The sequence below is a fragment of the Rhizobium sp. 1399 genome, from assembly GCF_031455475.1.
In the GTDB taxonomy this organism is placed as follows: domain Bacteria; phylum Pseudomonadota; class Alphaproteobacteria; order Rhizobiales; family Rhizobiaceae; genus Rhizobium.
This window is the reverse complement of sequence record NZ_JAVDSU010000009.1, coordinates 164,971-219,564: the sequence shown is the minus strand read 5'-3', so window position 1 is coordinate 219,564 and position 54,594 is coordinate 164,971. Positions and strand designations below refer to the sequence as shown.

59 protein-coding genes and 1 riboswitch (2 of these 60 cut by a window edge) are annotated in these 54,594 nt (G+C 62.4%); of the genes, 20 read left to right on the top strand and 39 right to left on the bottom strand.

Translation table 11 applies throughout. The annotated features are described in order from the left end of the window. The 3 genes from J2X71_RS25965 to J2X71_RS25955 form a co-directional block, all read left to right on the top strand. Nucleotides 1–534, top strand: partial view of a CatB-related O-acetyltransferase gene (locus tag J2X71_RS25965; protein ID WP_310386587.1) — the 3' portion only. It extends 99 nt beyond the left edge of the window; 534 of the gene's 633 nt are visible here — the last part of the coding sequence; its start codon lies beyond the left edge, outside the window; it ends in the stop codon at nucleotides 532–534. Between the two features lie 199 nt (nucleotides 535–733). Continuing rightward, the gene (locus tag J2X71_RS25960) at nucleotides 734–3,598 is read left to right on the top strand and encodes a PAS domain-containing protein (RefSeq protein WP_310386585.1); all 2,865 of its coding nucleotides are present in this window, start codon (nucleotides 734–736) and stop codon (nucleotides 3,596–3,598) included. 102 nt (nucleotides 3,599–3,700) lie between these two features. Continuing rightward, nucleotides 3,701–4,351, top strand: coding sequence for a hypothetical protein (locus tag J2X71_RS25955; RefSeq protein ID WP_310386583.1), 651 nt, complete (start codon nucleotides 3,701–3,703; stop codon nucleotides 4,349–4,351). A gap of 15 nt (nucleotides 4,352–4,366) precedes the next feature. Here J2X71_RS25955 and J2X71_RS25950 read toward each other — a convergent pair whose 3' ends face one another. The 4 genes from J2X71_RS25950 to J2X71_RS25935 all read right to left on the bottom strand — a co-directional run bounded on the left by J2X71_RS25950 (nucleotide 4,367) and on the right by J2X71_RS25935 (nucleotide 6,914). Then, the gene (locus J2X71_RS25950; protein ID WP_310386581.1) at nucleotides 4,367–5,176 is read right to left on the bottom strand and encodes a transglutaminase family protein; all 810 of its coding nucleotides are present in this window, start codon (nucleotides 5,174–5,176) and stop codon (nucleotides 4,367–4,369) included. 65 nt (nucleotides 5,177–5,241) lie between these two features. Beyond that, nucleotides 5,242–6,141, bottom strand: coding sequence for a transglutaminase family protein (locus J2X71_RS25945; RefSeq protein WP_113325356.1), 900 nt, complete (start codon nucleotides 6,139–6,141; stop codon nucleotides 5,242–5,244). Between the two features lie 76 nt (nucleotides 6,142–6,217). Further along, complete coding sequence (locus J2X71_RS25940; RefSeq protein ID WP_007826392.1) at nucleotides 6,218–6,463, bottom strand: hypothetical protein; 246 nt, start codon at nucleotides 6,461–6,463, stop codon at nucleotides 6,218–6,220. Nucleotides 6,464–6,773: 310 nt separating this feature from the next. Continuing rightward, on the bottom strand, nucleotides 6,774–6,914 hold the full coding sequence (locus tag J2X71_RS25935) for a hypothetical protein (protein ID WP_310386579.1): 141 nt from the start codon (nucleotides 6,912–6,914) through the stop codon (nucleotides 6,774–6,776). Between the two features lie 178 nt (nucleotides 6,915–7,092). On the opposite strand from J2X71_RS25935, the gene J2X71_RS25930 reads away from it, so the two are divergent. Together J2X71_RS25930 and J2X71_RS25925 are read left to right on the top strand one after the other, a co-directional pair. Further along, nucleotides 7,093–7,293 carry a hypothetical protein gene (locus J2X71_RS25930; RefSeq protein WP_310386577.1) on the top strand — a complete coding sequence of 67 codons (201 nt, stop codon included), beginning with the start codon at nucleotides 7,093–7,095 and terminating at the stop codon, nucleotides 7,291–7,293. Nucleotides 7,294–7,536: 243 nt separating this feature from the next. Then, nucleotides 7,537–8,160, top strand: coding sequence for a LysE family translocator (locus tag J2X71_RS25925; RefSeq protein WP_310386575.1), 624 nt, complete (start codon nucleotides 7,537–7,539; stop codon nucleotides 8,158–8,160). Nucleotides 8,161–8,199: 39 nt separating this feature from the next. On the opposite strand, the gene J2X71_RS25920 is transcribed toward J2X71_RS25925, so the two are convergent. From J2X71_RS25920 to J2X71_RS25910, 3 genes are read right to left on the bottom strand one after another with little or no spacing between them, the layout of a single operon-like run. Then, entirely contained in the window at nucleotides 8,200–8,583 is a 384-nt protein-coding gene (locus J2X71_RS25920; RefSeq protein ID WP_310386573.1) for a limonene-1,2-epoxide hydrolase family protein, read from the bottom strand. 12 nt (nucleotides 8,584–8,595) lie between these two features. Continuing rightward, complete coding sequence (locus tag J2X71_RS25915) at nucleotides 8,596–9,195, bottom strand: NADPH-dependent F420 reductase (protein WP_405049755.1); 600 nt, start codon at nucleotides 9,193–9,195, stop codon at nucleotides 8,596–8,598. A gap of 29 nt (nucleotides 9,196–9,224) precedes the next feature. Next, a complete protein-coding gene (locus J2X71_RS25910; RefSeq protein ID WP_310386571.1) occupies nucleotides 9,225–9,971 on the bottom strand; it encodes a 3-oxoacyl-ACP reductase family protein in 747 nt (248 codons plus the stop codon). A 113-nt stretch (nucleotides 9,972–10,084) separates the two neighbouring features. On the opposite strand from J2X71_RS25910, the gene J2X71_RS25905 reads away from it, so the two are divergent. Beyond that, nucleotides 10,085–11,014 (top strand): LysR substrate-binding domain-containing protein, encoded by a 930-nt coding sequence (locus J2X71_RS25905; RefSeq protein WP_310386569.1) that lies wholly within the window; start codon nucleotides 10,085–10,087, stop codon nucleotides 11,012–11,014. On the opposite strand, the gene J2X71_RS25900 is transcribed toward J2X71_RS25905, so the two are convergent. From J2X71_RS25900 to J2X71_RS25845, 12 genes are all read right to left on the bottom strand, one after another. Further along, complete coding sequence (locus tag J2X71_RS25900) at nucleotides 10,975–11,289, bottom strand: hypothetical protein (RefSeq protein WP_310386567.1); 315 nt, start codon at nucleotides 11,287–11,289, stop codon at nucleotides 10,975–10,977. The genes J2X71_RS25905 and J2X71_RS25900 overlap by 40 nt on opposite strands. Before the next feature lie 166 nt (nucleotides 11,290–11,455). Next, complete coding sequence (locus J2X71_RS25895) at nucleotides 11,456–12,682, bottom strand: biotin/lipoyl-binding protein (protein ID WP_310386565.1); 1,227 nt, start codon at nucleotides 12,680–12,682, stop codon at nucleotides 11,456–11,458. Between the two features lie 2 nt (nucleotides 12,683–12,684). Beyond that, complete coding sequence (locus tag J2X71_RS38165) at nucleotides 12,685–13,368, bottom strand: hypothetical protein (RefSeq protein ID WP_405049754.1); 684 nt, start codon at nucleotides 13,366–13,368, stop codon at nucleotides 12,685–12,687. Nucleotides 13,369–13,604: 236 nt separating this feature from the next. Then, a complete protein-coding gene (locus J2X71_RS25885; RefSeq protein ID WP_310386698.1) occupies nucleotides 13,605–13,802 on the bottom strand; it encodes an AraC family transcriptional regulator in 198 nt (65 codons plus the stop codon). A gap of 466 nt (nucleotides 13,803–14,268) precedes the next feature. Beyond that, nucleotides 14,269–15,303 carry an aliphatic sulfonate ABC transporter substrate-binding protein gene (locus tag J2X71_RS25880; RefSeq protein WP_310386563.1) on the bottom strand — a complete coding sequence of 345 codons (1,035 nt, stop codon included), beginning with the start codon at nucleotides 15,301–15,303 and terminating at the stop codon, nucleotides 14,269–14,271. Nucleotides 15,304–15,329: 26 nt separating this feature from the next. Beyond that, nucleotides 15,330–16,187 carry an ABC transporter permease gene (locus J2X71_RS25875; RefSeq protein ID WP_310386561.1) on the bottom strand — a complete coding sequence of 286 codons (858 nt, stop codon included), beginning with the start codon at nucleotides 16,185–16,187 and terminating at the stop codon, nucleotides 15,330–15,332. A gap of 16 nt (nucleotides 16,188–16,203) precedes the next feature. After that, on the bottom strand, nucleotides 16,204–17,040 hold the full coding sequence (locus tag J2X71_RS25870; RefSeq protein WP_310386559.1) for an ABC transporter ATP-binding protein: 837 nt from the start codon (nucleotides 17,038–17,040) through the stop codon (nucleotides 16,204–16,206). A gap of 13 nt (nucleotides 17,041–17,053) precedes the next feature. Continuing rightward, nucleotides 17,054–17,380 carry a ferredoxin family protein gene (locus tag J2X71_RS25865; RefSeq protein ID WP_310386558.1) on the bottom strand — a complete coding sequence of 109 codons (327 nt, stop codon included), beginning with the start codon at nucleotides 17,378–17,380 and terminating at the stop codon, nucleotides 17,054–17,056. Next, nucleotides 17,377–19,008: an FAD-binding protein gene (locus J2X71_RS25860; RefSeq protein WP_310386555.1), complete on the bottom strand. Its 1,632-nt coding sequence runs from the start codon at nucleotides 19,006–19,008 to the stop codon at nucleotides 17,377–17,379. Before J2X71_RS25860 ends, J2X71_RS25865 begins: the two co-directional genes overlap by 4 nt. Before the next feature lie 108 nt (nucleotides 19,009–19,116). Next, complete coding sequence (locus tag J2X71_RS25855) at nucleotides 19,117–19,704, bottom strand: thioredoxin family protein (protein WP_310386553.1); 588 nt, start codon at nucleotides 19,702–19,704, stop codon at nucleotides 19,117–19,119. Nucleotides 19,705–20,196: 492 nt separating this feature from the next. Then, complete coding sequence (locus J2X71_RS25850) at nucleotides 20,197–20,625, bottom strand: hypothetical protein (protein WP_310386551.1); 429 nt, start codon at nucleotides 20,623–20,625, stop codon at nucleotides 20,197–20,199. After that, on the bottom strand, nucleotides 20,583–21,005 hold the full coding sequence (locus tag J2X71_RS25845) for a hypothetical protein (RefSeq protein ID WP_310386549.1): 423 nt from the start codon (nucleotides 21,003–21,005) through the stop codon (nucleotides 20,583–20,585). The genes J2X71_RS25850 and J2X71_RS25845 overlap by 43 nt, the downstream gene beginning before the upstream one ends. 195 nt (nucleotides 21,006–21,200) lie before the next feature. On the opposite strand from J2X71_RS25845, the gene J2X71_RS25840 reads away from it, so the two are divergent. After that, entirely contained in the window at nucleotides 21,201–22,034 is an 834-nt protein-coding gene (locus J2X71_RS25840; protein WP_310386547.1) for a hypothetical protein, read from the top strand. Between the two features lie 295 nt (nucleotides 22,035–22,329). Here the strand turns inward: J2X71_RS25840 and J2X71_RS25835 are convergent, their stop codons facing one another. From J2X71_RS25835 to J2X71_RS25825, 3 genes are all read right to left on the bottom strand, one after another. Beyond that, nucleotides 22,330–22,725, bottom strand: coding sequence for a hypothetical protein (locus J2X71_RS25835; RefSeq protein WP_310386546.1), 396 nt, complete (start codon nucleotides 22,723–22,725; stop codon nucleotides 22,330–22,332). Further along, entirely contained in the window at nucleotides 22,722–22,925 is a 204-nt protein-coding gene (locus J2X71_RS25830) for a hypothetical protein (protein WP_007816197.1), read from the bottom strand. Before J2X71_RS25830 ends, J2X71_RS25835 begins: the two co-directional genes overlap by 4 nt. 211 nt (nucleotides 22,926–23,136) lie before the next feature. Then, nucleotides 23,137–23,388, bottom strand: coding sequence for a hypothetical protein (locus tag J2X71_RS25825; protein ID WP_025669550.1), 252 nt, complete (start codon nucleotides 23,386–23,388; stop codon nucleotides 23,137–23,139). A gap of 308 nt (nucleotides 23,389–23,696) precedes the next feature. On the opposite strand from J2X71_RS25825, the gene J2X71_RS25820 reads away from it, so the two are divergent. Together J2X71_RS25820 and J2X71_RS25815 are read left to right on the top strand one after the other, a co-directional pair. Further along, entirely contained in the window at nucleotides 23,697–26,474 is a 2,778-nt protein-coding gene (locus J2X71_RS25820; RefSeq protein WP_310386542.1) for a hypothetical protein, read from the top strand. A 75-nt stretch (nucleotides 26,475–26,549) separates the two neighbouring features. Continuing rightward, nucleotides 26,550–29,891 carry a hypothetical protein gene (locus J2X71_RS25815; protein WP_310386540.1) on the top strand — a complete coding sequence of 1,114 codons (3,342 nt, stop codon included), beginning with the start codon at nucleotides 26,550–26,552 and terminating at the stop codon, nucleotides 29,889–29,891. Between the two features lie 196 nt (nucleotides 29,892–30,087). Here the strand turns inward: J2X71_RS25815 and J2X71_RS25810 are convergent, their stop codons facing one another. Further along, on the bottom strand, nucleotides 30,088–31,104 hold the full coding sequence (locus J2X71_RS25810) for a carbon-nitrogen hydrolase family protein (RefSeq protein ID WP_310386539.1): 1,017 nt from the start codon (nucleotides 31,102–31,104) through the stop codon (nucleotides 30,088–30,090). Between the two features lie 271 nt (nucleotides 31,105–31,375). Beyond that, a complete protein-coding gene (locus J2X71_RS25805) occupies nucleotides 31,376–32,245 on the bottom strand; it encodes an aldo/keto reductase family oxidoreductase (protein ID WP_310386537.1) in 870 nt (289 codons plus the stop codon). Nucleotides 32,246–32,378: 133 nt separating this feature from the next. On the opposite strand from J2X71_RS25805, the gene J2X71_RS25800 reads away from it, so the two are divergent. Continuing rightward, the gene (locus J2X71_RS25800; protein WP_310386535.1) at nucleotides 32,379–33,296 is read left to right on the top strand and encodes a LysR family transcriptional regulator; all 918 of its coding nucleotides are present in this window, start codon (nucleotides 32,379–32,381) and stop codon (nucleotides 33,294–33,296) included. A gap of 104 nt (nucleotides 33,297–33,400) precedes the next feature. Beyond that, a complete protein-coding gene (locus J2X71_RS25795) occupies nucleotides 33,401–34,072 on the top strand; it encodes a VOC family protein (RefSeq protein ID WP_310386534.1) in 672 nt (223 codons plus the stop codon). 63 nt (nucleotides 34,073–34,135) lie between these two features. On the opposite strand, the gene J2X71_RS25790 is transcribed toward J2X71_RS25795, so the two are convergent. After that, nucleotides 34,136–34,552 (bottom strand): hypothetical protein, encoded by a 417-nt coding sequence (locus J2X71_RS25790; protein ID WP_310386532.1) that lies wholly within the window; start codon nucleotides 34,550–34,552, stop codon nucleotides 34,136–34,138. Nucleotides 34,553–34,780: 228 nt separating this feature from the next. Continuing rightward, nucleotides 34,781–36,157, bottom strand: coding sequence for a hypothetical protein (locus tag J2X71_RS25785; RefSeq protein ID WP_310386530.1), 1,377 nt, complete (start codon nucleotides 36,155–36,157; stop codon nucleotides 34,781–34,783). A 183-nt stretch (nucleotides 36,158–36,340) separates the two neighbouring features. Between J2X71_RS25785 and J2X71_RS25780 the strand changes: the two genes are divergently transcribed. Continuing rightward, complete coding sequence (locus J2X71_RS25780) at nucleotides 36,341–36,523, top strand: hypothetical protein (protein WP_310386528.1); 183 nt, start codon at nucleotides 36,341–36,343, stop codon at nucleotides 36,521–36,523. Between the two features lie 9 nt (nucleotides 36,524–36,532). On the opposite strand, the gene J2X71_RS25775 is transcribed toward J2X71_RS25780, so the two are convergent. Next, the gene (locus J2X71_RS25775) at nucleotides 36,533–36,742 is read right to left on the bottom strand and encodes a hypothetical protein (protein ID WP_310386526.1); all 210 of its coding nucleotides are present in this window, start codon (nucleotides 36,740–36,742) and stop codon (nucleotides 36,533–36,535) included. A 9-nt stretch (nucleotides 36,743–36,751) separates the two neighbouring features. Between J2X71_RS25775 and J2X71_RS25770 the strand changes: the two genes are divergently transcribed. Next, entirely contained in the window at nucleotides 36,752–37,078 is a 327-nt protein-coding gene (locus J2X71_RS25770) for a hypothetical protein (RefSeq protein ID WP_310386525.1), read from the top strand. On the opposite strand, the gene J2X71_RS25765 is transcribed toward J2X71_RS25770, so the two are convergent. From J2X71_RS25765 to J2X71_RS25725, 9 genes are all read right to left on the bottom strand, one after another. After that, nucleotides 37,056–37,313: a hypothetical protein gene (locus J2X71_RS25765; protein WP_310386523.1), complete on the bottom strand. Its 258-nt coding sequence runs from the start codon at nucleotides 37,311–37,313 to the stop codon at nucleotides 37,056–37,058. The genes J2X71_RS25770 and J2X71_RS25765 overlap by 23 nt on opposite strands. Before the next feature lie 68 nt (nucleotides 37,314–37,381). Next, complete coding sequence (locus tag J2X71_RS25760) at nucleotides 37,382–37,888, bottom strand: hypothetical protein (RefSeq protein ID WP_310386521.1); 507 nt, start codon at nucleotides 37,886–37,888, stop codon at nucleotides 37,382–37,384. Next, nucleotides 37,881–38,357 (bottom strand): hypothetical protein, encoded by a 477-nt coding sequence (locus J2X71_RS25755; protein WP_310386519.1) that lies wholly within the window; start codon nucleotides 38,355–38,357, stop codon nucleotides 37,881–37,883. Before J2X71_RS25755 ends, J2X71_RS25760 begins: the two co-directional genes overlap by 8 nt. After that, complete coding sequence (locus tag J2X71_RS25750) at nucleotides 38,338–40,437, bottom strand: hypothetical protein (RefSeq protein ID WP_310386517.1); 2,100 nt, start codon at nucleotides 40,435–40,437, stop codon at nucleotides 38,338–38,340. The genes J2X71_RS25755 and J2X71_RS25750 overlap by 20 nt, the downstream gene beginning before the upstream one ends. Then, nucleotides 40,430–41,065 (bottom strand): hypothetical protein, encoded by a 636-nt coding sequence (locus tag J2X71_RS25745; protein WP_310386515.1) that lies wholly within the window; start codon nucleotides 41,063–41,065, stop codon nucleotides 40,430–40,432. The genes J2X71_RS25750 and J2X71_RS25745 overlap by 8 nt, the downstream gene beginning before the upstream one ends. 148 nt (nucleotides 41,066–41,213) lie before the next feature. After that, the gene (locus J2X71_RS25740; protein WP_310386513.1) at nucleotides 41,214–42,011 is read right to left on the bottom strand and encodes a class I SAM-dependent methyltransferase; all 798 of its coding nucleotides are present in this window, start codon (nucleotides 42,009–42,011) and stop codon (nucleotides 41,214–41,216) included. Nucleotides 42,012–42,354: 343 nt separating this feature from the next. Then, the gene (locus J2X71_RS25735) at nucleotides 42,355–43,077 is read right to left on the bottom strand and encodes a DUF6892 domain-containing protein (protein WP_310386511.1); all 723 of its coding nucleotides are present in this window, start codon (nucleotides 43,075–43,077) and stop codon (nucleotides 42,355–42,357) included. Between the two features lie 154 nt (nucleotides 43,078–43,231). Further along, nucleotides 43,232–43,417 (bottom strand): hypothetical protein, encoded by a 186-nt coding sequence (locus J2X71_RS25730; RefSeq protein WP_310386510.1) that lies wholly within the window; start codon nucleotides 43,415–43,417, stop codon nucleotides 43,232–43,234. Nucleotides 43,418–43,583: 166 nt separating this feature from the next. After that, complete coding sequence (locus J2X71_RS25725) at nucleotides 43,584–44,528, bottom strand: AEC family transporter (RefSeq protein ID WP_310386508.1); 945 nt, start codon at nucleotides 44,526–44,528, stop codon at nucleotides 43,584–43,586. Nucleotides 44,529–44,624: 96 nt separating this feature from the next. On the opposite strand from J2X71_RS25725, the gene J2X71_RS25720 reads away from it, so the two are divergent. Further along, complete coding sequence (locus J2X71_RS25720) at nucleotides 44,625–45,515, top strand: LysR family transcriptional regulator (protein ID WP_310386506.1); 891 nt, start codon at nucleotides 44,625–44,627, stop codon at nucleotides 45,513–45,515. Nucleotides 45,516–45,628: 113 nt separating this feature from the next. Here the strand turns inward: J2X71_RS25720 and J2X71_RS25715 are convergent, their stop codons facing one another. Both J2X71_RS25715 and J2X71_RS25710 read right to left on the bottom strand, forming a co-directional pair. Beyond that, nucleotides 45,629–46,573 carry a DUF3616 domain-containing protein gene (locus J2X71_RS25715; RefSeq protein WP_310386504.1) on the bottom strand — a complete coding sequence of 315 codons (945 nt, stop codon included), beginning with the start codon at nucleotides 46,571–46,573 and terminating at the stop codon, nucleotides 45,629–45,631. Between the two features lie 518 nt (nucleotides 46,574–47,091). Beyond that, complete coding sequence (locus J2X71_RS25710) at nucleotides 47,092–49,719, bottom strand: AAA family ATPase (protein WP_310386502.1); 2,628 nt, start codon at nucleotides 49,717–49,719, stop codon at nucleotides 47,092–47,094. Between the two features lie 153 nt (nucleotides 49,720–49,872). Between J2X71_RS25710 and J2X71_RS25705 the strand changes: the two genes are divergently transcribed. The 6 genes from J2X71_RS25705 (at nucleotide 49,873) to J2X71_RS25680 (ending at nucleotide 53,573) form a co-directional block, all read left to right on the top strand. After that, nucleotides 49,873–50,160 (top strand): DUF4242 domain-containing protein, encoded by a 288-nt coding sequence (locus J2X71_RS25705; protein ID WP_310386499.1) that lies wholly within the window; start codon nucleotides 49,873–49,875, stop codon nucleotides 50,158–50,160. Between the two features lie 490 nt (nucleotides 50,161–50,650). After that, on the top strand, nucleotides 50,651–51,025 hold the full coding sequence (locus tag J2X71_RS25700; protein ID WP_113324795.1) for a hypothetical protein: 375 nt from the start codon (nucleotides 50,651–50,653) through the stop codon (nucleotides 51,023–51,025). 69 nt (nucleotides 51,026–51,094) lie between these two features. Beyond that, nucleotides 51,095–51,811, top strand: a complete 717-nt coding sequence (locus tag J2X71_RS25695; protein ID WP_310386496.1) for an SDR family oxidoreductase — start codon at nucleotides 51,095–51,097, stop codon at nucleotides 51,809–51,811. 102 nt (nucleotides 51,812–51,913) lie between these two features. Then, complete coding sequence (locus tag J2X71_RS25690; RefSeq protein WP_310386494.1) at nucleotides 51,914–52,375, top strand: MarR family transcriptional regulator; 462 nt, start codon at nucleotides 51,914–51,916, stop codon at nucleotides 52,373–52,375. 84 nt (nucleotides 52,376–52,459) lie between these two features. After that, nucleotides 52,460–52,521: riboswitch (Fluoride riboswitch) on the top strand. Between the two features lie 76 nt (nucleotides 52,522–52,597). Beyond that, on the top strand, nucleotides 52,598–53,029 hold the full coding sequence (crcB, locus tag J2X71_RS25685; RefSeq protein ID WP_310386492.1) for a fluoride efflux transporter CrcB: 432 nt from the start codon (nucleotides 52,598–52,600) through the stop codon (nucleotides 53,027–53,029). Between the two features lie 112 nt (nucleotides 53,030–53,141). Further along, nucleotides 53,142–53,573 carry a GNAT family N-acetyltransferase gene (locus tag J2X71_RS25680; protein WP_310386490.1) on the top strand — a complete coding sequence of 144 codons (432 nt, stop codon included), beginning with the start codon at nucleotides 53,142–53,144 and terminating at the stop codon, nucleotides 53,571–53,573. 269 nt (nucleotides 53,574–53,842) lie between these two features. Here J2X71_RS25680 and J2X71_RS25675 read toward each other — a convergent pair whose 3' ends face one another. After that, a protein-coding gene (locus J2X71_RS25675; RefSeq protein ID WP_310386488.1) for a MerR family transcriptional regulator crosses the window boundary here: on the bottom strand, nucleotides 53,843–54,594 show its 3' portion. The gene runs 331 nt beyond the window's last position; the window shows 752 of its 1,083 coding nt (coding positions 332–1,083); the start codon falls outside the window, past its right edge — the gene reads right to left on this strand; its stop codon occupies nucleotides 53,843–53,845.

Sequence of the window (54,594 nt, the reverse complement as noted above, 5' to 3'; positions counted from 1 at the left end):
CGCATGGAGATCGGCGATTACAGCTACTTCACGCATTACGGAAAGCTGGAGGAGACGGCCGAGATCCTTGCGCCCTATCTGGGGCGGGGTTGCCGGGAGCGGCTGGTGATCGGCAAATTCGTGCAGATTGCCCGTGGCAGCTATTTCATCACCAGTTCGGCCAATCATCCGATGGGCGGCATCACCACCTATCCCTTCCGCATCTTCAAGCCGGAGACCTTCGGTTACAAGGATCTGCCGGTGAAGGATACGGTGGTCGAGCACGATGTCTGGATCGGCCACGACGCCGTCATCATGCCGGGTGTCACGATCGGCGCGGGCGCGATTGTCGCCGCCGCCTCGGTCGTCACCCGCGATGTGCCGCCCTATGCTGTGGTCGGCGGCAATCCGGCACATATCATCCGCATGCGCTATCCTGTCGAGGTCATCAGCGAGATCCTCGACCTTGCCTGGTGGGACTGGCCGATCGACAAGATCGAAGCCAATCTGCCGGCGCTGGAGAGCGGCGATCTCGCGGCGCTGAAGCGGGCCTGAACGGACAGGCGATGCCTGCGACCGCCGGCGCCCTTCCAATTGTCCTCGGCGAGATTATCCTCGACACAGACGGAATGTTGCAATCTTCTGACATGATGGGATCAGGTCGAACCATGCTTTCATGCGGCCGGACGCCAATGGCCGATAGCGGCCACGTCGCCAATCGTTTTCAACCCGCGCCCGATGGCGGGATGCGCGCATGCTGATGCCGGATCTCTACCCCCGGCGCCTGGCGCTTGCCGTCGTCGCCTGCCTCGTCGGCATAGCCGTGTCCTGGCTGACGATGACGCCGCTCGGGCTGCTCGGTCCCGTTGCCGCTGCTTTCCTTTATGCGCGCGGCGCTGCTGCGAAGCTCATTTATTCCGTTCTGGCGGTGGCCTTGCTCGGCGCGCTGCTGGCGGCTCTGCTCGATGCCGGAATGCGCGAACCTGCTTTATCATGGGCGGCTTTCTTTGCGCTTTCGTTGTCTCTCGGCCCGCTCGTTTCGGTCAACGCGCCTGAAAGGGCCGATGCCGATGCCGTGCGGGCGGCCAAATCGGTCGAGCGGCTCACCGGCGTTGCCTGGGCCACTGATGCCTCGGGCGCTTTCCTCTACGTGACCCCCAGTGTGCTTGCCTCTCTCGGTCTCGGCCTTGAAGACTTCAATGCACCTGACGACGACAAGGAATTCGGCTGGAAGCGGGCGATCCACCCTGACGATTATGAGGTTGCCGCGGCCCTGTGGCGGCGCTGCCTGCAGACGGGCGAGCATTACAGCGTGGATAGCCGCATGCTGCGCCCGACGGGCGGCTACGGCTGGACGCGGAGCACGGGACAGCCGCTGCGCGACGGCAATGGCGTCATTACCGGATGGTACGGCACTGTCATCGATGCCGAGAGCGCGCCCCTTGCCGGCGGGATGGCGGCTGGTGGTTCTCCGGCCGATATGGCGGAGGTTCATCCGCATGACAGGGCGACGGTGGAGCAGGCGCGTGCGCGGGCTTTCTTCCATGGCATTCCCCAGGTCAGCAGCTACCGGAAGCTTCAGCCCGACGGAAGCTACCGGTGGGTGGAGTTTCGAGTGGAGCCGAAATACGGCACCAGTGTCGATGTCGATCCGGCGGTCGCGCGGCAGGACGAGCGGTGGACGACGGCGAGCTCTCTTGGCGAGACCGGCGAAGCGGTGCGCGCCGCACTTGCCATCGAGAACCTCTATGGCGGCGCCTGGGCGATGGATGCATCAGGGCAGTTCACCTATGCGACGCCGACGGCGCAGACTTCGATCGCCATGGTGCTCGAAGACCTGAACCTGCTTCTCGACGACAAACCCTTCATCGAGGGCGGACGGCAGGGCTGGCAGCGCGGCGTGCATCCCGATGACAGCGAAGAGGCAGGCGAGACGCTGCGCCATGCGCTGCGGACCGGCGAGCACTGGAATTTCGAATACCGGGTTCTGCGCGCCAATGGCGCCTATGTCTGGCACCGGGCGGCCGCGCGGCCGACACGCGACGGGCAGGGGCGCATCACCGGATGGTATGGCGTGACTGTCGATATCGACGCCTACAAGCGCACGGAGGCAGCACTTCGCGAACGCGAGCGACAGCTGCAACAGCTCATCGATACCGTGCCGGCTCTGATCTGGAGCGCGACGGCGGAGGGACGGCCGATCTATGTCAACAAGCCTTTCACCGAGGTGACGGGTGCCACCCTGGAAGAGATGATCGGGCCTGACGGACTGCCCTCGCTCAGCGTCATCCATGCAGATGACCGGGAGGCGGCGCGCCGGGCGATACTGCATTCCTTCACCACCGGGGAATCCTATTTCGTGCGATACCGTCAGGCCCGCGCCGATGGCGGCTATCGCTGGACCGAGACGCGGGCGGAACCGCTGAGGGACGAGGCAGGGGTCATCCTGCGATGGTACGGCGTCAGCTCCGACATCCACGACCTCGTCACCACCCAGGAAGCCTTGCGCGAGAGCGAGCGCTTCCTGCGGCAGCTGGTGGAAACCCTGCCGGCAATGATCGACTGCGCCGACCCTGATGGAGAGCCGGTCTTCCGCAGCCAGCGGCTGCGCGAATTTCTCGGCTACGATCTCGAACAGCTGGACGGGACCGGCAAATCCCGGCTTGCCGGCACGCTTGATGCCGGCATCCATACCGATGATCTGGCCGGGGTGAAGGAGAAATACGCCCATTCGCTGGCAACGGGCGAACCCTATGCCCGCAGGCATCGCCTCAGACGTTTCGATGGCGAATATCGCTGGGTGGAAACGCGCGCAGCACCGATGCGCGATGCCGAAGGCGCGATCGTGCAGTGGAACGTCGTCTGCCTCGATATCGACGGCGAGGTGCGGGCGCAGGAAAAGCTGCTTTCGGCGCAGGAGAGCCTGGCGCGGGCGAGCCAAGCGGCCAGCCTCGCGGAGCTCTCGGCCTCTATCGCGCATGAGGTCAATCAGCCGCTCTCGGCGGTGATGAGTTCTTCAGACGCCTGCCGGCGCTGGCTGATGGCGGAACCGCCGAATATCGAGCGGGCGCAGAAAACGCTGGAGCGCATCATCATCAGCGCGCATTCGGCAAGCGATGTCGTCACGCGCGTGCGCGCCCTGTTCAAACGCGCCGAGGACAAGAGGGATTGCGTCACACTCGGCCGTGTCATCACCGAGGCGGGCGATCTGCTGGCCGAAGAGGCCATCAGGCGCGGCGTCCGCGTCGATATCGACGGCGAGGATGTTGTGCTCGGCATTGCGTTCGACCGAGTGCAGATCCAGCAGGTTGTCATCAACCTCATGCGCAACGGCATGGATGCGATGGCCGATGTTGCCGATGACAGGGTGCTTGAAGTGAGCGTGCACAGGGCGGACGGCATGATGCGCATCGAAGTCAGCGACCGGGGCGCGGGTATCGAATTTCCCGACAAGATATTCGAGCCTTTCTTTTCGACGAAAGAGCAGGGCATGGGCATGGGGCTTGCGATCTGCCGCTCGATCGTCGAGGCGCATGGCGGTCAGCTGTGGGCGGAACAGAACGAGCCGCGCGGGACGAGGTTCATCTTCACGCTGCCGGATGAGGTGGCAGTCGCGTGAGGCGTGCCTATCGCCATAGGCAAACCTTCGTTGGATAGCGGGGCGGTGCGCGCCGATCTATTCCTCTGATCGCTTCCAGCATCAGAAGAAGGCTTTGGCATCATGAACACGACAGAGACACGGATGCTTGCGGGCGTCTCGGTTCCGAGTACTGCCATCATCGATCGGGCGATGGAATATGCGCGCACGGACTGCGAACCCTATCTCTTCAATCACGTCATGCGGTCCTGGCTGTTTGCTGTCCGGATTGGGCAGTTGCGGGGCATCGAGCACGATGGCGAAGTCGTCGCACTCGGCACGCTGTTGCATGACATCACCCTCAACGAGCGCTTTGCGGGGCCGCGCCGGTTCGAGGTGGAAGCGGCGGATCTGGCGCGCGGCTTTGCCGTGGATGCCGGGCTCGACCGGCGCCGCGCCCAGATGATCTGGGATGCCGTCGCGCTGAACTCGACGCCATCAATCGGTCTCTACAAGGAGGCCGAGATTGCGCTCTGCACGACCGGCATCTGCCTCGATGTCGTCGGCTTCCAGTACAGCCTCATTCCGGCGGCCGAGATGAAGGTGATCGTCGCGGAATTTCCCCGGCTCGGCATGAAAAAGAAGATGACAGGCTGTTTCTGCCATATCGCCAGGACGCGGCCGGAAACGACCTATGACAATTTCGTGCGGGATTTCGGCGAACGTCTCGTGCCCGGTTATGCTGTTGCGACGTCCTCGGTTGATCTCGTTGCGCAGGCGCCTTTTGAGGAGTGAGGGGAGCAAGCCACCTCAAACCGGCATCTCATCCGTAATCACCTCGAAGCGCTTGAGGATCGCGGGGCCGAAGGCCGTCGACATGGCGACGTCGGTGGCGTCACGGCCGGTGGCCATCAGGATACGGCCGATGCGCGGCGCATTATGGCGGGCGTCGACCGTGTACCAGCGGCCGCTGAGATAGACCTCGAACCAGGCGCTGAAATCCATCGGGTTCGGGTCTTTGGGGACGCCGATATCGCCGAGATAGCCGGTGCAGTAGCGCGCCGGGATGTTCATGCAGCGGCAGAGCGTGACGGCGAGATGGGCGAAGTCACGGCAGACGCCCGTGCGATCCGTGAAGCCGCCGAAGGCGGTGCGCAGCGGGTCGGCCTTCTGATAATCGAAGGCGATGCGCTTGTGGGTGAAATCGAGGATCGCCTGGACGCGCGGCCAGCCGAGCGGTGTTTTGAAAAAGGTCTTCCAGGCGAAATCGGCGAGACGGTCGGTATCGCAATAGCGGCTGCCGAGCAGGTAGACGAGCACATCATCAGGCAGATCATTGATGTTGTGCTGGACCGCACCTTCGGGAACAGGATCGGGCAGGCCACTGTCATAGATTTCGAATTCGGTGGAAATGGTCGTCAGGCCCGGAGGTGCTACGATACGGGTGCAGGCATTGCCGAACGTATCGGTGTAGCCCCAGGCTTCGATCGGTCGGTCGAAGCTCAGCACCTGTTCCGTCAGGAGATCCACCCGGCGGGACGGGTGGATGTTGAGGACCAGCAGCATGGGCGTTTCATGCTCGCATTCATAGCCGATGTGGAAGCCTGCACGTATCTTCATGAGTCGTGGTCCTTTGAAACAGGGTTTGTCCTGCAGGCGAATGCATCAGCGGGCCAGGCGTTCCGTCACCTGGCCTTTGCGGTATCGAATTCCTGTTCCGTGGTGACGTTGACCTGCACCTTCATGCTGTCGAAATCGCGCGATCCGCCGTCATAGCTGCCCGACAGCGGCACGGCCTGGCGCGGGTCGCGGGCCACGCCGACGCGGATCAGGTCGCGGTTTCCGACGATGCCGTTGGTGGGATCGAATTCCACCCAGCCAGCACCAGGCAGATAGACCTGGCACCAGGCATGCGTCGAGCCGCCGCCAAGTGTGATGGAGCCATCGCGATCGGCGACATAGACATAGCCGGTGACGAAGCGGGCGGCGAAACCGAGGGAGCGGGTCGCCTCCATCATCAGCAGCGCAAAATCGCGGCAGGTGCCGCTGCGCAGCCGAAGCGTGTCGCGCGGCGCCTGCGTGCCGTGCTCGAAGCGCCTGACATAGGTGAAGCTCTCATGGATCGCGTAGCAGAGCGTCATCAGGATGTGGCCGGTGCGCGCCTGATGGCTCAAGGGCACGAATTGCCGCGCCCATCTGCCGACTTCGTCATCGGGATCGGGATAGTGCCTGACGATGGTGCGTTCGAGATCGATCGCCTCGTCCTCGTCATAGGCGAAGGGAAAGCTCAACGCCTTGCGGTCGATCTCCAGATCGAGCGGAACCTGCGCCGTATGCTCGAGACGGATGACGGTTTCGAAGCGCAGTTCGGCGGAGGCGGCTGTGATATCGACGAGTGCGATGCAATTGCCGAAGACATCGTGGATCCAGCGCACGGATGCCGGCCCCGGAGAGACATCGAGGCTGCAGCTCAGAAGCGTTTGGTCGAAGCTGTCGCGGGGGCGGAACATCAGCCGGTGCTGTCCGAAATGCACCGGCCTTTTGTAGTGGTAGGACGTGATGTGGCGGACGGAGAAAATCGTCATCCTGCCTCCCTATTTTCATGACGCGGCACTGACCATGGGGAAACATGACCGCGGTGAAAATATCCGCGGGCGCCCGTCACTTCTCTCTGCGCGAAAGCGGATAGGCGGGCGCATCGTAAAGCATGCGGATCTGCTTTTCGTCGAAGCGGGCTTCATTCACTTCCAGCACACAGCCGCGCAATTGCGGACCGGGCAGGTCTTCCATGGCAAAACGCACCGCTTCCGCGGCCGTTTCGAAGCGCTTATAGCGGGGGCCGCGGGAGCTGCGCAATGTCTTGCCGGTGTAAAGCCCGGCTTCGATCATATAGTCGAATTCTGCCACTTCATGGTCCTTGCTCGTTCCTGATATGGCCGAGCCATCCGGGTATCAGAGTCTTCCTGGGTCGACGATTTCAGGATGAAACGGCGGGTAGGGTCGACCGCGTTATCGCGCGTTGGCGGCGTTCATCCTGCCGTTGTTCGCGCTGTCTCTGCTGCAGTCGCTTGCGTACATCCTGGAGCTTTCCGGCGTCGGAGGCTTTTTCGGGTTGCGGCGGACGGAAGAGATTTTCCGCTGCGCGTTTGTCGGTGGTCATATTGCTATCCTTGACGATGGGCGGGACAGCCGAGCGGCCGTCGCGCCGGAGCGGGCGTTATTTCTTCTTGTCGCTGCCCGTGGTGCTGCTTGCCATCTTGACCTGCGTGCCGGGTGCGGCAGCAGGTGCAGGCGTGGCAGAGCGGTCTTTCTTCGGTTTTCGGACTTCGCGGTTGCTGCGGACTTGGCCTTTCGCCATGGTTTCCTCCTTGTGTGGTGATGCGGGACAGATCAGGTATTGCGGCCAGCCGCCGGCTGGCGGCGCGGTCGCTGCAGCATCAAAGGGGCAGGGGCCCGATGCCGGGACGCTCGTCAGAGGCTGCCGATGTGGAAAGACGCGATTGCCCTTGGGGTTGCCTTGGGGAATGCCGAGATGAATGAATGCGCAGCGCATTCATCCCCCGGCCGGCCTGCGGCCCACGGCTGAAATCGGGAAAAGCCACGAAACTGCTGGCGGATTCGAAGCGATCGTCCTGCTGTTCGCCGGCGGCATCTTCGGCACGATTAAGAATGCCGAGCGCCACATTCTCGCGGTAGGCGAACGCGCCCGTTCGGATGAGATTGCGCGACAGGCTTGACGGATAAAAGTCGGAAGACATCGTGTCCTCCTTTCGTTGGGGCCAGGGCTAACGCCCGAACCGGCAGCGCCCTTGAAGTGGCTGCCAGCAATTGGAATCCTGCGCTTATTCGCTGCGCGGCGCAAGGCGTTTTTCGCGGGATAGGGATCCCGGCAGCTGTCGCGGCGTAAACTTTTCGAATATTGCACCGGCGGCCGAAGCCGTTAATTTGAACGCGGGTATTTCAATCAACGGAAATCGAAGATGAGTATCGCTGTTTTGACGACTTACGTTCTTGTCGTGCTCGGGCTGATGGTGATTCCCGGGCCGGCGACACTGCTGGTTCTCGCTCGATCGGTGAGCGGCGGTCGGCGGGCCGGCATCGCAACGGGGCTTGGCATTGCTGCCGGCGATCTCATCCATTCCACCATGGCGACCTTTGGTCTTTCGGCCCTGCTTGCGACTTCGGCGCTCGCCTTCGAGGTGGTCAAATATATCGGCGTAGCCTATCTCATCTACCTCGGATACCGCGCCTTTATCGAAAAGTCCGGCAATCTCGATATGGCGGCGGCCCCAGAGATCAGCCCCGGCAAGGCTTTCCGGCAGGGGATATTCACGGAAATCCTGAACCCGAAGACGGCGCTGTTCTTCCTTGCCTTCCTGCCGCAGTTCATCCATCCCGAAAGCGGTTCGGTGATCGGGCAATTCGCGCTGCTCGGCATCATCTTCGTGGCATTCAGCATTTGTGTAACCTCGGCGCTCGCGATCGGCGCCGGCTTGGTGCGCGGCTGGCTCAATAGGAACCGGACGATCGGCCGCTGGCAGGGTAAGGTCATCGGCTCGATCTATATGGCGCTTGGCGTGCGGCTGGCGTTTCAGCAACAGTGAGCGGTGCCCCAGCCACTGACATAGCTGGGGTTAGAGTTGCTACCGCTTGATTGCGGCCAACTGCCGCTCGAAGCTCGTAAGATCGAAATAGTCGCGCCAGACGGTGATCTTGCCATCCTCCACCGTCAGCGTTCCCATGACCGGCAAAGTAATGTGGCCGCCGCTTTCGTGGGTGAAGACATCGATGCGCTCGTTCAGCACGACATTGCCGGAGACGGCGATTTCGGTGACCTGCCAATCCACCTTGAAGACGGTGCCGATGCCGAAATCGGCCTGGAACTTCCGGACGTTTTCGCGACCCACGATATCGGGCAGAGGCACGTTGTCGTAGAGCACATCATCGCTCAGCATGGCGACGGCTTCGTCGATGCGGTTGGCGCTCCAGTGGGCGAAGAAGGTTTGCGCGGTTTCGAGAGGTGACATGGCGGGCCTCCTTCAGCCGAACTTGACGAGGTTCAGCGCCGGCAGCGGGCCGCCGGGGAATTGCGTCAGGGCGCCGCCCACCTTGAGCGGGCCGAGATCGACGCCGGCAAAGCCGAGGCGGGTGATGATGTCAGCCACCTCTGCCTTGGCCTGCGCATCGTCTCCCGAATAGAAGAGCACGCGGCTGCCGCCTTCGGCCTTGGGATCGCCGGAGACGAGGTTTGCATAGAGGTGGTTGAAAGCCTTGACGAGGCGCGCACCCGGCACGAGATCGGCGACGATCTGGCTCGACAGCCTTCCATTCAGTTCGGCCGGCTTGAAGAGCGGCGCCTCAATCGGGTTATTGGCGTCGATGACGATGCGGCCGGCCCAATCCGGCAGGCCTGATAGCGCTGCCGGTAGCTTCGACCAGGGTACGGCGATCAAGACGATATCGGCCTTGGCGGCCTGTTCGATCGTTCCGGCGGTGATGTGCGGGGCAAGCTCGGCGGTGAGTTCGCTCAGCGTCTGCGGGCCGCGGCTGTTGGCGATGGTGGCGGAGATGCCGTTGCGGGCCAGCGCCCGGGCGAAGGCGGCGCCGATATTGCCTGCGCCGATGATACCGATGGACATGACAGTGATCCTTTCGTTTGGTGTTGAAATCAGGCTGTGAAGCCGCCGTCGGCGAGGATGTCTGCGCCGGTGACGAAGGCTGCCTCGGGGCTGGCGAGATAGGCTACGAGGCCGGCGATCTCGTAGTCCTTGCCGTAGCGGCCAACCGCGATACCGGGACCGACGATCTCGGAGATCGGGCCGCCATCCGGGTTCATGTCGGTATCGGTGGGGCCGGGATGGACGGTGTTGACGGTGATGCCCTTCGGCCCGAGATCGCGGGCGAGGCTGCGGTTGAAACCGGAGATGGCGCCCTTTGTCAGCGTATACAGCGAGGCGGTCGGGAAGGCGGCGTATTGCACCATGGATGAGCCGATATGGATGATGCGGCCGCCGGATTTCATGCGGCGGGCGGCCTCCTGAGTGGCGACGAAGACGCCTGTTACATTGACGGCGATCATGCGCTCGTAATCCTCGAACTTGATGTCCTCGATCGGGCCGTTGATGGCGATGCCGGCATTGTTGACGAGGATATCGAGCGAGCCGAAGGCCTCTTGCGTCCTGGCGACGGCGGCGCGCACGGCTTCGGGATTGCCGGCGTCGGCCTGGATGGCGATGGCGCGACCGCCTGATGCCTCGATCTCGCGCACCACGGCGGCGGCCTTTTCCGGCGAGGCGCTGTAGGTCAGCGCCACGGATGCGCCGTCTGCGGCAAGCCGCCTGGCGATGGCCGCGCCGATGGAGCGGGAGCCGCCGGTGACGAGGGCGGTCTTTTCTTTCAGCGTGTTGACTGTCATTTCGGTGGTCCTTCGATTTCGTTTCGATGGAGCCAATATCGCACTGCCATTCCCCTTTGATTAGCCAGTAATGTGCGCTATCAGTTTCAAGTGTTCCTTGAAGGTGATGAGCAATGGAAAGTCTGGCTAGCCTGGAATCCTTCGTGCGTAGCGCCGAGCTCGGCAGCTTTTCGGGGGCTGCACGACGCCTCGGGCTAACGCCGGCGGCGGTGAGCCGCAATGTCGCAGCGCTCGAGGCCAATCTGAAACTCCGGCTTTTTCACCGCAGCACCCGCAGCCTGACGCTGACGGAGGCGGGCGAGCGTTTCCTGCTGTCGGTGCGCGATCCGCTCGAGGGCTTGCAGGGGGCGATTGCCGAGATTTCCAACGAGCAGGCGGAGCCGGCCGGCATCCTGAAAGTCAGCCTCAGCCCGGCCTTCGGCATCGATTACGTGCTGCCCATGCTGCCTGAATTCATGAAACGCTATCCGCTGGTGCGGCCGGAATGGATGTTCGAGAACCGGCAGGTGGATCTGATCGGGGAGGGTTACGATGCGGCAATCGGCGGCGGCTTCGAGCTTGCCTCGGGCGTGGTGGCGCGGCCGCTGGCGCCCGCCCATCTCGTGGCGGTGGCGTCACCCGCCTATATGCAGGGCCGCGTGCCGCCTGTCGCTCCGGCCGGGCTTGCGGGGCTCGACGGCATCGTCATGAAATCAATCAATACCGGGCGCATTCCGCAACGGCAGATGCGTAACGCGGCGGGAGAGGAGCAGCCTGTCGATCTCACGCCAAAGATCGTCGTCAACGACCCTGCCGCCATGCGCGGTGCGGCCCTTCTCGGGCTCGGAGTGACGCTGCTTTCCAAGCCCGATGCGCTTGCCCATCTCGACAGCGGCGAATTGATCCGGCTCGTGCCTTCCTGGTATGTCGATATCGGGCCGATCTCGATCTATTACGCTAACAGGACGCTGCTGCCGCTCAAGACGCGGGTGTTCATCGATTTCGTCATCGAGGGTTTTCAGCGTCAGCGGCTTGCAGAGCGTTTCGCCGGCAGCTTGGGTTGATCCTGCTTGTCGGGCTGGTAGCCGAGCACGAAGGCGATCACCTTCTCGGACGACATTTCGCAAGGTTTCAGCGTGCTGCCGCTTGCCTCCAAGAGATAGAGGTTGAAGCTGACGATATCAGTTCCAGCGAGATCCTCGGCATAGAGCCAGATGCGCTTGCCATCCGGCGAGCGCTTGACGGTGGCGCCCCAGCGGCCAGCCTCGAAGCTGCCTTCGCTGTAGCCCTCGGGAATAAGGGCAAGCGCGTGGGTGAAGTCGAGGGCTGCAGGGTGCATGAGTGTCTCGGATGAGGCGCGAGTTCGCCCCATAGGTGGCTGGACGGGCGGTAGTTAGCAAGGCCGGGGCGTCCGGCCTTGTGCTTGATATTGCGCACGGCAGATATCGGGGACAGGCCCGAGCATGACGGAAGAGGCGTTGGCGGAGCAAACTCCAACGATTTCCTCAATGCCCCGTCAGCACCAGCGTCTGAACAGGCAGCAGCAGGGCCTGCATGCGCAGGATCATGGCGTGCACCACGCCGACCGTATCGATGACATGCAAGCCTATCCATTTCAGCGTGCCGATATTGGGGTCGGCCAGCGCATCGTGGTTGTTCGTATAGGCATTGGCGATGCAGTTGCTGCCGGGCGGCACGTCATCGAGGCCGCCGGGGAAGAGCGGCTGCAGGAAGACGGTAAGCGTGCCCGGTCTTGCCAGCTGCTGGACATCGATCAGCTGGTCGGTCGGGCGCAACTGGCCGGCGGCGATGACATCCTGCACCTCGGTGACGACGAGGGGGATGATGGAGAAGGGTTTGCCGATGCAGGTGGCTTCGGCCACCATGCCGGGCTTGATGACCTGCGCCTCGATCTGGCCGAAGCCGGCAATCAGCGTGCCGCGGCCGGCCTCCTCAGGCACCAGGATGCCGGCCGGGCGCAGCATGGTGTTCAGCACATCGCCGCGGCGCAGCGTGAACTGCTGCACGGTGCCGGAGACCCCGGCCTTGACCAGCGTCTTGTCGAGCTCGACCTGTGCTGCGGCAAGCGCGGCCTCGGCACTGGCCTTCTGTGCCGGCAGGAGAATGGCGAGCTTGGTCTGCAGCGTCTCCTTGTTGGCATAGGTGGCACTCACCATGCCGCGCTGGCTTTCGACCGTATTGGTGAGCCGGTCCACCTCGCGGCGGGCGACCGCATCGTTCTTCAGGAGCTGCGTTTTCATCTGCAATTCGTCGATCGAGACCTGCAGGGCGCCTTCGGCCTGCTTGATCTGGCCGTCGGCGCTGGCAAGCTCTGACTGCGCCACCTGGGTTTCGGCTTCCACTTCGGCGATCTGCTTCTGCGCCACGTCGAGTGCCGCCTTCTGGGCGGAATCGTCCAGCTTGAAGAGCGGTGCGCCGGCGGCGACCTTCTGGTTGACGCCGACAAAGACTTCATCGACGCGGCCGGAGGCCTCCGGCAGGATGGTGACGGTGCGGAAGACGGCGGTAACGGTTTTCGTCGAGGGGTGGAAATAGAAGATCATGGTGATCAGCGAGATGGTCAGCATGAGGCAGGCCGAGATCCCCCAGCGCAGCTCGTACCACATGCTATAGAGCGTGATCTCGCGGCCAATGCGCTTGCCCTGCACATAGCGGCGGTAGAGATAGTCCGGGAAGATGGTCAGCATCGAGCAGAGCATGAGTTCCAGCATGGTCAGATACCCTCTTCCTGTGCGCCGGGCTTGACGGCCGGCTGAACGGGCTGCGGATGAGCGGCGGCCGGGACCGGCGCGATCGGTGCGCCGGCGACAGGGGCGTGGGTGGCTGGAGGATTGGCCACGGGAGGCGGGGCGGCTGCAGTGGAGATTGCATGACTCGTAGCCGCGTGATTGGGAGCTGTATGATTGGGAGCTGCAGCGGTGATGGCGGCTTCGGGATCCCGGCTGGCGAGCCTCGCGATCGATCGGGCGATCGAATAGAGCGGCGTCGAAAAATCGGGAATGCGGATCATCGCCAAGAGCAGGCCGATGATCCAGTAAAGGTGATTGTGGGTGAAGAGCGAGATAAGCGCCAGCACGGCGACGATCTCCAGCTGCGCCTTGTTGGCCCGGTGCGCTATGCGCTCGGGAACGGCATGGAGCTGGAAGTAGAAATTGCCGATGGCAAGGATCATCACCAGGATCAGCACGATGACGAGGACGAAGAGATAGTCGGTCTGGCCGGGCGCGGTGATGAAGCCGGGAACGTGGTTGGTGAGGGCGGTGTGATAGGCTTGGGTCGCGGCGTCATCGGCTGCTGATGCGGATTGCGCGGCCAGAGTTGCTGCTGCCGCAACGGTCAGGCCGATGGCGGTCCAGTGGCGGCTCTGCGGCCTTGTCGTCTTGCTTTGATTCCTCATGCCAATGTTCCCCCCGGACGGCATTTTAGTATGGCCTGAAGTCTAGGCTGTTTGTGCGCAACACGAAAGTACGTAACAGTAACTAGGGGACGTAAATTCGGGGCTGCAGGCGGAGTGTGACAAGGATAAGGAAGCGGAGACGACCTCTATCGGTATTCGGCAGATGAGAACCGGGTTTTCGCCATGCTGAATCGCGATCGTGGAGTGGCGCTGGATAAACAATTTCAGGGAAGATCTCACCACTCTGCCGGGGTAAGCCCCTCCCATGCGCGGAAGGCCCGATAGAACGAACTGGTATCCTGAAAGCCCAGCAGAAATGCGATCTCCTCGATGCCGTTCTGCCCGTCGGACAGCAAATGGCGACTGGGCTCCCGCCGCGCATCGTCCAGCAGGCCGCGATAGCTTGTGCCCTGTTCGGTGATCCGTTGCTGCAGGGTCCGTTAGCTCATCCCCATTTCGCGGGCCACATAGGCAATATCGGGCTTGCCGCTGGCGATGCGGCGCTTGATCAGGATCTTCACCTGATCGGGCAGCGAGGATTGCGCGTCCGGCGATGGTTTTTCCCATGCCGGATGACGCGCCAGTGACTAAAGCCGTGGGTTGGGATTTGCTGTTCATGATGCACCTTTTTGCTCGTTGCATAGAACGTAAGGTAGCCGGCGCATCATGCCAGATCAGTTGCAGGCGACGCCAGAGACGCCAATCCGCTGAGATCCGCAACGGCTTAAATATGTCATCTCACTTATTCGCTTGATTTCAGGTTCTTGCATCCAGGTATGCTTTCAGCCGCATCTTTTTGGTGTGAAGTAAAATTCGCGGTTGTCCCTGATGTCTGCCGTTGCAGATATCAGGGCCAGACCCGGGCATGACGGAGGGTGAGGGGGCGAGCTGCCTTACCGATCAGTTCGACTTCTTGGCGTCGACTTCCTTGTAGGCGGCGTCGAGGAAGCTGGTGTCGATCCACTTGTCGTAGTCGACGGAGCCCTTCAAGAGCTTGGCGTCGGCCATGAACTGCTCCTCGCTCTTCAGCGAGGCGAGTGCTTCCGGGGTGATCTTCGGGTCCTGGTAGAAGACGTTGTCCTTGTAGGTTTCGCGGACCGACTTTTCCGAGGACTTGGTTTCGTCGACGAAGATCTTGATCGTGTCTTCCGGATGGGCATCGGCCCAGCGGGCGGTTTCGATGTCGACCTTGAGCAGGCGCTTGACGAGGTCAGGATATTTGCGGACGAAATCGCCATTGGCGGAGATGACGAAGGGGGCCGACCATTCCGGATGCGAGGAGGCATCGAGGATGACGCGGGCTTGGCCGGTTTCGACCAGCTTGGCGGCGACATCGCCGCTTTCGACGACGGCATCGACATCACCGCGCACCAGCGCCGGGCCGGACGCATCGAAGGCGAGGTTGAGGGATTCGACATCGGTCAACGACAGGCTAACGGACTTCAGGGCCTTGGCGAAGGTGGAGTGGCGCACCGTGCCGGCGAGATAGGCAACCTTCTTGCCCTTGAGATCGGCGAGTGACTTGATCGGGGAATCCGTCTTGACGATGATCGCCGAGCCGTTGGCCTTCACATAGCTAGACAGGCCGATTGCCTTCACATCCGCGCCCGCAGCGGCGACGCGCAGCGCCGGGTTGTTGCCGGTATAGATGAACTCGACGGCACCCGTGGCAAGCGCGGTGGTGGCTTCCGAGCCGCCATTGGTGAAGGCGATGAACTCGACCTTGATGCCATCCTTTTCGAATTCCTTGGCGAGCGAGCCGCTATGGCGCTCGAGGATGAATTTCAGGTGGCCGGGGGCCGTGCTGCCGATACGGATGATTTCGGGCTTGTCTTCCGCGGATGCCGGACCGGTGGGCGCGGCGCTGCCGAGCGCGAGGGCCGCAAGGCCTGATAGCAGCGTGCGGCGCAGGATGGATGGGTTGAAGCGTGTCATGTGATGTCCCTTGAGAAACGTTGAATTCAGTTGTGAGAGATTTCGGAGCTGCCCTTCCAGGCAGTGGCCCAGCGCTCGAACCAGACGAGCAGGTAGTTCACGAGCAGGCCGATAGCAGTCATGGTGATGATGCCGGCATACATGTCGGCCGTTTCCATCATCAGCTGCGATTGCTGGATCAGGAATCCGAGGCCGGATTTGGCGGCGAGCATTTCGGCGCCGATGACGGCGAAGATCGAGGATTTGACGGCAAGACGCATGCCCGAGACGATCGAGGGAATGCTCGCCGGCAGTATGACCTTGCGGAACATGTCGAGATCGGACGTGCCCATGGAGCGGGCGGCTTTCAAGAGCAGCGGATCGACGGATTTGACACCCGAGATCGTGTTGATCAGCAGGAAGAAGACCGACGAATAGAAGCAGATGGCGATCTTCGAGGCCTCGCCGATACCAAGCAGCAGGATGAAGACCGGCAGAAGGGCGAATTGCGAGGTGTTGCGCAGCGTCTGGACGAGCAGGTCGGAGACCTTTTCGAACAGCGTATAGCGCCCCATGAGGAAGCCAAGCGGCACGGCGACGACGACGGCGAGCAGGAAGCCGATGGCGGCGCGCTGCAGGCTGATGCCGATATTGGCAGAGAGCGTGCCGTCGAGCAGCATCGCGTACCAGGCTTCCAGCACTTCGCTGAGCGGCGGGAAGAAAATGCGGTTCAGCCAGCCGAGGCGCGGCGCGATTTCCCAGAGGCCGAAGAAGACCACCATCAGCGGCAGGCCATAGGTGGCGGCGCCGAATTCGATGCGGCGCCTGGCGCGCGGGGTGGTGCGCTTCGACCGGGCGGGAGAAAGCTCGGCGCCGAGGACGGTCTTGTCGGTTACATAGGCCATAAGAGTTCTCCCGGTTTCAGTGGGCGTAAGCCGGCGAAAGCGCCCAGTCTTTCTGCGCCTTGTTCACTTCGTCCCTAAGGGCTTCCCAGACGCGGCCGCGATGGGCGTTGAACTCGGCGCTGGCGCGGATATCGCCATCGCGCGGGCGCGGCAGGTCGATATCGATGATTTCCTTCACCGTGCCGGGTCGCGCCGTCATGACGACGATACGGTCGGCGAGGTAGATCGCCTCGTCGATCGAATGGGTGACGAAGACGACGGTCGTGTTGATCTTTTCCCAGATGCGCAGGAGCTCGGTCTGCAGGATCTCGCGGGTCTGAGCGTCGAGGGCCGCGAAGGGCTCGTCCATCAGCAGGACTTCGGGATCGGTCGCAAGCGCGCGGGCGATCGCCACGCGCTGCTGCATGCCGCCCGAGAGCTGGTTCGGAAAACGATCCTCGAAGCCGGAGAGGCCGAAGAGGGAGAGGAAGTAGCGGGCCTTTTCGGTGCGCTCGCGCTTGGGAACGCCGTGGACCTCGAGCGCATATTCGATATTGGCGAGAGCGGTGCGCCAGGGAAACAGCGCATATTGCTGGAAGACATAGCCGGTCTTCGGGTCCGGCTTGACGATGTGCTTGCCATCGATCCGGACGATGCCATCGGAGGCTTCGGTGAGGCCGCCGATAATATCGAGCAGGACGGACTTACCGCTGCCGCTCGGGCCGACCAGCGTGATGAACTCGCCCTTACGGATCGTGAGATCGATGCCGTTCAAGACCGTGACGCGGTCTGAGGGGCGACCGTCGATCAGCACCGACTGGCCGGGCTTCAGCTGGAAGGTCTTGCGGACATCGGTGACGGTGATGCGGTCCATGAGCTTCTCCAATTCATACTTGCGCGACGCGGATGCGATGGGTGGGATCGAATTGTGATCCGCCCGGTTTGCCGCGCTTCCAGCCTAGCGCGCGGGAATAGCTGCCGAAGAGATTGCGCTCCTCCACTTCCTCTTCGGTGATGGCGAGGGGACCGTCGGCGCGCTCGGCGACATAAAGCGCGTCGGTCGGACAGTAGATTTCGCAGAGGAAGCAGGTCTGGCAGTCATCCTGGCGGGCGATGACCGGAACGCCATCGGTCGCGTCGAAGACATTGGCCGGGCAGACCTTCACGCAGATATCGCATTCCACGCAGCGGCTTTCGGAGACGACTTCAATCATGACGCGATCTCCTGGCGGGCTTCGGGCGCGGAAGAGACCACGATGTCATCGACGCCGCGCACGGTGATGGAATGGGCGAGGGCCGGGTCATTGCCCTTGAAATCCAAGCGGCGGTGCATGCCGCGGCTTTCCTTGCGGGCGAGTGCGGAGACGAGTGACCAGCGGCCGTGGGCGGCAATCGCTGCTGCCTCGCGCGCCTTCAGCCTGTCGAGGCCGGCGCCGGAGAGATGGTTTCTGACATCGGCCCAGAGGGTGTCGAGCTTGTTCTGGCTGGCCTGCAGGCGGCTGCCCTCGCGGAAATAGTTCTTCTCCAGGGGTGTGACCTCGGCCCGCACGCTGTCGATGACATCCTTTGGAGTCAGCGTGTCCTTCACAGTGCCGCCAGGGCGGAGACCCGCCTGGCCGAGCGGGCTGGAATTGCTGCGGAAGGCCTTGTCACCGCGGCGCTTGGCGTGGCCGGCAGCACCCTGGCCGGACCACCAGCCGCTGGCGATCGCCCAGGAGGAGTTGGGGCCGCCGCCGCCTGATGTGGCGCCCGCGAGTGGCTCGCGGCTTGCGGCATCGCCGGCGACATAGAGGCCTTGCACATCGGTGCCGCAATCGGATGTGGCAATGCGAATGCCGCCGGTGCCGCGTACCGTGCCTTCGGCGCGGAAGGTGACGCGGAACATCTGAGCGAAAGGATCGACCGGCGTGCGGTCATAAGGCACGAAACAGTTGGGCTGGCCGCGGCGCAGCCAGTCCTGCAGGGCAGGTTCGGCCTGATCGAGCACGGCATAGACGGGCGCTTCGATCATGGCTTTCGCGATTTCCTTTTCGCGCTCGCCGATGCCGTTCTGCAGGTGGTTGCCGTCGCTATCGAGGATCGGCGTGCCATCCTCGCGGAAGAAGGAGGCCCAGCGGAAGGGCAGGCCCTTGTTGAGCGATGAGCCATAGGGGGCGAGCGTATATTTGCCGGTGAATTCCATGCCCGAGAGGCTGGCGCCGGCTTCCGCCGCCATCAGGTGACCGTCGCCGGTCAGAGCGGCGGCACCGAGGATGCGCTCATGGAAGGCGCAGCCGCCGGTTGCCAGCACCACGGCGCCGGCATCGACGTGCCATTCCCGATCGCGCTGGCGGTCAATGCCGGCTGCACCCGTGACGGCTTCGCCATCGAAATAGAGTTCGAGGGCAGGGTGGTGATCGAGGACGGTGATGCCTGCTTTCAGCACCCGACGACGCATGAAGGCCATGTAATCGGGGCCGCGCAGATTGGCGATATAGAGCTTACCATCTTCATCGTCGGGGAAGGGGTAGCCCCATTCGGCAAGCCTCAAGAGGTTTTCATAGGCCTGGTCGACGGTGCGCAGCATCCAGCGCTGGTCGGCGATATTTCCGGTGCGCTGCCAGCGGCGCTCGACGATCTGGGCGCGGTTTTCACCCGGCGGGACCAGCCATGTGCCGGTGTTGGACGGTGCGGTTGCGCCGCTGGTGCCGAGATAGCCCTTGTCGGCAAGCACGACGCGGGCGCCATTCTGCGCAGCCGAAAGGGCAGCCCAGGCGCCAGCCGGCCCGCCGCCGAGGACAAGCACGTCCGTCTGCAGATGCAACGGACCGTTGCCCGCCAGGTCCTTACGCTTCAACGACATTGGAAAATCTCTAGGTGATGATAAAGGCGCGCGGCAGCCGGAGGGACTGCCGCCCAAGAGTCACGATAAAAGAGCGCGGCAGCTGCAGGGCTGCCGCGCTGGACCGCATCAGGCAGCGTTGGAGAACCAGGAGGGCTCATTGCCTGCGGTCCACTTGATATTGCAGCCGATCGACGGGGTCTGCTCGAGTGCAGGCTTGGCGCCGGCGAGCACGGCATCAGCCGCAGCGCGCAGATCCTTGCCGGTGACCGGCTTGCCATTGCCGGGGCGGGCATCGTCGAACTGGCCATGATAGGCGAGCTTGCGGGCGCCATCGAAGAGGAAAAGGTCAGGCGTGCAGGCCGCGCCGTAGGCTTTCGCGACAGCCTGCGCCTCGTCCTTCAGATAGGGGAAGGTGTAGCCGATCGCCTCGGCTTCCTGGCCGACGGCGGCAAGGCTTTCTTCCGGATGGGCCTCGGCATCATTGCTGTTGATGGCGATGACGCGCAGGCCCTTTGCCTCATATTCCCTGGCGAAGGCGGCGAGATCATTACGGATCAGCTGCACGAAGGGACAACGGTTGGAAATGAAGGCCACGAGCAAGGCCGGCGTGCCATCGAAATCGGAGAGTTTGTGCAACACGCCCTTGGCATCCGGCAGAATGAAGTCCGCGGCGCGGGTGCCGAGCTCGATGGGATTGGACGCTGTCTTGGGCATGGAAATCCTCCTGATGGGTTAAAACGATATAATCTATAAACTTTATGAAGTTTGAACCGGAAGACATTTGCTTCGATGGCGCTTTAGCGAAATAGCTTTCTGCTATGCGGGACGATCGTGGAAAGTTTTTGGGGTGAGGGTGGGAATGGGATGGTGGCGAGGACTCGGTATGCCTTTCCGTCGATGCCTGAAATGATATAGGAGTATCAGGTGATATTCGCTGATGAGATGAGGACAGGCTGTGCCGCGCGGCCCCCTCATCCGACCCTTCGGGCCACCTGACCGGGGTCGAGCCACGGGTCTCGACCCGTCCTTCGGACCCCCGATGGGGAGAAGGGATGTGCCGCACCGTTTCCGCCTCCTCGAAGGCGTCGTGAGCTTCGTCCCCTCTACCCAACGGGAGAAGGTTAGGGTGAGGGGGCCACACGGCAAAACGGCTCTACTTCAGGCCCTGACAGGTGTTCGGAGACATGCCTGACAGTCAGGCCCGCATCACCGCCCGGAATCCTCCAGCCCATGCCGCATCCAGACATTCGGCTCCTCGTACAGCCCGATGCCGTCACCGCAATCTGCCATCAACGGCGCCAGCCCGCCTTCCACATGATACGGCCCTGACACCGGAAAGCGCAGCCCGCTCCATTCCGTCCATTGCGCCAGCGGCGCCTCAACCCGCATCGAGCACGGCGCGATTTTCACGATCCGGGCGCCGAGCTGCCAATGTTTGCGCAGCCAGGGATCGAAGGGCGCGCCGTTGGCTGTCGTCCATCCCATGTAATCGGCGAAGGAAGTCAGCGGATAGGCCGGTTTCTTCGTCGGCCGCACGGGTGCGACGAGCGCTTCGAGGCCGTTTTGCCTAGCGCTCGTCTTCATGTTGGCGATCAGGCGTTCGGCGAGATCCGAGCCGCGCATGTCGGGCGCCACGACAATGGCGAGCGCGGAGAGAGGGCGTTGGTTCTTTGTCCGGATCTGGCGGCTTCAACGCCACTGGTGAGAACCGCATCCCATCCCTCGTCGGGCAGGGAGGTGTCGTCATCGGGCTCGGGCCAGACAAAGGGAATGCTGTTCGATGTCGCCAGAACCTTTTCGTTTCCTTGCTCGTCCCGGTCGAGGATAAGAAACTGGTGACGGCGCAGGCGCTCCGAAAACAGGTTGTCCCAGTCTCTTTCGACGACCGCGTCGCCGCCGATGAATTTCGGCCAGACGGCCGCACCCAGCTCGGCGAAGGAGGGGATGAGATCCGGCCGTTCCTCGGCAGAGACCAGGGTCAGCGTGCTGTCGGTTTCGTACAGGTTGGCAGGCATGGTGGACGTCTTCTCTCCTGATACCGAAGCGGGCCTAGAATAAGCATAGGTGAACGAAGGCTTTTGCGAAATTCGCCGGGAGATGCCGGTAAGGCACAAGGGCAGATTCGCGCCGCAAGTGAACGTTGCAAACAGGGTAATTGATCCGTAATTTCATGTGATTTCAGCAAAGTTCTAAACGACGGATCGATGGTTATGTTGGACACATTTTCTGCGAGCGATCGCTTTGGCTCTTTTTTGTTCAAAGACCACGCAGCAGGGAAGCGGCAGTCTCTGCGCGTTTTCTATTTCCTACCGGACAAAATCACCGCCGACACCCGTATCGCTGTTGGAATGCACGGACTTGACCGTAAAGCATCCGATTTTCGAGATGTACTCGCGCAACCCGCAGACCTCCACCAAATGATCGTTCTCGTTCCTGAATTCGATATGGAGGCGTTTCCAGATGTATATGCCTACAACTATGGAAATGTGAGGCCCGATGGCCCTGACGCTGCGGTCCTTCCGCGGGAACATTGGACCTTCGGCATTATAGACAGGCTGTTCAAACACGTCAGAGACAGCTTGGGATCGCGCCGAGAAACCTTTGGGTTATTCGGCAACTCAGCAGGCTCCCAGTTTGTTCTCCGTTATCTGGCACTCAACGGAGCCGTCCTTGTCGACCAGGCGGTCGCATCGAACAGTGGAATCTATATGCTGCCCGATCTGGAAGTCGCGTATCCGAGCGGAATGGGTGGTCTTGATCTGGATGCCGTCGCACTCAACCGATATTTCGGCACACGCTTGACCATCTTACTTGGGGAGTGCGACTGCGATGGAACAGCTTCTGATCTTCCACGCGACGAAAAAGCCATGGCGCAAGGCCCACATCGCCTTGCACGCGGCATGTGGCATTTTAAGCTTTGCCAGGGACTTGCGACCTCATCCGGGGGACAACTTGCGTGGAGAATGGAAATCATTCCTGGCGCAGGACATGTCGATCAGAAGATATTCGACCGCGCTATCCGTATCCTTTCAGGTTCATCGTGAAATTTCAAACGCTTCGGGCCGAAGGCGGCCATTGTCGGCACTTGCCACGTGATTACGAGCTTTTCCCGAAAGGGGGTATCAAGAGAGCGCCTGGCGCCGGCCGAACGCGTTTCGCAAGGTCACCGGAGGAATTCGGCCCCCAACCCGTCGCTCTCTTGATGGGGCGATGATCGCAGGGAATGGTTGAGGTGGTGTCCTGCCGGAGCAATTTCGTTTTCTTCGAAACACGGAATTGCTCCTTTCTTTTCACGCAATTCCGGACGCAAAACCGATGCACACTTTTGCTGGAATTGTTCTATCTCTTGAGCCGCCGCGCGAGCAGCGCGCCGGCATCGCCGATGACGATGGCCGGGATCAGCACCAGCGCCATGTCATTGATGCGCGGCGGCACGTCGACGACGACGAGATGGAGGCCGAACCAGGGATTTAGGATCTGCACCATGTAGATCGCCGCCCACCAGAGCCCGAAGGGGATGACGATGAGCAGGCTGCCGAGGCGGGTGGCGCTCCAGCGGTCGGCGGCTTCTGCAACGGCGATGTCGCGGGCAGCCTCGATGCCCTTGATCGCTTCATCGGCGGCAAGCTTCTGCTGATTGGTCTCAGCCGAGAGTTTCGCCTGATAGGCAGCGAGCAGCGGGCCGGTGAATTTCTCGATGATGCCGCCGAGCAGCAGGTCGGCCAGCCACTTCATTTCGCCCATCCGAACTTGTGGGCGAGGTAATACCAGCCTTCCGCGAGCGCGGCGATGAGCGCGCCCGAGGTGACCTGAAGGGCCATTGCGATATCGGGATCGCGCGAGATCATCTCGCCGAGATCGGGTGCGATCAGCCCGCGGGTGACGAGGACGGCGGCGAGGTAACGCAGGAGAATGCGGATGAAGACGAGGGTCATGTCTGCTGCCCTGATGGTGATGAATGGCGGCAGGATGGCCTGGGAAGAGTTGTCAGGCTGAATTCAGAGAATTTGAATCAGGAAAATTCTCTATCTCTTTGTTTTCCGGCAATTCCGGACGCAAAACCGCTGCGCACTTTTGCTGGAATTGCTCTCTTTATTTTCCGCAATTCCGGACACAAAACCACTAGGCACTTTTGTTGGAATTGCTCTAGAGAAAGCGGGCGAGCGCGCCGGAGGCGATCGCCTTGATCAGCAGGCCTGCGAGCGGTGTCAGCACGATGGCGACGACTGCCCAGAGCGCCTTGCCGATGCGGTTTGCGAGCTTTTCGACGCTGCCTTCGATGCGCAGCAGGGCAGCGTTGATATGCGGCTGCTGCGCTTCCAGCGAGACGACGCGCTCCTTCAAATCGTTGATCCTGCCGTGGAGTTTATCAAGCTCGTTGCGGGTGGTCTCATCCATGATGCCATTCCTCGTTTGGCGTCATGGATAGGGTGCGAACGGTTGACAGCGAAAATCGCGGTTGACAGCGCGTGCTGGCCGAATCGGTCGGGGCCGGCATTCAACCAGCGGGCAATTACCTGACATCCAGAAGATCTGACCTTTTCCGGAAGGAGTGGAGAAGTCCTCCTGCCTATTCTTCAGTCTATGCAGCCCAGGAGTTCTCGGGCTTCGATGAGACCTGGCTTTCTCCGGTCGTCTGTCTCGGACTCAACCTTTCCTGCCGATGTTCGCTGTGATCAGCAATACGACGAAGAAAGGCTGCGGATTTGGTCAAGGTTCCCCTCTATCAAGAAAATCAGGACCGCGTTGCGCTGCGGCCCGAATATACCGAAACGCTTGTCGGCGGCGCGACGGCCGATGCCTTCGGCTCGGCGATCGGCAAAGGGCTGCAGTCGGTTGCGAGCGGCATGGATGTCGCGGCCGAAGCGGTGCAGCGTGTGCAGCAGATGCGGGATGAGGCCGTCGTCAGCGATGGCGCCAATCAGTGGCTGCAGGCAAAAGACAAGCTGCTTTACGATCCCGATACTGGTTATGCGAACACGCAGGGACGGCAGGCGGTCGAAGGGTTCGACGCCTACCAGAAGAGCGTCCAGGGCCTGAAGCGCGATATCGTCGCGAAGATGTCGCCGGCGCAAACGGGCCTCTTCAACAAGCAGGTTGCCGCCTACGAAACCGACGCGCTGCGCTCCGGCATGATCAAGAAAGCCGACGAGACGAAGAAGTGGCTGCTGCAGGAACACACGGCGGCGGCCGAAAACTACTCGCGACAGGCGATCCAGACGCCCGATGATGAAACGCGCTGGAATGGCTTCGTCGGCCGCGGCCTGCAGGAGCTTGATGCGCGCGGCGCAAAGGAAGGCTGGGGCGAGCAGCGCACGCAGCTTGAGCGCGCGACCTATATCAGCAACGTTCGCCTGCAGTCTGCCTTGCGCATCGCCGAGAACGACCCGATCAGGGCCGCGAAATACGCCACCGATCACGTTGCCGACATCACGCCACAGGATCACATGATCCTGCTCGACAGGCTGAAGCCCGATCTCAAGAAGGCGGCGAGCGCCGACGCTGCGCATTTCAACGCCTCCAATCCCGCGCCGGGGCAGTTTGCGGCGACGGGCTTGAGCCATGATCAATATGCGCTGCTCTCCGTCATCTCGGACACGGAATCGCCTTCCTACGACCTGATGAACGGCGGCCAGCGCATCACGGACTATGCCGCCCATCCCGGCTTTATCGGCGCCGACGGCACGACGACTGCGACCGGCCGCTACCAGATGGTCAAGGGCACCTGGGATATGGCGGCCAAGGCGCTCGGCCTGACGGATTTTTCGCCGGCCTCGCAGGATCGCGCCGCAGCGTGGGTGGCCCAGGCCAGTTACCGCACCAAAACCGGCCGCGACCTGATGCGCGATATCCAGGACGGCAATTACACCGAAATCCGTCATGAGCTGGAGACGACCTGGGAAGGCCTGAAGAAGATTTCCGACGAAGAGTTCGCCAGGCGCATGGGGGCGGCGCGGTCGGCGCCGCTGGCTGTTTCTGCCGCGGCGGGGGCTGCGTCTGGATTACCTTCCGGATCGCCTGTCGCGACGGCGGCTCCCGCCACGACACCCGGCAGCGAAGCAGTGCCGCCGCAGCCTGCCGGGCCGCGCTTCTCGCCGGCCGTGGAAAGCGTGTTGAAAAGCCTGCCGCCGGCCTACGCCGACGAGATCCGCGAGAGTGCTGCGGATGCCGCCCGCACCGCTGCAGCCGCGCAGACGGTGCGCGACAGAGCCGCTCAGACGGCGCAGGCCGAAGCCACCCGCCTGCGCATCGCCAATGGCGACACGACGCTGACTGCACGCGATATCCATGCTGATACCGTGATCGATCACGCCGAAAAGCCCGACTTGCTCGCCATGCTGGACGAGAAGCGCCGGGAGGCGCTGGCGACGAACCTCCGTCTGCAGGCCTTTGCGGCCGAAAAGCTCGTCATCGACGCCTATAGCGAAGAGGGCCGCAAGGCCAACGACAATGTGTGGAGCGCCATCGTTGCGGCTGTCGTCGAGCCGGAGAAGCAGGATCAGGAGCTTCTGAAACTGATCAGCCAGACGGGTGCGGTGCCGACGCCGGTCTTTGCCGATCTGCGCCGCAATCTGACAAGGGGTGATCCGGCCAGCGTGCAAAAAGCGCTCGAACGCGCAAACTGGATTTCGTCCGCCGATCACGGCGCGCTGGCGCGCATGCCGGGCGGGACGGAACTTGCCGACGCTGCCGTCCTCTACGAGTATTACCGAAGCGACATCGACATGGAGCCGGGACTGGCGGTACAGCGCATCATCGACCTCAAGGATCCCGAAAAGGTGCGCCAGCGCAAGGCGATGATGGACACCCCGTGGATGAAGGGCACGATCGACTATCTGGCGACGGAGGAATTGATCAAGCCGCTTTACCGCAAGGGTATCGTCTCCTGGACGAGCTTGGGCAATGAGAAACAGGCAGCCGCGATCATCAGCGATTACAAGCAGATTCTGACGGAAAGCATCTTTGATGCCGGCGATGTGGGGCCAGGCCTGACGCTTGCCAATGAACGCCTCCAGCGCCTTTACGGCGTGTCGGAATTCTCCGCGGATGGGAAAGATGTGCTGATGCATCTGCCCCCGGAAAAATTCTACCCCGACGATGGGACTGGTTCCCATGACTATATCTGGAAGCAGTTGAACGAAGAGTTTGCTCGCGATGGCATCAAGCACGGCAAGATCTTCCTCTACGCTGACCGCGACACCGAGATCGACATCGCTGCCGGCAAGCGGCCCCACTATCAGGTCCAGTTCGTCAATGAAAAGGGCGAGCTGGAGCACTACCGCAAGCCGTTCTTCGCCAACCCGCCGACCGCGGACGAAATCAAAGCCGCCGGGGATGCGGCGTTGGACAAAAAGATCGCTGAAGGTGAGGCGGAGAACCGGAAGGAGGAGCAGGAACGGCTGCAAGATAAGCTGTTCTCGCGCATCCTGATGCACACGATAACGGATCCGCTGACGTGGCTGCTTCCCAACCCCGCGCCTTGATCCCCCGCCAAAGCCGCGCCGCCGCTTGAAAGCCGCGCTCGCCCGTCGCCGAATCTCGTAAGAAAGAAGTGATCCATGCCATTCGATGAAAGCCGGGCGAGCCCGGGAACACCGCTGGAAACCGATTATCTCATGTCGCAGAGGATCGGCAGGAAGCTTCCCGCCCCAAGCCCTGATATCCTCACCACGACCGGCGCCGCCTTCCGGCAGAATAATCTCGTCGTCTCGGTGGCCTCGTCGCACAAGCTCTATGAGATGGCGACGGGACACTATTTCGACATCGATCCTGATTTTAACACCTTCGATCGCGAGAACCTGAAAGGCTACGAGGAGTATCTCGATCATTTCGTCCATGTCTTCAACAAACGCGCGATGGATGCGGTGAAGGCGGATATCGATCAGGAGAGGAGGGACCGCGAGATTCTGGATCGAGCCGGAATGATCGGCGCGGTGATGAATATCGTGGCGAGCACGGCCGATCTGCCCACCTTTATTCCCGGCGGCGGGCTGGTGAGGGCCGGCAGAGGCGGCTTTTCCGTCGCCCGGTCGGCGTTGAGCATGGGGCGCGCTGCTGTCGTCTCCAACAGCGTGCAGGAGGCAGGCCTGCACTTCAGCCAGCAACTGCGCACGGTCGATGAGTCGCTGGTGGGCATTGGCGGTTCGGTTATTGCGGCGGGCCTGCTCGGCACGCGCCATGCCGCTCGCTTGACGCAGCTGGAACACGCCGCCGCCGCGCGCGCCTTCGATGCCGCCAAGGCATCGGATTTCGACGCGGCCACCAACGCGCTTCATGCTGAAATGACGGGCTTTTCCGCTCCCCGGCCTGCCGGTGACGCCGATCTGCGGCCGGTGTCATCCGCCGATCCCTCCATTGCCGGCAATGCGGTACCGGATACTGCCAAGGCCGCGCCAGCGGCCCCGACGGCCGCCCCGACTAGCGCAATGACGACGGCCGAGCTCAACCCGCTGCTGCGCATGCAGAACAGCCCTTCCGCCGCCGTGCGTGATATCGGCGCGCAGATGATGGAAAACCCCGTCTACCTGTCGAAGACGCCACTCTTCAAGGAGACACTGGCCGGGAATGCCGCCGGTGCAGGCGCTGCCGCCGCCGAGACACTTCCCGAATTTGCCCGCCGCGCCCTGGACAGGGCCGTCGAGGCCCACCGCGCCGCCTATATCGATGCCCGCAAGGCCGGGCTGGCGATGACGGAGCGGGAATTCCACGAAGACGTCGGCCGTGCCATGCGCCGCGGCGGCCAGAGTGATATTCCAGCTGTTGCGAGCGCCGCCGGCGCCTGGCGCTCTCATGTCGTCGAGCCCCTGACCAAGAGGGCGATCGAAACGGGGCTGCTGCCGAAAGACGTCGATGCCGCCGGCGCCAGCGCCTATTTCTCGCGCCTGTGGAACCGGGAGGCGATCGAAGCCAACGAACAGGAATTCAAGGGCATCCTGCACGGCTATTTCGATGGGCAGGCTTCGGCTGCAACAGCGCGCGAGGCAGCTGAAAAGCAAAAGACGCTTTCAGGCCCCGAGGGCGCCAAAGCCGATCCGCAAGCCGCAACGGCCGAGAGCGGCGCTGCGGCCGGAGGCAAGTCCGGCCTCTCCCATCGTGCCGGCCACTTTCTCAAGCATCTGCCCCATTTCGCGGCCGAGCAACTCGAGACGGGCCTCTATAAATTTGCCATCGGCCTCGTCGGCATCGAGCCGGATGATGCCGGTGGCGGTGACGGGACTGGCCCTGGGGAGATCGGTCCCGAAAAGGCTGGCCCCGAAAAGGCTGGTCCTGAGCAGACCGGCCCTGAGCAGACTGGCCCTGCGAAGACTGGCCCCCGCGTGCGCAGCAATTTCGAAAGCCGGATAAACGATCATGCCGCCCGCACCGCGCCCGAACTCCATGATCCTGCCGCCCGCGCCGATTATGTGAATGGCATCGTCGATGACGTCTACGACAGGTTGACGGGCCGGGCGACGGAGGGCTTCCCGCCTGACATCACCCTTGCCGCCCAAGGCCCGTTGAAGGGCTGCAGCTTCGACATTCCCGACGCGCTCGTCGAAAAATTCCTGGATGACGACGCCGGTCGCATCGGCCGCCGCTACGCCCGCACCATGGCCGCCGATATCGAGCTTGCCGAACGCTTCGGCTCGCCCGGCATGGAGGAGGCCTTCGAGCGGGTGCGGCATGACTATGCCGACCTGCGCGCGCAAACCGGCAATAATCCGGCCGGTAATAATCTGGCGGGTGATAATCTGACAGGCGGCGATCCGGCCGCGCTGCAGCGCCTCGATGAACGCGAGCGCGCCGATATCGCAGACCTGCAGGCCGTGCGCGACATGCTGCGCGGCAATGCCCGGCCCGAAGCTCAGGATACGAGCTGGGCGCGTATCCGGGCCGACGCCGGCGTCTTCGATTATATCAGGACGATGGGCGGCGCATCGATCGGCGCGCTTGCCGATGCCGTGCGCCCGCTGATGGTGCAGGGCTTCACCGGCTTTATGAAGGATGCGATCGACCCGATGCTGCGCGGCGTCACCGCCGCCGGCCTCGGCATGGAGGAGGCGGGGCGTGCCGGCGCCATCGGGCAAAAGATCCTGGCGTCGCGCATGGCTGCGCTCGCCCAGATCACCGACCCCTATGCCGATGGCCCCGTCTTCGGCCGCTTCCTCGCCAATATGGCCGAGGGCCGCCCGCTGTTGACAGGCCTCATGCATTGGGACGATTTCCAGAAGACGCTTGCCACGCGCCTCATCGAGGACCGCATCCTGGCCAATGCCGAAAAGGCCACCCAAGACGGTTTCGCCTCCCTGCCGCCAGGCGAGCGCGCCTACATGGACGCAATCGGCTTCGGCAATGAGCGCGCCGAAGACCTCGGCCGTTTCTTCGCCAGCCACGGCCAGACCCTCGACGGCATCAGGCTCGCCAACGCGGAAAGCCGGGGCGACGACACCGCTGCCGCCACCATCAGCCGCGCGCTGCGCGCCGCAATCGACAAGGAGACCCGCTCCCTCACCTCCGCAAGCGGCGACGATGACACGCCGCTCTTTGCCGCAACACCCCTCGGCCGCACCCTCCAGCGGTTCCGATCGCTCGCCATCGCCTCCAACCAGCGCGTGCTGCTCCGCGGCTTGCCCGAAGACCAGACCCGCCTCCTCGGCGCCATCACCGGCATGACGACGATCGGCGCCTTCCTGCACGCGCTGAGCGCGCTGGAAGCCGGCCAAGCCTTGCCCGAAGACCCCACTATCTGGGCAACCGAAGGCCTCAACCGCTCCGGCCTCTTCACCGTTGGCTTCACGCTCAACAATGCGCTCGAGAAATCGGGCGTGCCCGGCCTCGCAGCCGGCGCTCGCCTGCCGACAGCCTTCGCAAGCCTACCGCACTGGCGCCGGCTCCTCGACGCGCTGCTCGGCCGGCGCTGAGGAAGATGACGCTCCGCTGCCGCGGACCGCTCTATCTGGAGCCCGCCGTGGGCCAATCTGTTCCGACAATCACTGGGGAAAGGGTGTGCCGGTACCAGGTCTGACTCTCGCTGATCAATGGCGGAAAGGCGTGCAAGTCCAATAGTTCAGGCAATTTAAAACTGGCGGACTGATGGTCCGCCAGTTTCGATGGACTTCAGAACGCCTCGCGGCTGTCGCTTCTCGGATCCCCATCGATCTGGTGCAGCCGGTAGAGATCGCCGCGGGCGGTGCGCCGCCAGGGCCGCGCGGGGTTCTCCGGATTGGTGGTGATGTCGGCAAAGGCGATGCCGGGCGTGCCGTCCGCTGGGCAGAGGGCTGCCCATTGGCCATTGGGGGCGGCGATGCCCGAAGGCGCGATCACGCTCTGCGGGGCGTGGGAGGCGTAGCTGACCCAATAGGTGTTGCTGGCGGCAAGGCCCAACACTTCGGCGGCAAAGGGCGGCGCTGCGGAGGGTGTTTCTCCCGATGTCGAGAAGAGCACGCAGTCCACATCGAGCCTTTCATATTCGATGAAGATCTCGGGATAATGCGCCTCCATGCCGGCGGCGCAGCCGAAGCGGATGCCGTCCACCTCGAAGGTGACGGGGATATTGCCCGGCGAATACATGAAGGAAATCTTGGTGCGGGAGAGCAGGCGCTCGTCATAACGCGTCACCAGTTCGCCCCGGTCGGAGATGACGTAGAGGCTGTTATGCGGCCGGTGCGGCGGGGTCAGCTGGTGGGCGGCGCCGAAGACCGTCCAGAGTTTCAGTTTGGCCGCAAACTTTCTCGTCTCCTCCAGTTCCTCGCGCAGAACCTCCCATTGAAACCGGCTCCAGTCGGCAGCGCCGATCTCGGTGGGACCGATCTCGGAGAGGATGCGCTTGTGGGGAAAGCAGATCGCTCCCTCCGGGAAGTGGAGAAGCCGGGCGCCGGCATCGTGCGCCTGGCGCATGAGGCGGCGCATTTCGGCGCCGTTGGCGCGGAAGGCGTCGGCATCGCGGGGGTCCAGGCGGACCGTCGTCTGCGCGACGGCCAGCCGCAGGGATTTGCCGGCGGGCTCATCCGTTTGCGGTTCTGTTCGGGATGTTGTTTGCGGTGCGCGGATGTGGCTGAGGGCTGAAGTATAGGATTCGCCGGTCTTTGCGGCGCGGGCGCGTATCCTGCGTTTGAAGTTTCCGTTTCGGGTCATTGTCAGGCCTTTCCGTCACGGACGCATGTTCCCCGGCAACCACGCCCGAGCGATCGGACCAAGGTTTTCGAACCCGAGACGGAAGTCCCTTTGCCTCCGTTTGAAAGACCCTGCCGGGGAGGATCGTTGGAGGTTGGGCGCAGGCCACGCCTGACCCAGAAGATGTCGATGCCGGCGCGATTCGTCAATCTGGGGAGGTGCTGTGACGCGGCTTCCTGGATGGCGGCGGATGATCCGCCGCCATCTGTTGCCTTGCGTTGAGTCAGGCGCCTTACGCGGCAGCAATGCCGTTGAGCTCGGCCATTACATCATCACGCAGCTCGATATCGGCAACTGCGAGGTTTTCCCTGAGGTGACCACGCGAGGATGTGCCCGGGATGAGCAGAATGTTCGGCGCGCGCTTGAGGAGCCAGGCGAGCGCCACCTGCAGCGGCGTGGCGCTGAGGCGGGTGGCGACATCCGAGAGCGTCGAGGACTGCAGGGGCGAGAAGCCGCCGAGCGGGAAGAAGGGCACGTAAGCCGTGCCTTCGTCTGCGAGCTTGTCGATCAGCGCGTCATCCTCACGGTTGGCGAGGTTATACTGGTTCTGGACACAGACGATGTCGGTGATCTTGCGGCCGTCATCCACCTGCTTTGCGGTGACATTCGACAGGCCGATATGCTTGATCAGGCCCTGCCGCTGCAGCTCGGCGAGAGCCGTCAGCGGTGCCTCGAGCGAGCCTTCGGCCGGGCCGTGCACATCGAACATGGCGCGCAGGTTCACCACCTCGATCACGTCGAGGCCGAGGTTTTTCAGGTTGCTGTGGATTGCTGCGGTCAGCTCTTCCTTCGAGAAGGCCGGATTCCAGGAGGCGTCGGCGCCGCGCAGCGCGCCGACCTTGGTGACGATGACGAGATCGTCTCTATAGGGGTGCAGCGCTTCCCTGATGATCTCATTGGTGACGAAGGGGCCGTAGAAATCGCTGGTGTCGATGTGGTCGATGCCGCTTTCGACTGCTTCGCGCAGCACGGCGATCGCCTCGTTTCGATCCCGCGGCGGGCCGAAGACACCCTTGCCGGCGAGCTGCATGGCACCATAGCCGAGCCGCTTTACCGTGCGGTCACCGAGCTTGAAGGTTCCGGATTTTTCGACAGTGGACATGAAATCTCTTCTCCGATTGAAGGCAGGCCCCGATTGAAGGCACGAGGGAGATAGGTCCGTATCATTGCTGTGACAATTGGCTATAATCCGGACGGGCTGTCCTGTATGGAGGACAATCGGTGAGATCAGGATTATGAAGCAAGGTTCGCCAGAAATCAGTGATGTCAGCGCTTTTCTCGCTGTGGCAAGGGCCGGTGGTTTCCGCGAGGCGGAGCGGGCAGGGCATATGAGCTCATCGGCGCTCAGCGATGCGGTACGGCGGCTGGAGGCGGAACTTGGCGTTCGGCTGCTCAATCGCACGACACGCAGCGTGGTGCCGACGGAGGCCGGCCGCGGGCTGATGGAGCGGCTCGGCCCCGCCTTCAGCGAGATCAATGCGGCGCTCGATTTCGTCAAAGATTTTCGCGATCGGCCGGCCGGCACGCTGAAGCTCAATGTGCCCGTCAGCGCGGCGCGACTGCTGCTGCCGCGCATCGTGCCCGCGTTTCTGAGAGCTTATCCGGATATCCGCCTCGAAATCGTCACCGAGGAGAATTTCGTCGATATCATTGCCGCAGGCTGCGATGCCGGCATCCGCTATGACGAGCGGCTGGAACAGGACATGATCGCGGTGCCGATCGGCCCGCGCGTCCAGCGTTATGCCGGCGGTGCTTCATCCGCCTATCTCGCAGAACACGGGCGGCCGGAGCATCCGCGGGATCTGCTTCGACATGCCTGCATCCGCGGGCGTTTTGCCGGCCGCGCCATCCCGGTCTGGGAGTTCGAGCGCAATGGTGAGATCATCAGGGTCGATCCGCCGAGCCCACTGATCGTCCAGAATGGCGGCGGCACGGATCTCGCCGTCGATGCGGCCGTTGCCGGAACCGGCGTCGTCTTCACCTTCGAGGATTGGCTGAAACCCTATTTTGCAAGCGGCGCGCTGGAGCCGGTGCTGGAGCCCTGGTGGGAGAGCTTTTCCGGCCCTTTCCTTTATTATCCCGGACGGCGGCTGGTGCCGGCGCCGTTGCGCGCCTTCATCGATTTCGTCAAGGCGATGCCGCGGGAGGCGTGAGAAGAGATCATCGGCCCGCAACGTGGTAGAGTGGGTGCGGGCGATGCATTCGCCGCATCGCCATCATCAACAACACCATCGTAGTGACGATGGAGGGGGAGATCATGAGCAGCGCAAGCAATATGACCGGCAACGGCACGAGCGAGATGAAGCTGGAGATCATTGTCGTGCCCGTTTCGGATGTCGACCGGGCCAAGGCATTTTACGGCGGGCTCGGCTGGCGCCTCGATGCCGATTATTCCTCTGGTGACAATTACCGGGTGATCCAGTTCACCCCGCCGGGCTCGAACGCCTCCGTCATTTTCGGGAAAAACGTGACACCGGCGGCACCAGGCTCCGCGCAGGGGCTCTATCTCGTCGTCTCCGATATCGAGGCGACCCGCAAGGAATTGCGGGAGCGCGGTGTGGAGGTCAGCGGGGCCTTTCATCCTGAAGGCGAGGTCTATAGCGGGCCTGACGTGCCCTATCTCTTCGGCCGGCGCCGGGTCAACGGCCCCGATCCTGATCGCAGCAGTTATCGTTCCTTCGCTTCCTTCAACGACCCTGACGGCAACGGCTGGCTCTTCCAGGAAATCACCGCCCGGCTGCCGGGTCGCATCACCTCCGACCTTGCCGCCTTCGGCACGGCGAAAGACCTTGCTGCAGGGCTGCGCCGGGCAGCCGAAGCCCATGGCGAGCATGAGAAGCGCAATGGCGGCAAGCATGACGAAAACTGGCCGGACTGGTATGCGGAATACATGATGGCCGAGCAGACGGGCAAGCCGCTGCCGCTGTGAGTTGATTGGCGAGCAGGGCGGGCCGGATGGCTGGCCCCGCCGATCATTTTACGACAGCTCACATCATACAGGCTCGATCTGGGCCGCCCACTTCCAGAGATCATCCATCTGGTTCGGCGGAATGCTCATGGCCACCGCGAGCAGATCGATGCGCGGATCGTTGCGGGAATATTCCTGTGCGTCCTCGATCATGATGCGCACAGTTTCCTTGTCCTTCACCGACATGTCAGCCATGCCGTTGACGAAGGAGAGGACATCGGCCTTGAAAACCGGTGGTTCGAGTTCGAGCGCGGCGAGCCAAAGCTGCCATTTCTTGAGGGAAGGGAAGGCCTCTTCGAGGCCGAGGGGGTCGCGGAGGAATTTGGCGATCAGGGGCTCCTGGTCATCGTGAGCAGTGGCATCCGGCATCCCTGGTTGCGGAGCCCCCAGAATTTCGAGGATTTTTCCCTCACTGTCCTGCCTTACATAAACCGTGGTCATGCCCAAAACCTCTTGCATTGCCAATCATCCCAACCTGTCAAGTATGCTGCCACACTTGCTGTACCGCTTATGTCCACCTCGCGCATTACCTGAGCCGAGGCATTCGTCCTGACTGGGGTAAGAGCCCCAAATTCAGTTCCACCACCTCCGGAGTTACCTGTGGCGCGGCTGCGAGCAATCATCAGGCCAGTGAAGAGAGAGGATACCGGGCCCATAGCGGAGATGGCGTCACCGTTCGTCCCTGTGCTTATGTCGATAAACACCAAGGCATCCACCGAGATACCTACCGGACAACTGGGAAGGGTGAGGGGGGTCCATGTCGCATTGCCCGCTGTTGGAGTAGAGCAAGGCATTCGCAACAAGTACCCGGTTGCCAGACTGTTGGAACATGACGATGTTTCCGGAACTGTTCGTCAGGATGATGCCTATTCGGCTACCAGAGAGCAGCTCCCACCCCAAGGGCACCGCGACACCACCTTCGATGGCCGACAACGAGGCGACGAACCTGGTGTTCCCATCCAGGCTTCTGACGGCGTACACGAAGTAGGTCTTACCGGCCTGCACCGTGCCGGTATCCAGGCAACCCGGGCCCGTCCCGAAGGTAGCTGCGAGACTACAGGTGGCATCCGCGGCCGTGGCATGCTTCCCGCCTCCGAAGAACCCGAAGCCGGCCCCTACGGTAAAGGTTGTAGCGGTGGAGTAGGCGGGCACAAAGCCGACCATGAAGTCCAGCCCGAGCGCTGACGCCACATATTTGACGATACTGCCCGCCAGAACCTTTCTCAGGCCCCAACCTGTCGTGCTGTCGGCGATGGCGAACTCGTCGCCATCCGCGATGTCGGTCTTTGTCGCCGCGCCGTGAAGCCAGCCGGCCAGGGTATTGGCGACGTCATTGTAGATCGCCACAGTCTTCCGATACCAATGAAAGGCGGAAAACAGCCCGCCCGAACCGGGGATCGCGACATCTTCCGGATTCGTTGCGTAGGCGGTCGCGAGGCCGGCGCTGGCATTTGCGTTCGTTGCCGACTGAGCGGCTTCCGCGGCTTTCTGCTGGGCGGTCTGTGTGAGGCCGGCAACATCAGGGATGTCATCAGCAATACCTGCCACAGTCTCCAGATACTGCGAGACGGCGGCAACTGCCTCCAACGCATCGCCTTTGTTGCTGAGCGTCAGAACGTCTGCAATCAGCTTGTCGATCGTTGCTGAATCGAATGACGGCGGAATGGTGACTGCGCGGGCCGCTCTTTCCTTGAGCTGCTGGAGCCTCATCACAACGAGGTCGAGCGCCTGCTCGACGGTCTCCGCATAATAGGCGCCCTGGTTTTCCAGGTCGGTTTCCTGGGTAAAGGGCACGTCCAGCAGCAAAGTTATCTTGGTGCCGGCCGCCGGGGCGGGGACGATGACCGCGCTTCCGCCTCCATCATTGCCAGTGCCGGTCACAGTGTAATCGGCGTCGAGCACCAGGATTGAATCCGTGCCCGATGCATCCGTCCGGATCACCTGCAGATGACGGGGCTCCAGGATCTTGAACTTGTATTCGAAAGCCGTGGCGACGCCGTCCCCATTATAGGGGCCGGATCGATTTATCTCGCTCGAAATGGTCATGTGATTGTACCTCTGGTTTCCCGAACCATAGGCTCAGGAAGGTTGTCGGCCTGACCTAGCCAAACCACTTCGAGCGATGAGACGGTCTTGCTTCGTCATCGGGCAGATGGCCCGGTTTGCGGCCGTGACAGCAGGCGCCTTGATCGCTGCGTTTTTCGTGTGGGTGAATGAAGTCCTGATGTCTTGCCAGCTTTCCGCTGGTATCCGATCGTCACCGCCTTGCAGCTCGGTTTCGACGCGACAATCGCCACCACCATCGCCAATGGGACCCGCGCGGCTGAAGATGCATTTTGGTGGTGGTTCGGTGCAGAAGGGAGTGAGCTGGCCGAGGTTTTTTACGACGCGGAACTGGCCATTTTTTCTTAATGCATCAATTCAGCGATTGAAGATGAATAATTCATATTCATCTTCAATCTGTTTTCGCGTTGGCTTCGGCTTTCCCGGCTTCGTCAAATCCGCCTCGATCGCCATCCTGAGATCCCGCGGGATATCCTCATACTGCACGGTAATATCGTAGCTCGCGTCGTCGACGGAGACATATTGTGCGCTCTCCCGGGCGAGCTTTTCCTTGCTCCAGCCCTGCATGCGGCTCTGATGCTCGATCTCGGTGACGCCGTTCTGAATGGCGGCAGCAACCTTGGCCGGATCGTTATAGACGGCGACGGCATCCTCGGCCGAGGATTTGATGCTCTTTTAGGAGGTCTCGGCAAACCAGACCTTGCGCTGGTCGAATGTGTGGCTGATCGTGCTGTCCAGCAGGATGTTCATGCTGGTGCGGGTGGCCTCGTCATAGGCGCGCGCAGCACCCGGTCTCAGCCCCTTGCCGAATTCGGCGCGTTTCTGCTCGGCAAGCTTTTCGAAGGCGGCGCGGCTTCGACGGCGGCGCGGCCGGTCAGCGTCAGGAAGCCGCCCTTGCCATGAAGCGCCTCGCGCGACCAGTCGCCGAATTTCGTCTGGCGATCCTTGGCGGCGTTGGCTGCTCGACTTTCACTACGGCATCGGCCAGCGTGCCGAGGCCGGTTGCGGCATTCTGCATGCCACGGCCGATCGCGGTGCCGAAGGCATCGGCGTCAGCACTGGCCGTCAAACCCTCGGTATATTCGGGGCGAAGCGCAACATGCTGCTGGGTGTCCTGATAGGTGGGAACGGTCGGCATTCAGAACCTCAATTTTTGTTTCCCGCAATTCCGGACGCAAAACCGCGGCACAGGTTGCTGGAATTGCTCTACTTACCCAAGCCATGGGCCTGGGTATAAACCTTGCCCGCGCCGCCGAGGATGGTGCCGACGGCATCGAGATAACCGCCCTTGACGGCCGCCTCAGCGCGCATGCGGTCGAGCTTGGCGCTTGCGAGCTGATTGGTGCCCTGCACCTTGTAGCCATAGGCCTCGCGATAGGCATTGGTGCGCACGTTTAGCGCATCGATCTCGCCCATCTTGGCGGTGTCGACGATCGTATCCAGCGGCGAGCCGAAGGAGAGATCGACGCCGTTTGCGGCCATGGCGGCGCGCTGGCGGCCTTCGAGCTGGGAGGTCTGCAGGCGCTTCTGCTGCTCTTCCTGCTTGCCGCGCTCGATCGCGTCCTTCGCTTGTTTGTCGGCGATCTGCGCATTCATTTCGGCGACCTGGGCGTTGTATTTGTTCGCCTCCGCCGTCGCCTTTGCCTGCTGCACCTGGCCGGCGGCGCCGAGAAGCGTCGACCCCAGTGTCAGCGCAAGACCAAGATCACACATCCGCTTCTCCCATTTCGAATAGCCGGAATGGATGCCCGTTGATCTCGACGGGTTCGAACAGCTGGAAGCCCAGCCATTCGAGCCAGCGTAGGGAGATCGTATTGCGCGCATCCACGAAGTTTCGAAGCAAGCCGTAGCGGCTCAACAGTTGAGCCGGCCAATTGCGTGAGATCTTGAGAAAGCCGCGGAAATTCTTCTCCACCGCGTCCGTGCCTAGCAGCCAGGGCGCACCGATACCGGTCAGGATGTTGATATCGCCGACACCCCACATCACCTCCGGCCGGCCATCGAAGAGGGCGGTCCACGCCTGAGAGGAGTGGCGGTAGGAAAAGGAGAGCGCCGAAAGCGGCGAGCGGCCGGAGGCGGCGAAAACCTCGTCGCGGTCGGCTGCCCGCATGCGCGCGGCAATCTGCCTGACATGGCTCGGCCGCGCCTCGATAATGGCGATCTCAGCGGCCAAGGGTGACATCCGGCATGATGGAGAGAATGGTCATCGGCAGCGGGTCGAACTGCTTCACCCACATGGCGCCGCTGGTGCTCCAGTCCCAATAGGGGGTGATGGTGAGATCGCCGGTATAGAGGCTGATCGCCTCGTTCCAGTTTTCGTTGCGGCGCTGCTTGTATTCCACCAGCGTGCCGCCGTCGCGCTCGCCGTCCTGAGGGCCGGTGAAAATGCCGCGGGTGTTTTCCACCCGGAAGGTCACTTCGGAGATGGATTTGCTGCGGCCCTGCACGGTGCCGAGGCCCTGCACCTGGCCGATATCGAGATCGAGCGTCTGGATCGCCGCCGTCACCGGCAGGCCGACATGGATTTTCGAGGCTGCGTTCTGCAGCCGCACGCTGCCGCCGGTGACGGTGAGGTTGCGCACGACATTGCCGTCTGCGAGCGCCACGAGCTCCTGTCCTTCAAGATGGTTTAGCCCGTTCAGCACCGTCGCCGGCGGGCCGGAATAGGTAAGCCCGCAATCGACGAAGAAGGCATCCTGCACATCCTCGAAGGCGCGGCTGTGCAGCCGCTCGATATAGCGCTTCTGTGTGCCATTGATCGTGCGACGGACGATGAAATAGGGCACGTCCTCGCCGTCTTCCTCGATCACGGTCACATCCTCGAAGAAGGCGTCGTTGCCGGGGCCGCTTTCATGGCGGGTCCAGGCCCAGACATCCTGCTCCTTCATGTAGGTGAGCGAGACCAGAGCGCCGTCATCGAGCACCACCCAGACGACGGAGTCGGGCGCCTGGGCATAATCCCAGGCTGATATCTCGCGGCCCTTGAAGAGGTGGCGGGCAAGGATGGTCAGATCCTTCCCGACATAACTATCCTGCGTATAGTCATAGGAGAAATCGCGCACCACGCCGCCAAGGCGCTGGGCAAAAAGCACCGTATTGCCGACGACGATCGGCTGCACCTTGGCGGCTCCGCGATAGCCCTGGTTATCGAGCTTGATGGCGGAGGGGGAAATCGCATCCGAGGTCGAGCCGCCGGTGACGATCCATTCGGAACCGGAGGTCAAAAGCAGCAGGCCGCGTACCGAGATCATCGAGCGGATCTCGTTCACCTGCCGGGCGCGGATGCGGAAGGTCACGGCGTCACTTGCCTTGGCGGGTGAGGAGACTCCGAAATTCTCGTAATTGGCGGATTGGCTGAGCCAGACGGCCTGCGGGTCGTTCTGTGTCGAGGCGAAGGCAAGCCGCTGCTCGATGAATGTCACGCAGCGCGGATAATTGCCCGCCGCATTGAAAGGGTTGCGGCCGGCCTGCGGCGTGTCGGAGAGATCGGGCGTGATGTTCTCGTCATCGAAGGTCAGGCCCGTCGTGCCGCCGACATAGCCGAAAATGCCGTTGTCGTCACGGTAGACGATGTAGCGTGCCGCACCTGATACCGCCGCCCAGGTGACACGGTTGATGCCGCCCTGGATGGCGAGGTCGTTGACGGTGGCGCCGGCATTGGACGGCAGGCTTTCCTCGCCGCTGTCTGCAACAGCGGAAACGCAGTAGCGGTATGTGGTTGCCACATAACCCGGCTTGCCTGATGTATCGCCGGGCTTGGTGACGGAGGGCGTGCCCGCCGGCGGGTTGATCAACGGCTTGAACTGGACCGTCGTCAGCGTCCAGTTGTTGTCGGCCAGGCGCCCGAGTTTGCGCACAGGGTGATTGACGTGGCAGAGGTAGAGCACGTCGGCTTCCTGCACGAACACGAGGTCCTGCACGTCTGCTGCCGTATAGGCGGTCGCAACCTCGTAGGGGGCGGCGCCCGTCAGCTCCAGCCCGCCATCGCGGAAGATGCGGATGTATTTGTCGCCGAATTCGAGGATATAGGTCTGCTCGGTATTGAACTGGAAGCGGATCAGCCGGGCCTGCTTCGAGCTGTCCTTGATCTCGTGGACGAATTGCAGCCCGGCCCGGTTCGACACGCCGCCATGCGGATGCACGAAGACGTTCAGCGCCGTGCGCAAGCCGCTCTGATATTTCGTGAGATCGACGCGGGCGCCGAGCGCAGGCGAAAGTTCGCCTGCGGTGAAGGAAGGCTGGTAGGCGCGGAAATCAGCCATGGGCGCGCACCGCGATCAGTTCGCTCACGAAACTCTCGCTCGTGTGCCTCACCTGATTGGCCTCGGCCTGCTCGGCCGCCCGCTGGCTGCTCTGCGCTAGCGCCATCGCATCGGCGCGGATCTTCGGATCGCGCGTCAGCGGCATGGCAAGGCGCACGGCCAGATGCCAAGCGAGCGCCTCGATGAAGAGCGGCGAATATTTCGTCGGGTCGGTGAGCCGGCAGGTATAGCGCAGCAGCGCCGGCGAGAGATCGCAATAGAGCCGGTCGCCCTCCAGCGCATAAGCATATTGCATCTCGCGCCCGGCCTCATCGAGATCGGGCTTCAGTGTTTCGGGCGGTATGGCGGCATCGGCGGAATAACGGGGCCTGATCCAGCGGATCTGCAGGCAATCGGCCGGCCGTGCATAGGAGTGGCGCCACACACTCGGCTTGTCATTGTCGAACGCGCCCAGCGCCACGGTCTTGCCCGCCACAGCCCAAGGGAAGGATTGCAGCAGTACATCGCGGGTCTGCGCATAGAACTGATTGCAGGCGCGCGCCTCGGCGCTCTTTTCGGTGAGATCGTTGATATTGTCCTTGCCGATATTGGAAAGGGCGAGATTGCAGATAGAGACGACGGTAGCCATGAACCAACCTCTTCAGTTGGGGTAGGGCTAACGTGGGGATGGTTGTTAGGGTGAAGTGGGGCGATACCTTCATCGGTTTGGCCGTGATGAACGCGGACAAAAGACCCCGCCCCAAACCCCACAAGGGGGCCTTCGACAGTGCAGCCTTTTACCCTACCTTGCGGCCGATAAATAAGCCCGTCTCCTTGCCCACCTCAAGCACGCCGCCGCCCGCACGGAAAGCCTCTGATATCGCCGCCCGAAACGCCGCAAGCTCCGCCTCATCAGCCCGATCGCCCGGCGGATAGGAGGTCAGCGCCAGGAACACGTCTTCCGGCTCGGTTATTCGCATGTGCGCCGGATGCTCGCTCATGATGACATTGCCAAACTGCGCCTGCATCAGCCGCTCCGCCGTCTCGTAGCCGAAGGCCGCACCCGCAGGGTCGTATGGCGGGCTGCCGAACACTGTGGTCAGCGCATACATGCCGCGCATGTTGCCGGCGCCATTGGTCGTCACCGCGAGGTGACCGCCCGGCTTCAGCACGCGGTGCATTTCGGCAAGCGCCTGCGCCTGATCGGCCACATGGTAGAGCATGTGCATGGCGATGACGGTGTCGAAGGAGCCGTCCTCGAAGGGCAGGGCGGTTGCGTCGGCCTGCTGGCCGGTGACGCGGGCAAAGGAGAGCGGGTGGCAGCGCTCGAGCGCTTCCTGCAGCATGCCGGGGGAGAGATCGGCAAGCGTGAGGTCGAGATCGTCGGGCAGTTCGTTTGCCACGGAAGCCCAGAACCAGGCGGGACCACAGCCAATGTCCAGCACGCGATCGCCCGGTTTGAGGGGAAGCTGCCGCGCCACCCAGGGAAACCAGCCGGTTTCGGCAATTGTATATTCCCGGTTCAGGCGCCCGCGCGCGGCAAGTTTTTTGCTGTCGCTATATTGTTGCTCATTGCCTGTGGTGATCGATGACATGATCGGCCCTGCTTCCCTCAATGCCGGCTGGAATGAATACGGCAGCTGATCCTGCATCTTTGCGGCGTGGCGGGCAATTACGATATCCGGCTTTTGAGGTGTCGAATTGGCCGGTGTCGATGATGCGGCCCGCCCGCAGACGGGTCTGTGACAAACAAGTCGTCGGCGGAATGGTTGTCGCTATTGTCGGCAGCTGCTAGGTCACCCTCCAACCATCGCCCGGCCTCGAAGGAGAAACAGTGAAGAACCCGATCTTTCTCGTCATCATGTGCGCCTTCATCTTGGTGGCGATCGCCGGCCTTGCGATCAGCTCCGCCCGGCTGATCGGCCTGTTCTAACCAGCTCATTGATAGGCCGGCGGCTCTCCCTGATCGCTTGATATCCAGTGAACCCAGACCGACACGCCGCGTGCCTTCAGCCTCTCCATCACATGCCGGGCCGGACTGCCCGGCGTCATCACATCGCGATAGATATCGTCATCATAGATCTTCACGCCGCGCAGAGCGGGCATGTCGAGCAGCGCGGGCAGGTTGGCGAGATCGACACCGAGGGTGAGATATTGCAGCTTCAGCGGTGGTTTCAGCGTTTCGAGATCGACGAAGCGGACCATCGAGGTGAGATCGAGCGCGGTGATATTGGGGCAGTTGGCGATACCAGCCATGCTGGCGACATCGAAGCTGTCATCTTCGCCGCTCCAGAATTTCCAGATGTAGGAATAGATGGTGTTGCCGCCGTCGAAATAGAGCGTGTCCACCTGGTCCAGCATCTCCCGCGTCAGCGGATAGCGCTCCAGATAGGTGCGCACCGGCAGGAGCGGATGATGGCCCTCAGTGTCGAGATCGACGGCGCGGCCGAGCACATGGCCTGCCAGTTCCTCACGTGTGCCGAGATTGAGAATGCCCTTGTCCATCATCACGGACATGACGACGAGCTTGAGATTGGGATCGCCGAAGGGCGCGCCCGGCTCTCCCGAAGGTTCGGGATAAAAGGCGGCGCGGGTCGTTTTCGCCGTGCCAAGCATGGTTGCGGCCGTTGCGCCGACCAGCAGATTGCGTCTTCGGATCATGCCGCCTCATGCACCAGGGATCGGATCTCCGCGACAGAAGCTAGTGCAGCCGGTGGATGAAAAAAGGTGGGCTACCGCACATTAGCCAGGTGAAATCTGCGCGCGCTGAATGGAGTGTCAGGCCTGCTCCCGAATGCCTGATGTTGCCGGGCGATTACCGGAAACGCGGTTCGCGGCGGGCGTTGTGCAGAAGTTCACTGGCGGTGGCGAAAGCGCCGAAGAGCTGCAGCAGCCGCTTCTCCTCCTTGCCGTCGATCCGGTGTCGGGTGCAGAACTCAGTAACGGACCAGACCTTGGTCAGGGCATCATGATCGACATCTGCAGGCTCTACGCGTTCCATGGCTGCATCCTCCCTGACCAAAGATACCGCCACGCTCTGAAATGGCGACTAACGAAAAGTGATTAGTCAGGGACATGCTGCAACGCCGCGCCGGTTCAAGAGGCGGGATATGGATAAACTGCTGCGCCGATTTCTTGGGCTCTGAGATGGATGGTGCCGCCAGTTCCTATACCCGCCCCGCCAGCGCCAGATAGGTCGAAATCGTCAGCACGGAAAGCACTGTCGAGGTAAGCACGACGCGGCCCGTGAGGCTTGCCTCGCGGCCGTAGAATTCCGCCAGCATGAAGGGGCCTGTGCCTGTCGGCAGCGCTGCGAGCAGCACGGCGGTATGGGTCGCAGCCGGCGGCAGGTTGAGGAGCGGTGCGGCGATCAGCCAGGTGACGGCGGGCTGGGCGATCAGCTTCAGGCCGACGAGAATGCTGGCTGTGGTCGCCCGGGCGCCCGCTTCGCCAGCCTTGGTGCCGGCCAGAAACAGGCCGAGCGCGATTAGCGCGCAGGGGGAGGCTGCCCCGCCCAAGAGCTTCAGGAAGGCATGGATGGGGGCTGGGAGCGCCACACCCGAGAGCATGACCAGCGCGCCGAGCACGGGGGCGACCAACAGCGGATTTTTCGCCAGCGAACGCGCCGTCTTGAGCGCGATATCTCGCCGCCGGGTTTCGGATTGCAGCCCGCCTTCGATCAGGATGATGGCGACGGCGAAGAGTACGCAGACGGTGAGGATGGTCGAGATCAGCGTCGGTGCCATGCCGGTGTCGCCGATCAGTGACAGGACGAGCGGAAAGCCGATGAAACCGGTGTTGGCATAGCTCGCATTCAGCCCGTCTATCGCGGCATCCGCCAGATGCCGGCCCCTGGCGACGCGCCAGAAGAGCGTGGCCCCGAAGATGACGGCGCAGCCGGCGGTAAACGCCAGGATGAAGCCCGGCTGCCAGATCTCGGCGGGTTTGGCATTGGCCATAATATCGAAGAGGAGCGCGGGCAAAGCGAGATAGACGACCAGCCGGTTGACCTCGCGCGTGGCATTTTCGCTGAGCGCCCCGGTCTTGCGGGCGATCCAGCCGGCAAGGATGAGGGCGAAGATCGGCAGGACAATCGAAAGGTTCGTCAGCATGGGCAAGTCTCACTTGAGGGCGATGATTGCCTAGCGCCTGAGATCGAGATAATCCAATGTCATCTGCAATGCTGATTGATACTTCTGGGGTATCGAATGGACACACGCCATATGCGCTATTTCGTGGCGCTGGCCGAAACGCTGCATTTCGGCCATGCGGCTGCGCGCATGAACATGAGCCAGCCGCCCTTCAGCCGGCAGATATCAGGGATCGAAAAGACGCTCGGCGTGCGGCTCGTCGAACGCAATTCGCGCAATGTGGCGCTGACGCCGGCCGGCCGGCATTTCCTGGCCGATTGCCGCACCGTGCTTGAACGCTTCGATGCTGCCTGCCGCGATGTGCAACTGGTCGCCAGCGGCATGAAGGGTGAGTTGAAGCTCGGTTTCATGATGCATGCCGCCCATAGCGTCATCCCGGCGTTGGTGCGGCTTTATTCGCAGGCGCGTCCGGATGTGCGGCTGATCCTGGAGGAGCGCATACCCACCGATATCGAGGAGATGCTCACCGAAGGCAAACTCGATGCCGCCGTCACCTTCGGCGGCGGTCCCGCACCGCATCTGCGCACGCTGCTGCTTGCCCGTGACCGGCTGTGCCTGATCGTGCCGTCAGGCCACCCACTGGCCGAGGCCGAAACCATCGGGCCGGAGTCGCTTGCGGGCGAAAAACTGATCGCCGCGCCCGCAACCGTGGCGCCAACACTGCGCTCGGCGATCAGCCTCTATTGCGCTGCCGGCGGCGTCATCCCGCATTTTGCCTTCGAGCCGCGCCTGCAGCACACGATCATCCGGCTGGTGCAGGAGGGGCTGGGCGTGGCGCTGATCCCGCAATCGCTTTGCAGCGATCTGGCGGAGGGCGTGGTGTACCGGCGGCTCGACAATGCGCCGGAATTCGATGTCGTGCTCTGCGCCTCGCGCACGGCGAAGAACCCGGCTGTGCCGCAGTTGTTCGAGGTGGCAGCCGGCGCGGGTGTCGAGGGGCGGGTGTGATGGCGTTTACGGTCCCAGACCCTCACCGGGCGACGGGGACCTGTTCTTAGCCCAAGGCGGCGTTGATCACGCTCGGCACGCATTTGCCTTGCCGGATCAAACGTTGCCGAAACTCAGAATTTCAGGTCGACGGTGGGAAAGAAGGCGTCCTTCGGCGGATCCTTGTCGGCGCATTCCACGCCCTTGATCAGCGCGCCGCCGCTATCGCTGAGGATTTCGCCCTCCTGATCGTTCCAGACCACGATTGCTTCCGGCGTCATCCCCTTGAAATCAACTTCCGGACCGGGCGTTACCCGGCCTTCCTTATTTCCATCCCACCAGAAAAGCTTTGGTGGCGGGTTGCCGCCATCTGGCTCGGAGCCTGCAAGGACGAGATATCGGTTGCCGACCAGCGCGATGTCACGCACGCCGCGGCCGGTCGTTCCCGGTCCATCGGAGAGGTCCATCATGACGGGAGGGGTAATTTGCGCAGATCCCACGTCGCCGGTACCCAGTTTGACCAGTTGCATCGGATTGGCGAGTTCGAGCACAATGGCGCGATTATCGGATAACGGTCCCCGCAGGCCGATCAGGAGATGCCCTTCGGGTGTCGCTGCCAGACCTTCGATGTTGAGATGGGTCTTCAAACTGTCTTCGCTGCTGCCGAGTGCTGCGGCCATGTCCGCACGAAGATTGCGATAGACTTCGCCGGAATTGGACAATGTCCCGTCGGCGGATACGGCGGTTGCCAACAGTTCCTTGCGCTTTTTCTTGTCTTCCCCACTGCTGTTGAGCGAATGGGATGTGAGCCAGAAAATCGTGTCGCCGACACGGGCGCTGCCTTCGATGTCAGTTACATCATCGACAGCGAATTTTGTCACCGGTTTCGGCTTTCCCCGCTGATAGATCATGATCGCGGAGAAATCGTCGCTTGCGACGGCCACATGAGACTTATCGACCAAGGCTGCGGCCGAGGCCTCGCAAATGCCTCGGTACGCGTGGTGCGCGGCATTGGCTGTCAGCGGACCAACGAGTGAGGAGAACACGGCCAAGAGGATCACGCGGCTGCTATTGCTCATGCGACAAGCGCCCGTCTCGATGCGCAACCTCCCGGTGAGGTGGCAATATGCAAGTAAACTATCGCAGAAGGTGCGCGTCAAGATAATTTTAGTAATAAATCATATGTAGTCCATTTTGCGTGGTTATATAAATTTATAGTAGTCTGTTTTTCAGGAATAAAATTCATCTTCATGGATTTGTTTTGCAGAATGTTTCGGTCAGTCAGCTTTGATGGTCTATGAATGTGCGGATCCGATACTTTTATTCTCTAATGGATTTCACCTGTTCTTTCGGGTCCCGGCAGCAACGGGTCAGGGCTGAAAACTGAAGCTGTGCCGAGTGACACCCCCTCTGTCCTGCCGGACATCTCCCCCACAAGGGTGGAGATCGACAAGCGGCCTGACCTTCGCCCCTCTCTACCGTTTCGCCGGCCGCAACGCTGATAATTTGAGGAAACCTGCGCTCCTAGCCAATCTCCCTCCTTGTGGGGGAGATGCCCGGCAGAGCAGAGGGGGTGTCCCGCGCGCTGTGGCTCACCTTATCCCAGCAGCCCCAGCCTCCGCCCCTCGGCAGCGGCCTGTCCCCTCGATTTTGCGCTCAGCTTGGCAAGGATCGAGGAAATATGATGATCCACCGTCTTGGCCGATACGAAGAGGCGCGCGCCGATCTCGGCATTCGAGCGACCCTCGTCGATCAGGCGCAGCACGTCCATTTCCCGTGTCGTGAGGCCGGCGGCGTTGGCCTGGGTGCTGGCCCGTGGGCCGCGCGTCGCAAGCCGGCCGCTGCGCCTGCGGATCAGGTCCTTCACGTGGGTGATAACGGCAGTGGCGCCGAGGGCTTCCAGCGTCGTCAGGGCGCGGTAGAGCGCGTCATTATCGCCGTCGAGCAGGGCAAGGGCGGCGAGATAGGGCGCGCGGCGGTCGGTCCAGATATCGGCGGCCTCCTGCCAACGGCCGTTGAGCATGGCGATGACGGCGGCGTCGCCGCTGGAGTCCTCAGGCGCAAGGCCGGTTTCATCCAGAATATGCGCCCAGAAGCCGATCATCGAGCCGGCGGCGTCGTCGCTGCAGAGGGAAGCGGCCTGCCGCAGGCCGGCGAGCGCTTCCTCCCGGTCGCAGAGGCCGAGCCAGGCGCGTTCGGCCACCAGCGCGGCATGGGCGGACAGGCGTTGGAATTCGAAGGTGTTTTCGAGGAATTTCGCCATTTCCTGCAGCAGTTCGCCTGATGTCTCGCCTCGGCGCGTTCTGAGCGTCGCCAGTGCCACGAGCGAGGGGTATCGGGAGAGCGCGGGGGCATTCTGGTTGTCGACCACGGCCTGCGCTGCTGCGGCTGCCTCCTCCCAGCGGCCGAGGAAGGTCAGTAGTTCCGCGAGCTCGCCGCGCATATAGTCGCGCCAGGTATCGAGGTCATGCTCGATGCAATAGGCAATGCCGCGCGCCAGCACATTTTCGGCGGCATCGACCGCGTGGAGCTGGATTTCCACCCACGCGCGGTTGGTGAAGGCGCGGGCCGCATGCTCCTGGAAGCCATGGTCGAGGGCGATTGCAAGCGCCTGATCGAGCGTTTGCCGGGCGCGCTCCGGCTCCCGCCAGCAGATGGCGGTGCCGACATTGTTCAGCGCATGACAGAGGACCTCGGGCCTGGCGATATCGTCCGATGTCATGAGCGCGATGGCGCGCTCGCCGTAGAGGGTTGCGGTCTCGGCATCGCCCGCCAGCATGCCGAGCTGCGAGAGGTTGGAATAGCCCATGGCGAGCTCGGCCGGGCTTGCTGCCTGCTCCAGCACCTCAACAGCCTCGCGGCCGAAGGCATCGGCGCCCTTGCGGTCTCCGGCGAGATAGCTCAGCCGCGACAGCCAGCGCAGGTTGTCGCCGACATGCCTGATATCGCCGAGCGCCCGATAGAGCGCAAGCGCGCTGGTCTGGGCGGCGATGGCCCGTTCCATCTGGCCGGTCAGGTGGCATTCGAAGGCATAGCCCTCGTAGAGGCAGGCGCGCTTCGCATCGCTTAACTCGCCGGCATGGACGAGCGCCAGCTCGTAATGGCGCATCGCCTGCCGGTGGGCGCCGAGCCTGCCGGCCTCGGCTGCGGCCTTCGGGGCGAGCTCCGAGATCGCGCTCATGTCCTGCGCCTCATTGGCATGGTGGACCATGCGCGCGACCGAGGCCTCGGCACGGTTGCGGAAATAGGCAAGCGCCTTTTCATGCAGCGCCCGACGGCGCAAAGGCGGCAGCGATTGCTCGACAGCCTGCCTGGCGATCTCATGGCGGAACATGAAGAGATTGCCCCCCGGGCCATTACTTGCGGGCATCAGAAGTCCGCAGGCCGTGCAGGCTTCAAGCGAGGCGCGGGCATCGCTGCCGCAGATCGCCTCGATCAATTCAGACGCAAAGGCATCGGGCGAGGTGGAGGCGGCCCAGAGCGCCTCCCTGTCAGCCTCGTCAAGGATATCGGCCCGCGCCAGCACGGCATCGCGGATGGTTGTCGGCAGATGGTCGCGGCTGAGTGGCGGCAGGCAATCGCTGCCGGCGCAATCCACGAGCTCGCTGACGAAATAGGCATTGCCGCCGGTGGCGCTGAAGATCGCCTCGCCATCGAGCCCCTTCCGGTCCGCAAGCTCCAGCACGGCGGCTTTCGACAGCGGCGGGACAGTGATGCGCAGCCAGTGGGCGGGGGGAATATCGGCGAGCAGCCGCCTGAGCCGCGTCTGGCCCGGCGTATCGTCATTCCGCGCGGTTGCGACCAGCAGCAGGCACGTGTGGCGGATGCGGCGGCCGATATAGCGGATGAGGTTCAGCGTGGCGTCGTCGGCCCAGTGAATATCCTCGATGACGAGCAATGTCGGCTGGAGCGCCTCGGTCAGGAGATCGAGCACTTCGGAGAAGAGGGTGATCCAGTTGCCGCTGGAAGCCCTTGTCAGCGTCCAGCGGGCTTGCCGGGCAATATCGCGCCAGGGCCCGAGCGGCTCGGCCGTACCGAAATTCTCGCAGGCGCCGGAGAGAACGCGGGTACCCTCAGGCACGGCGCCGGCGAAGGCTGCGGCGAGGGAGGATTTCCCCGCACCTGCTTCCCCTTCGAGAAGTACGACCCTGCCATTGCCGTTGGCGGCCTCGCGCAACAACGACTGAAGATGATCGAGATTGGGGGCGCGCTCGATTAGTCGCATGGCGGATTATTGCCAGCATCGTTGCCGGCTGGGAATAGGAACGTGCCAAAATAGGGCGGCGAGCGCCAGAAAATGGGGAGATATCCCGATGCGCCGACCCCGGCATCGGCCTAGCGTCGGTCTCGTCAACAAGGATGCGAACAGGAGGTCGCCATGCCCAGATATCTTATCGAACGCAACATTCCCGGTGCAAGCAAGCTCACCTCGGAAGACCTGTGCAACATTTCCGCAAAGTCGAACCAGGTCGTGGCCGGCCTCGACCGGCCCTATACATGGATCACCAGCTATGTCGCCGGCGACAAGATCTACTGCGTGCATGAGGCCGACAGCGCCGAAACCGTCTACCGCCACGCCCGGGAAGGCGGCTTCCCGGCAGACCTGGTGAGCGAGATCGCCTCGGAATTTGGACCCCAGACGGCTCGGCAGACCGCCCGCGCATGAGTTACCACGCCGGCCGCAACGCGAGGGGCGGCGGCCGGCGCTCACCTCGTTCCCTCCTCGGGTAAGGCTGGGGAGGGAATGGGGGGACGGGAGAATTATTTGAACGACCGGGCTGATGGTCGACGCTTTGGACCCGGACGATACCTGACAGTTTTTATTGCGTCGTGTGTTTTGTTGTTTTGATCTCGGGCGTCCTTGCAGGGGCGAGGGGGACATCCCTGAGAATGCCGAGGTCGTGTTGGATCTCCTTCTCCCGGCGGGAGTTTGAAGGACGGATCGAGACCCGTGGCTCGACAACGGTCAGGTGAGCCGAAGGCCGTACACATCTTCGAATCCTTTCTCTACCTCTTTCCTTCCATCGATCCCCCATCATCTCAGAGGTCAGCGTTCAATCTTGACGAAAAGAGCATATGCTCCTACGTTTACCTTAATAGGAGCATATGCTCTTATTTGACCGCAAAACCGCATCAGCACGTAAAAGCAGGAAACCATGTCACACGATAAACATGACCGTCATCCCTTTCTGGACGACCTGACCGCCGACGCCGAGCTCGTCAGCTCCGTGCTGCGCGGACCCGTTGTCGGCCGCGACGAGATCACGCTCGCCGTCAATACCGTCGGCACCTTCTATGCCTTGCAGACGCCGACCTTCTTCGAGGTCGTCGGCTCTCGGCTCTTCCTCGAATATGAAGCCGTTCTGGTGAGCGGTGAAAAATTGACCGCGGCTGTCATCGTCGATCGCAACCCGGACGGATCCGTGCCGCACGTCAGCGTACGCATGAGCCCGCTCGGCTCCGTCCTGTCGCTTGCCGCCGGCCTGCGAGAGGCGCTCTCGGCAAAACTGCCGGAGCATTTATTTCTCTGAATCGCAGTCACCCGCCGGACCGGGCGTGCAGAATGCCGCCTGATCCCGCCTTTTCAAAGGATATGAGCCATGGATATCGCTAACAGCACAGTCTTCATCACCGGCGCCAATCGCGGCCTCGGCCTTGCCTTCGCACGTGAGGCCCGCCGCCGCGGGGTAGCCAAAATCTATGCTGGCATGCGCAACACCGCTGGCTTCAATGAGCCCGATATCATCCCGATCAGGATCGACGTCACGGACAAGGCATCGATCGCCGCCGCTGCCGGACTCGCCGCCGATACGACGCTGCTGATCAACAATGCCGGCATCGCAGAGCTGATCGACGGCCCCCTGTCTGGTGATGTCGAAGAACAGTCGCAGCGTCTCTTCGACGTCAACTATCATGGCGTCGTGCGTGTCACCCGGGCCTTCGAGCCGATCCTTTCGGCGCAGCCACAGGCAGCCATCATCAATGTCCTCTCCGATATCGTCTGGCTTCCGCGCCCAATCCTTACCCCTTACGCGGCATCGAAGGCTGCGGCCTGGAGCTACACGAACCAGCTTCGCTTTCACCTGCGCGAGAAAGGCATCCAGGTGCTCGGCCTGCATGTCGGCTTCGTCGATACGGATCTGACCGATGGCATCGACGTGCCGAAGGCAAGTCCGCAGGATGTGGTGCGCCAGACCTATGACGCGCTTGCCGCCGGCAGGAGCGAAGTCATGGCCGATCGCGGCACGACCGTGCTGAAGAGCACGCTTTCGGCCGACGTGCCTGGCTACATCACACCGCCGGAAGGCGTCATCTGACGCCGGCTATCGCGACGATGCCATTGAACCATTATCGGCGCGGAGCTTTTCTGAGGGCCGCGCCCATGGCACCTATGAGGCGGGAATCGAAAGGAATATGCGATGTTGTTGGCCGACCAGCCGCTTGGGATCGATCAGTGCACCTGTTCTGCCATGAGAAAGGCAAGCCGCCAGATCACCAGGCTTTACGACAGCCACCTCGAACCAGTCGGCCTGCGCATTACCCAGTTCCTGATGTTGGCTGCCCTGGAGGAAGCCGGCGGTGCCACCGTGAACACGCTTGCCGAACGGCTGGATATCGAACGGACGGCCATGGGCAAGATGCTGGGCTTCCTTGAACGCGACGGCTTTGTCGCGATCAGTCCGTCGCCCGCCGACGGCCGGGTGCGGATCGTCAAAATCACCGACGAAGGCCGGCGGCTGCACAAGAAGGCAGAGCCGCTCTGGGAAGCGGCGCAACGTGAATTTGAAGAGCTGAATGGGGCTGCGAATATCGCGGCGTTGCGTCAGGGGCTGAGGGATGTCGTCGTTGGGGAATTGGTGGCGGACGCCACGAGGGAATGAATTTTCAGGTGCGGGTGTGTCTCCCTCGACGATGGAGAGGCTGACACTCACCCTTGCCAGCCCGCCGCAGCCCACGCTATACATCCCGGCGATGGGGATGGAGTGCCCCCGAAACCGCCCACAAGGCTGATGACTCCTACCGTGTTTAACCGCGGTGGGAATCTGTCCGGAGCCCGCCGCAAGGCGGGTTTTTTATTGCCCGCCCGAGATTTTGGAGCGAGCATGTCCTTCTATACTTGCCTTATCGTCATGGCCGGCGGTGCGCTCGGCACCTTCGCCCGCTATGCCGTATCGATCATCGCCATGCCGATCAGCCGGGATCTGCCCTGGGGCACTGTGATCATCAATGTCACGGGCTCGCTGATCATCGGCCTGTTCAGCACGCTGACGCTCGCCAATGGCCGGTTTCCGGCCTCGGACAATATGCGCCTCTTCGTGATAATCGGGCTCTGCGGCGGCTACACGACCTTCTCCTCCTTCAGCCTGCAGACACTCGACCTGCTGCGCTCGGGCGCGGCGGTCAGGGCCTGCATCAATGTCGCGGCTTCCGTCGTGCTCTGCATCGGGGCGGTGGCACTCGGGCATCTGATCGCGACGCGGATCAATGGCGGGGTTCCGCAGGTGGCGCAGACGGCGATCGAGGAGCAGGCTTGAGGTGGGATCGTCTGCGGACCAAAGACTCCAAAAAGTTTATCGCCGGGGCTGCGAGGATAAGTACTCCAGGGTAAACACACCTTGCAGCAACAAGACACGAGGCGAGCGGGCGATGAAGATGCAGCTCCTACAGGTGCAGGACAGAAACCAGTGGCAGGACTATCACGCGATCAGGCGTCACGTTCTCTTCGAACTGCGCGGCCAGTCTGACTATGATGAGATGCATCCGGACGAGCATCGAGAAAATCACTTTCCCCTGCTGTTCATCTGCGACGATGTCCCCGTTGGCACCGTCCGGCTGGATATCGGGCCTGTGCACGCCGACCCCGGAACCGTACGGCTCGTCGCGATCGTTCCGCAGTATCAGCGGCAAGGAATTGGTAGGGCCATGATGCACGCGCTTGAACGACTTGCCGCCGAGAAAGGCCTTACGCGGCTGGAGGTTCATGCCGCACCGGATGCCGTGGCCTTCTACAAAAAGCTCGGATGGCTCCTCGTCGATGTGGACAGAGCCACTCCGCTCCTTACAAAGCAAATTTCCTGACATGGCTGCAGCAAAGCCGACGTCTGCGCAAGGCGAAATGCGCTCCATGGCGCGAATCTGAAATCGGGTAGCTGCCGCACGCGAGATTTCTTGCGCTCGGCAACGCCAAAATGCTGGCGTAGCTTTGGGTATCGACGCCAACCCTAACCTCCCTCATTCCTGTTTCCTCGTGCTGACACGAGGGCACAGAGATGAGGGAGGTGGAGGAGAGGGCGGTGCCACTAGTTAGTCCCTCCCTTGCACGGAGGGGTCGTCACGAAACGCCTCCGTCACAGCGCCGGTCGAATAAACATCCCGCCGAATCTTCCGTCTGCCGCCAGCGCGAAGCTCCATTCGAGATTACCGTTTTCGAAGGTCACGTCGTAAACATCCCAGCCTTCCGCCGTCACGCCCTTGAAGGATATGTCCCTGAGCGGCCCCATTCGATCGAGGTCGGCCTTGATCATGGCGGATTGTTCGCGAGCTGCGGCGGCGAGCGGCGGGCTCATCCGCTCATAGTCGGGTTCGCCGCGTTGGTGCTCTTCGATGACCCGCTCCAGCAGTGCCCTGCTGTTTTCCACCGGTCGCTTGTCGCGGATGCGCGCGGCAAGCGCCTCTTCCAGATCGGTCGCGGCGCGTTCGTCCATGCGGGATGCTTCCAGTTCATAGCCGTTCTGGTGCAGCACGAGGCCGGTGACAGCGCCGCTTTCGTCGCGGGTAAAGGTGATCTGCGCCTGAACCGCCTTGTAGAAGAAGCGGTCGATATCTTCGGCGAAGATTTCGAGCTCCGGCTGGCCGGTCAGCCGCGTGAAGAGCCGCCCGTCGCGCAGGCCCACCACATAGGCCGACGTGCCCAGATGATAGTGGCCGGCATAATCGGCATAGAGGGCAGGGTCGATCTTCTGTTCGGTGCGCGGCCGTGCCTGCTCATAGCGGCGCCAGGCGATGGCATCGGCTGAGGTGTCGGTCATGTTCGTGTCCTTTGCGAGCTTCAGCAGTTCATCGATCGAAAGAATGTCGCCTGCGGCCATCTTCGCCCGCA

Coding starts and splice junctions, on each gene's coding strand:
- J2X71_RS25840 (WP_310386547.1), top strand. CDS start 21,201: ATGTTGGACACATTTTCTGCGAGCGATCGCTTTGGCTCTTTTTTGTTC.
- J2X71_RS25775 (WP_310386526.1), bottom strand. CDS start 36,742: ATGCAGGGCTGGAGCAAGGAAAAGCTCGCCCGGGAGAGCGCACAATAT.
- J2X71_RS25865 (WP_310386558.1), bottom strand. CDS start 17,380: ATGATTGAAGTCGTCTCCGAAAGCCGCTGCGTGGAATGCGATATCTGC.
- J2X71_RS25765 (WP_310386523.1), bottom strand. CDS start 37,313: ATGCCGACCGTTCCCACCTATCAGGACACCCAGCAGCATGTTGCGCTT.
- J2X71_RS25875 (WP_310386561.1), bottom strand. CDS start 16,187: ATGGCCTATGTAACCGACAAGACCGTCCTCGGCGCCGAGCTTTCTCCC.
- J2X71_RS25860 (WP_310386555.1), bottom strand. CDS start 19,008: ATGTCGTTGAAGCGTAAGGACCTGGCGGGCAACGGTCCGTTGCATCTG.
- J2X71_RS25720 (WP_310386506.1), top strand. CDS start 44,625: ATGGACACACGCCATATGCGCTATTTCGTGGCGCTGGCCGAAACGCTG.
- J2X71_RS25895 (WP_310386565.1), bottom strand. CDS start 12,682: ATGCTGGAACTCATGCTCTGCTCGATGCTGACCATCTTCCCGGACTAT.
- J2X71_RS25710 (WP_310386502.1), bottom strand. CDS start 49,719: ATGCGACTAATCGAGCGCGCCCCCAATCTCGATCATCTTCAGTCGTTG.
- J2X71_RS25760 (WP_310386521.1), bottom strand. CDS start 37,888: ATGTGTGATCTTGGTCTTGCGCTGACACTGGGGTCGACGCTTCTCGGC.
- J2X71_RS25955 (WP_310386583.1), top strand. CDS start 3,701: ATGAACACGACAGAGACACGGATGCTTGCGGGCGTCTCGGTTCCGAGT.
- J2X71_RS25730 (WP_310386510.1), bottom strand. CDS start 43,417: ATGGAACGCGTAGAGCCTGCAGATGTCGATCATGATGCCCTGACCAAG.
- J2X71_RS25930 (WP_310386577.1), top strand. CDS start 7,093: ATGAATGCGCAGCGCATTCATCCCCCGGCCGGCCTGCGGCCCACGGCT.
- J2X71_RS25945 (WP_113325356.1), bottom strand. CDS start 6,141: ATGACGATTTTCTCCGTCCGCCACATCACGTCCTACCACTACAAAAGG.
- J2X71_RS25880 (WP_310386563.1), bottom strand. CDS start 15,303: ATGACACGCTTCAACCCATCCATCCTGCGCCGCACGCTGCTATCAGGC.
- J2X71_RS25690 (WP_310386494.1), top strand. CDS start 51,914: ATGTTGTTGGCCGACCAGCCGCTTGGGATCGATCAGTGCACCTGTTCT.
- J2X71_RS25855 (WP_310386553.1), bottom strand. CDS start 19,704: ATGCCCAAGACAGCGTCCAATCCCATCGAGCTCGGCACCCGCGCCGCG.
- J2X71_RS25795 (WP_310386534.1), top strand. CDS start 33,401: ATGAGCAGCGCAAGCAATATGACCGGCAACGGCACGAGCGAGATGAAG.
- J2X71_RS25960 (WP_310386585.1), top strand. CDS start 734: ATGCTGATGCCGGATCTCTACCCCCGGCGCCTGGCGCTTGCCGTCGTC.
- J2X71_RS38165 (WP_405049754.1), bottom strand. CDS start 13,368: ATGAGGAATCAAAGCAAGACGACAAGGCCGCAGAGCCGCCACTGGACC.
- J2X71_RS25695 (WP_310386496.1), top strand. CDS start 51,095: ATGGATATCGCTAACAGCACAGTCTTCATCACCGGCGCCAATCGCGGC.
- J2X71_RS25800 (WP_310386535.1), top strand. CDS start 32,379: ATGAAGCAAGGTTCGCCAGAAATCAGTGATGTCAGCGCTTTTCTCGCT.
- J2X71_RS25715 (WP_310386504.1), bottom strand. CDS start 46,573: ATGAGCAATAGCAGCCGCGTGATCCTCTTGGCCGTGTTCTCCTCACTC.
- J2X71_RS25700 (WP_113324795.1), top strand. CDS start 50,651: ATGTCACACGATAAACATGACCGTCATCCCTTTCTGGACGACCTGACC.
- J2X71_RS25920 (WP_310386573.1), bottom strand. CDS start 8,583: ATGTCACCTCTCGAAACCGCGCAAACCTTCTTCGCCCACTGGAGCGCC.
- J2X71_RS25950 (WP_310386581.1), bottom strand. CDS start 5,176: ATGAAGATACGTGCAGGCTTCCACATCGGCTATGAATGCGAGCATGAA.
- J2X71_RS25830 (WP_007816197.1), bottom strand. CDS start 22,925: ATGACCCTCGTCTTCATCCGCATTCTCCTGCGTTACCTCGCCGCCGTC.
- J2X71_RS25705 (WP_310386499.1), top strand. CDS start 49,873: ATGCCCAGATATCTTATCGAACGCAACATTCCCGGTGCAAGCAAGCTC.
- J2X71_RS25740 (WP_310386513.1), bottom strand. CDS start 42,011: ATGTCATCGATCACCACAGGCAATGAGCAACAATATAGCGACAGCAAA.
- crcB (WP_310386492.1), top strand. CDS start 52,598: ATGTCCTTCTATACTTGCCTTATCGTCATGGCCGGCGGTGCGCTCGGC.
- J2X71_RS25750 (WP_310386517.1), bottom strand. CDS start 40,437: ATGGCTGATTTCCGCGCCTACCAGCCTTCCTTCACCGCAGGCGAACTT.
- J2X71_RS25745 (WP_310386515.1), bottom strand. CDS start 41,065: ATGGCTACCGTCGTCTCTATCTGCAATCTCGCCCTTTCCAATATCGGC.
- J2X71_RS25815 (WP_310386540.1), top strand. CDS start 26,550: ATGCCATTCGATGAAAGCCGGGCGAGCCCGGGAACACCGCTGGAAACC.
- J2X71_RS25905 (WP_310386569.1), top strand. CDS start 10,085: ATGGAAAGTCTGGCTAGCCTGGAATCCTTCGTGCGTAGCGCCGAGCTC.
- J2X71_RS25925 (WP_310386575.1), top strand. CDS start 7,537: ATGAGTATCGCTGTTTTGACGACTTACGTTCTTGTCGTGCTCGGGCTG.
- J2X71_RS25680 (WP_310386490.1), top strand. CDS start 53,142: ATGAAGATGCAGCTCCTACAGGTGCAGGACAGAAACCAGTGGCAGGAC.
- J2X71_RS25785 (WP_310386530.1), bottom strand. CDS start 36,157: ATGACCATTTCGAGCGAGATAAATCGATCCGGCCCCTATAATGGGGAC.
- J2X71_RS25910 (WP_310386571.1), bottom strand. CDS start 9,971: ATGACAGTCAACACGCTGAAAGAAAAGACCGCCCTCGTCACCGGCGGC.
- J2X71_RS25825 (WP_025669550.1), bottom strand. CDS start 23,388: ATGGATGAGACCACCCGCAACGAGCTTGATAAACTCCACGGCAGGATC.
- J2X71_RS25725 (WP_310386508.1), bottom strand. CDS start 44,528: ATGCTGACGAACCTTTCGATTGTCCTGCCGATCTTCGCCCTCATCCTT.
- J2X71_RS25790 (WP_310386532.1), bottom strand. CDS start 34,552: ATGACCACGGTTTATGTAAGGCAGGACAGTGAGGGAAAAATCCTCGAA.
- J2X71_RS25755 (WP_310386519.1), bottom strand. CDS start 38,357: ATGTCACCCTTGGCCGCTGAGATCGCCATTATCGAGGCGCGGCCGAGC.
- J2X71_RS25835 (WP_310386546.1), bottom strand. CDS start 22,725: ATGAAGTGGCTGGCCGACCTGCTGCTCGGCGGCATCATCGAGAAATTC.
- J2X71_RS25805 (WP_310386537.1), bottom strand. CDS start 32,245: ATGTCCACTGTCGAAAAATCCGGAACCTTCAAGCTCGGTGACCGCACG.
- J2X71_RS25935 (WP_310386579.1), bottom strand. CDS start 6,914: ATGGCGAAAGGCCAAGTCCGCAGCAACCGCGAAGTCCGAAAACCGAAG.
- J2X71_RS25915 (WP_405049755.1), bottom strand. CDS start 9,195: ATGTCCATCGGTATCATCGGCGCAGGCAATATCGGCGCCGCCTTCGCC.
- J2X71_RS25770 (WP_310386525.1), top strand. CDS start 36,752: ATGCTCGATCTCGGTGACGCCGTTCTGAATGGCGGCAGCAACCTTGGC.
- J2X71_RS25735 (WP_310386511.1), bottom strand. CDS start 43,077: ATGATCCGAAGACGCAATCTGCTGGTCGGCGCAACGGCCGCAACCATG.
- J2X71_RS25845 (WP_310386549.1), bottom strand. CDS start 21,005: ATGCCTGCCAACCTGTACGAAACCGACAGCACGCTGACCCTGGTCTCT.
- J2X71_RS25810 (WP_310386539.1), bottom strand. CDS start 31,104: ATGACCCGAAACGGAAACTTCAAACGCAGGATACGCGCCCGCGCCGCA.
- J2X71_RS25900 (WP_310386567.1), bottom strand. CDS start 11,289: ATGCACCCTGCAGCCCTCGACTTCACCCACGCGCTTGCCCTTATTCCC.
- J2X71_RS25870 (WP_310386559.1), bottom strand. CDS start 17,040: ATGGACCGCATCACCGTCACCGATGTCCGCAAGACCTTCCAGCTGAAG.